The sequence below is a fragment of the Variovorax sp. HW608 genome (genome assembly GCF_900090195.1).
In the GTDB taxonomy this organism is placed as follows: domain Bacteria; phylum Pseudomonadota; class Gammaproteobacteria; order Burkholderiales; family Burkholderiaceae_C; genus Variovorax.
This window is the reverse complement of sequence record NZ_LT607803.1, coordinates 6,128,296-6,183,685: the sequence shown is the minus strand read 5'-3', so window position 1 is coordinate 6,183,685 and position 55,390 is coordinate 6,128,296. Positions and strand designations below refer to the sequence as shown.

52 protein-coding genes, 1 tRNA gene and 1 pseudogene (2 of these 54 running past the window's edge) are annotated in these 55,390 nt (G+C 67.5%); 27 read left to right on the top strand and 27 right to left on the bottom strand.

Going from position 1 to position 55,390, the window contains the following annotated elements:
• The 3 genes in view from VAR608DRAFT_RS29215 to aat are tightly spaced (at most 30 nt apart) and all read right to left on the bottom strand, a layout consistent with a single transcriptional unit that may run on beyond the window.
• Positions 1-48, bottom strand: the beginning of a protein-coding gene (locus tag VAR608DRAFT_RS29215; RefSeq protein WP_088957257.1) for an IclR family transcriptional regulator. 747 nt of this gene lie to the left of the window's left edge; the window shows 48 of its 795 coding nt (coding positions 1-48); its start codon is at positions 46-48; its stop codon lies beyond the left edge, outside the window.
• 30 nt (positions 49-78) lie between these two features.
• Positions 79-831 (bottom strand): arginyltransferase, encoded by a 753-nt coding sequence (locus VAR608DRAFT_RS29210; RefSeq protein WP_088957256.1) that lies wholly within the window; start codon positions 829-831, stop codon positions 79-81.
• On the bottom strand, positions 828-1,580 hold the full coding sequence (gene aat, locus VAR608DRAFT_RS29205) for a leucyl/phenylalanyl-tRNA--protein transferase (RefSeq protein WP_088957255.1): 753 nt from the start codon (positions 1,578-1,580) through the stop codon (positions 828-830). Before aat ends, VAR608DRAFT_RS29210 begins: the two co-directional genes overlap by 4 nt.
• Positions 1,581-1,717: 137 nt before the next feature.
• Here aat and VAR608DRAFT_RS29200 point away from each other — a divergent pair, with 137 nt between their 5' ends.
• Positions 1,718-4,027: a xanthine dehydrogenase family protein molybdopterin-binding subunit gene (locus VAR608DRAFT_RS29200; protein WP_443082898.1), complete on the top strand. Its 2,310-nt coding sequence runs from the start codon at positions 1,718-1,720 to the stop codon at positions 4,025-4,027.
• Between the two features lie 19 nt (positions 4,028-4,046).
• Here VAR608DRAFT_RS29200 and VAR608DRAFT_RS38610 read toward each other — a convergent pair whose 3' ends face one another.
• Together VAR608DRAFT_RS38610 and VAR608DRAFT_RS29195 are read right to left on the bottom strand one after the other, a co-directional pair.
• Positions 4,047-4,181, bottom strand: coding sequence for a hypothetical protein (locus VAR608DRAFT_RS38610; protein WP_443082974.1), 135 nt, complete (start codon positions 4,179-4,181; stop codon positions 4,047-4,049).
• A gap of 78 nt (positions 4,182-4,259) precedes the next feature.
• Positions 4,260-5,227 (bottom strand): annotated as a pseudogene (locus tag VAR608DRAFT_RS29195) (4-hydroxybenzoate 3-monooxygenase); the annotation flags it as partial.
• Between the two features lie 98 nt (positions 5,228-5,325).
• Here VAR608DRAFT_RS29195 and VAR608DRAFT_RS29190 point away from each other — a divergent pair.
• The 8 genes from VAR608DRAFT_RS29190 to VAR608DRAFT_RS29155 all read left to right on the top strand — a co-directional run bounded on the left by VAR608DRAFT_RS29190 (position 5,326) and on the right by VAR608DRAFT_RS29155 (position 13,375).
• Positions 5,326-6,120, top strand: coding sequence for an IclR family transcriptional regulator domain-containing protein (locus tag VAR608DRAFT_RS29190; protein WP_172843914.1), 795 nt, complete (start codon positions 5,326-5,328; stop codon positions 6,118-6,120).
• A gap of 53 nt (positions 6,121-6,173) precedes the next feature.
• Entirely contained in the window at positions 6,174-6,833 is a 660-nt protein-coding gene (locus tag VAR608DRAFT_RS29185) for a response regulator (protein WP_088957253.1), read from the top strand.
• Between the two features lie 7 nt (positions 6,834-6,840).
• Positions 6,841-8,163, top strand: coding sequence for an ATP-binding protein (locus VAR608DRAFT_RS29180; RefSeq protein WP_088957252.1), 1,323 nt, complete (start codon positions 6,841-6,843; stop codon positions 8,161-8,163).
• 104 nt (positions 8,164-8,267) lie between these two features.
• Positions 8,268-9,755 (top strand): DegQ family serine endoprotease, encoded by a 1,488-nt coding sequence (locus VAR608DRAFT_RS29175; RefSeq protein ID WP_088957251.1) that lies wholly within the window; start codon positions 8,268-8,270, stop codon positions 9,753-9,755.
• A 142-nt stretch (positions 9,756-9,897) separates the two neighbouring features.
• Entirely contained in the window at positions 9,898-10,218 is a 321-nt protein-coding gene (locus VAR608DRAFT_RS29170) for a hypothetical protein (RefSeq protein WP_088957250.1), read from the top strand.
• A gap of 595 nt (positions 10,219-10,813) precedes the next feature.
• Complete coding sequence (locus VAR608DRAFT_RS29165; RefSeq protein ID WP_088957249.1) at positions 10,814-11,791, top strand: LysR family transcriptional regulator; 978 nt, start codon at positions 10,814-10,816, stop codon at positions 11,789-11,791.
• A gap of 262 nt (positions 11,792-12,053) precedes the next feature.
• Entirely contained in the window at positions 12,054-12,968 is a 915-nt protein-coding gene (locus VAR608DRAFT_RS29160) for a hypothetical protein (RefSeq protein ID WP_088957248.1), read from the top strand.
• 62 nt (positions 12,969-13,030) lie between these two features.
• Positions 13,031-13,375, top strand: coding sequence for a DUF1090 family protein (locus tag VAR608DRAFT_RS29155; protein WP_088957247.1), 345 nt, complete (start codon positions 13,031-13,033; stop codon positions 13,373-13,375).
• Between the two features lie 30 nt (positions 13,376-13,405).
• Here VAR608DRAFT_RS29155 and VAR608DRAFT_RS29150 read toward each other — a convergent pair whose 3' ends face one another.
• On the bottom strand, positions 13,406-13,588 hold the full coding sequence (locus VAR608DRAFT_RS29150) for a DUF3606 domain-containing protein (protein WP_088957246.1): 183 nt from the start codon (positions 13,586-13,588) through the stop codon (positions 13,406-13,408).
• Positions 13,589-14,003: 415 nt separating this feature from the next.
• On the opposite strand from VAR608DRAFT_RS29150, the gene VAR608DRAFT_RS29145 reads away from it, so the two are divergent.
• Positions 14,004-14,360 (top strand): hypothetical protein, encoded by a 357-nt coding sequence (locus tag VAR608DRAFT_RS29145; RefSeq protein WP_088957245.1) that lies wholly within the window; start codon positions 14,004-14,006, stop codon positions 14,358-14,360.
• Positions 14,361-14,818: 458 nt separating this feature from the next.
• Here the strand turns inward: VAR608DRAFT_RS29145 and VAR608DRAFT_RS29140 are convergent.
• The 5 genes from VAR608DRAFT_RS29140 to VAR608DRAFT_RS29120 form a co-directional block, all read right to left on the bottom strand.
• Positions 14,819-14,894: transfer RNA gene (locus VAR608DRAFT_RS29140), tRNA-Asn, on the bottom strand.
• Between the two features lie 66 nt (positions 14,895-14,960).
• Complete coding sequence (locus VAR608DRAFT_RS29135; RefSeq protein ID WP_088957244.1) at positions 14,961-15,890, bottom strand: thiamine phosphate synthase; 930 nt, start codon at positions 15,888-15,890, stop codon at positions 14,961-14,963.
• Between the two features lie 14 nt (positions 15,891-15,904).
• Positions 15,905-16,723 carry a thiazole synthase gene (locus VAR608DRAFT_RS29130; RefSeq protein WP_088957243.1) on the bottom strand — a complete coding sequence of 273 codons (819 nt, stop codon included), beginning with the start codon at positions 16,721-16,723 and terminating at the stop codon, positions 15,905-15,907.
• Positions 16,724-16,731: 8 nt separating this feature from the next.
• Complete coding sequence (gene thiS, locus VAR608DRAFT_RS29125) at positions 16,732-16,929, bottom strand: sulfur carrier protein ThiS (RefSeq protein WP_088957242.1); 198 nt, start codon at positions 16,927-16,929, stop codon at positions 16,732-16,734.
• Positions 16,926-18,041 carry an FAD-dependent oxidoreductase gene (locus VAR608DRAFT_RS29120; RefSeq protein ID WP_088959035.1) on the bottom strand — a complete coding sequence of 372 codons (1,116 nt, stop codon included), beginning with the start codon at positions 18,039-18,041 and terminating at the stop codon, positions 16,926-16,928. Before VAR608DRAFT_RS29120 ends, thiS begins: the two co-directional genes overlap by 4 nt.
• Before the next feature lie 44 nt (positions 18,042-18,085).
• Here VAR608DRAFT_RS29120 and thiD point away from each other — a divergent pair, with 44 nt between their 5' ends.
• A complete protein-coding gene (thiD, locus tag VAR608DRAFT_RS29115) occupies positions 18,086-18,931 on the top strand; it encodes a bifunctional hydroxymethylpyrimidine kinase/phosphomethylpyrimidine kinase (RefSeq protein ID WP_088957241.1) in 846 nt (281 codons plus the stop codon).
• Here thiD and VAR608DRAFT_RS29110 read toward each other — a convergent pair.
• From VAR608DRAFT_RS29110 to VAR608DRAFT_RS29070, 9 genes are all read right to left on the bottom strand, one after another.
• Complete coding sequence (locus VAR608DRAFT_RS29110; protein ID WP_088957240.1) at positions 18,876-20,213, bottom strand: purine-cytosine permease family protein; 1,338 nt, start codon at positions 20,211-20,213, stop codon at positions 18,876-18,878. The two genes, thiD and VAR608DRAFT_RS29110, sit on opposite strands and share 56 nt — an antisense overlap.
• Positions 20,214-20,398: 185 nt before the next feature.
• Positions 20,399-20,848: a phosphatase PAP2 family protein gene (locus tag VAR608DRAFT_RS29105; protein ID WP_088957239.1), complete on the bottom strand. Its 450-nt coding sequence runs from the start codon at positions 20,846-20,848 to the stop codon at positions 20,399-20,401.
• A complete protein-coding gene (locus VAR608DRAFT_RS29100) occupies positions 20,848-21,921 on the bottom strand; it encodes an NAD(P)/FAD-dependent oxidoreductase (protein WP_088957238.1) in 1,074 nt (357 codons plus the stop codon). Before VAR608DRAFT_RS29100 ends, VAR608DRAFT_RS29105 begins: the two co-directional genes overlap by 1 nt.
• Positions 21,879-22,208 carry a ferredoxin FdxA gene (fdxA, locus tag VAR608DRAFT_RS29095; protein ID WP_088957237.1) on the bottom strand — a complete coding sequence of 110 codons (330 nt, stop codon included), beginning with the start codon at positions 22,206-22,208 and terminating at the stop codon, positions 21,879-21,881. The genes VAR608DRAFT_RS29100 and fdxA overlap by 43 nt, the downstream gene beginning before the upstream one ends.
• 41 nt (positions 22,209-22,249) lie before the next feature.
• Complete coding sequence (locus VAR608DRAFT_RS29090; RefSeq protein WP_088957236.1) at positions 22,250-23,584, bottom strand: sulfate adenylyltransferase subunit 1; 1,335 nt, start codon at positions 23,582-23,584, stop codon at positions 22,250-22,252.
• 124 nt (positions 23,585-23,708) lie between these two features.
• A complete protein-coding gene (gene cysD, locus VAR608DRAFT_RS29085) occupies positions 23,709-24,662 on the bottom strand; it encodes a sulfate adenylyltransferase subunit CysD (protein WP_088957235.1) in 954 nt (317 codons plus the stop codon).
• Between the two features lie 43 nt (positions 24,663-24,705).
• A complete protein-coding gene (locus tag VAR608DRAFT_RS29080) occupies positions 24,706-25,326 on the bottom strand; it encodes a phosphoadenosine phosphosulfate reductase domain-containing protein (RefSeq protein WP_088957234.1) in 621 nt (206 codons plus the stop codon).
• Positions 25,327-25,366: 40 nt separating this feature from the next.
• Complete coding sequence (locus VAR608DRAFT_RS29075; RefSeq protein ID WP_088957233.1) at positions 25,367-25,759, bottom strand: DUF934 domain-containing protein; 393 nt, start codon at positions 25,757-25,759, stop codon at positions 25,367-25,369.
• Complete coding sequence (locus VAR608DRAFT_RS29070; RefSeq protein ID WP_088957232.1) at positions 25,756-27,537, bottom strand: nitrite/sulfite reductase; 1,782 nt, start codon at positions 27,535-27,537, stop codon at positions 25,756-25,758. The genes VAR608DRAFT_RS29075 and VAR608DRAFT_RS29070 overlap by 4 nt, the downstream gene beginning before the upstream one ends.
• 276 nt (positions 27,538-27,813) lie before the next feature.
• Here VAR608DRAFT_RS29070 and VAR608DRAFT_RS29065 point away from each other — a divergent pair, with 276 nt between their 5' ends.
• On the top strand, positions 27,814-30,360 hold the full coding sequence (locus VAR608DRAFT_RS29065) for a TonB-dependent receptor (RefSeq protein WP_231973000.1): 2,547 nt from the start codon (positions 27,814-27,816) through the stop codon (positions 30,358-30,360).
• A gap of 18 nt (positions 30,361-30,378) precedes the next feature.
• Here VAR608DRAFT_RS29065 and trhA read toward each other — a convergent pair whose 3' ends face one another.
• Entirely contained in the window at positions 30,379-30,993 is a 615-nt protein-coding gene (gene trhA / locus VAR608DRAFT_RS29060; RefSeq protein ID WP_088957230.1) for a PAQR family membrane homeostasis protein TrhA, read from the bottom strand.
• A gap of 236 nt (positions 30,994-31,229) precedes the next feature.
• Positions 31,230-31,430, bottom strand: coding sequence for a hypothetical protein (locus tag VAR608DRAFT_RS29055; RefSeq protein ID WP_088957229.1), 201 nt, complete (start codon positions 31,428-31,430; stop codon positions 31,230-31,232).
• A 274-nt stretch (positions 31,431-31,704) separates the two neighbouring features.
• On the opposite strand from VAR608DRAFT_RS29055, the gene VAR608DRAFT_RS29050 reads away from it, so the two are divergent.
• A complete protein-coding gene (locus VAR608DRAFT_RS29050; RefSeq protein ID WP_088957228.1) occupies positions 31,705-31,965 on the top strand; it encodes a hypothetical protein in 261 nt (86 codons plus the stop codon).
• Between the two features lie 13 nt (positions 31,966-31,978).
• Here VAR608DRAFT_RS29050 and VAR608DRAFT_RS29045 read toward each other — a convergent pair whose 3' ends face one another.
• Both VAR608DRAFT_RS29045 and VAR608DRAFT_RS29040 read right to left on the bottom strand, forming a co-directional pair.
• Complete coding sequence (locus tag VAR608DRAFT_RS29045; protein WP_088957227.1) at positions 31,979-33,433, bottom strand: GntP family permease; 1,455 nt, start codon at positions 33,431-33,433, stop codon at positions 31,979-31,981.
• A 4-nt stretch (positions 33,434-33,437) separates the two neighbouring features.
• Complete coding sequence (locus VAR608DRAFT_RS29040) at positions 33,438-34,424, bottom strand: patatin-like phospholipase family protein (RefSeq protein ID WP_443082965.1); 987 nt, start codon at positions 34,422-34,424, stop codon at positions 33,438-33,440.
• Positions 34,425-34,831: 407 nt separating this feature from the next.
• On the opposite strand from VAR608DRAFT_RS29040, the gene VAR608DRAFT_RS38410 reads away from it, so the two are divergent.
• Genes VAR608DRAFT_RS38410 through VAR608DRAFT_RS29025 form a run of 3 tightly spaced genes read left to right on the top strand, consistent with a single transcriptional unit; the run spans position 34,832 to position 41,104 of the window.
• Positions 34,832-36,442: an efflux RND transporter periplasmic adaptor subunit gene (locus VAR608DRAFT_RS38410; RefSeq protein ID WP_331713007.1), complete on the top strand. Its 1,611-nt coding sequence runs from the start codon at positions 34,832-34,834 to the stop codon at positions 36,440-36,442.
• Positions 36,439-39,633: an efflux RND transporter permease subunit gene (locus VAR608DRAFT_RS29030; RefSeq protein WP_088957224.1), complete on the top strand. Its 3,195-nt coding sequence runs from the start codon at positions 36,439-36,441 to the stop codon at positions 39,631-39,633. Before VAR608DRAFT_RS38410 ends, VAR608DRAFT_RS29030 begins: the two co-directional genes overlap by 4 nt.
• Positions 39,620-41,104, top strand: a complete 1,485-nt coding sequence (locus VAR608DRAFT_RS29025) for an efflux transporter outer membrane subunit (protein ID WP_088957223.1) — start codon at positions 39,620-39,622, stop codon at positions 41,102-41,104. Before VAR608DRAFT_RS29030 ends, VAR608DRAFT_RS29025 begins: the two co-directional genes overlap by 14 nt.
• A 26-nt stretch (positions 41,105-41,130) precedes the next feature.
• Here the strand turns inward: VAR608DRAFT_RS29025 and VAR608DRAFT_RS29020 are convergent, their stop codons facing one another.
• Positions 41,131-42,027, bottom strand: a complete 897-nt coding sequence (locus VAR608DRAFT_RS29020; RefSeq protein WP_088957222.1) for a transglutaminase family protein — start codon at positions 42,025-42,027, stop codon at positions 41,131-41,133.
• Between the two features lie 125 nt (positions 42,028-42,152).
• Between VAR608DRAFT_RS29020 and VAR608DRAFT_RS29015 the strand changes: the two genes are divergently transcribed.
• Entirely contained in the window at positions 42,153-45,440 is a 3,288-nt protein-coding gene (locus VAR608DRAFT_RS29015) for a hypothetical protein (protein WP_088957221.1), read from the top strand.
• Here the strand turns inward: VAR608DRAFT_RS29015 and mnmC are convergent.
• Together mnmC and VAR608DRAFT_RS29005 are read right to left on the bottom strand one after the other, a co-directional pair.
• A complete protein-coding gene (mnmC, locus tag VAR608DRAFT_RS29010) occupies positions 45,416-47,302 on the bottom strand; it encodes an FAD-dependent 5-carboxymethylaminomethyl-2-thiouridine(34) oxidoreductase MnmC (RefSeq protein WP_088957220.1) in 1,887 nt (628 codons plus the stop codon). The genes VAR608DRAFT_RS29015 and mnmC overlap by 25 nt on opposite strands.
• A 13-nt stretch (positions 47,303-47,315) precedes the next feature.
• Positions 47,316-47,588 carry an oxidative damage protection protein gene (locus VAR608DRAFT_RS29005; protein WP_088957219.1) on the bottom strand — a complete coding sequence of 91 codons (273 nt, stop codon included), beginning with the start codon at positions 47,586-47,588 and terminating at the stop codon, positions 47,316-47,318.
• A 116-nt stretch (positions 47,589-47,704) separates the two neighbouring features.
• Between VAR608DRAFT_RS29005 and VAR608DRAFT_RS29000 the strand changes: the two genes are divergently transcribed.
• The 10 genes from VAR608DRAFT_RS29000 to VAR608DRAFT_RS28960 all read left to right on the top strand — a co-directional run.
• On the top strand, positions 47,705-48,730 hold the full coding sequence (locus VAR608DRAFT_RS29000) for a sulfate ABC transporter substrate-binding protein (protein ID WP_088957218.1): 1,026 nt from the start codon (positions 47,705-47,707) through the stop codon (positions 48,728-48,730).
• Positions 48,731-48,759: 29 nt separating this feature from the next.
• A complete protein-coding gene (ssuE, locus tag VAR608DRAFT_RS28995) occupies positions 48,760-49,344 on the top strand; it encodes an NADPH-dependent FMN reductase (protein WP_088959034.1) in 585 nt (194 codons plus the stop codon).
• A 116-nt stretch (positions 49,345-49,460) separates the two neighbouring features.
• Complete coding sequence (locus VAR608DRAFT_RS38325) at positions 49,461-49,592, top strand: hypothetical protein (protein WP_269458504.1); 132 nt, start codon at positions 49,461-49,463, stop codon at positions 49,590-49,592.
• A complete protein-coding gene (locus tag VAR608DRAFT_RS28990) occupies positions 49,589-50,620 on the top strand; it encodes a sulfonate ABC transporter substrate-binding protein (RefSeq protein ID WP_088957217.1) in 1,032 nt (343 codons plus the stop codon). Before VAR608DRAFT_RS38325 ends, VAR608DRAFT_RS28990 begins: the two co-directional genes overlap by 4 nt.
• A gap of 23 nt (positions 50,621-50,643) precedes the next feature.
• Positions 50,644-51,882 carry an FMNH2-dependent alkanesulfonate monooxygenase gene (locus VAR608DRAFT_RS28985; protein ID WP_088957216.1) on the top strand — a complete coding sequence of 413 codons (1,239 nt, stop codon included), beginning with the start codon at positions 50,644-50,646 and terminating at the stop codon, positions 51,880-51,882.
• A gap of 25 nt (positions 51,883-51,907) precedes the next feature.
• Positions 51,908-52,747, top strand: coding sequence for an aliphatic sulfonate ABC transporter permease SsuC (gene ssuC, locus VAR608DRAFT_RS28980; protein ID WP_088957215.1), 840 nt, complete (start codon positions 51,908-51,910; stop codon positions 52,745-52,747).
• A gap of 16 nt (positions 52,748-52,763) precedes the next feature.
• Positions 52,764-53,594, top strand: coding sequence for an ATP-binding cassette domain-containing protein (locus tag VAR608DRAFT_RS28975; RefSeq protein ID WP_088957214.1), 831 nt, complete (start codon positions 52,764-52,766; stop codon positions 53,592-53,594).
• Positions 53,595-53,632: 38 nt separating this feature from the next.
• On the top strand, positions 53,633-53,848 hold the full coding sequence (locus VAR608DRAFT_RS28970; RefSeq protein WP_007829250.1) for a TOBE domain-containing protein: 216 nt from the start codon (positions 53,633-53,635) through the stop codon (positions 53,846-53,848).
• 5 nt (positions 53,849-53,853) lie between these two features.
• A complete protein-coding gene (locus tag VAR608DRAFT_RS28965; protein WP_088959033.1) occupies positions 53,854-54,900 on the top strand; it encodes a methionine ABC transporter ATP-binding protein in 1,047 nt (348 codons plus the stop codon).
• Positions 54,893-55,390 carry the 5' portion of a methionine ABC transporter permease gene (locus VAR608DRAFT_RS28960; protein ID WP_088957213.1) on the top strand. 168 nt of this gene lie beyond the right edge of the window, so only the first 498 of its 666 coding nucleotides appear in the window; it begins with the start codon at positions 54,893-54,895; its stop codon lies beyond the right edge, outside the window. Before VAR608DRAFT_RS28965 ends, VAR608DRAFT_RS28960 begins: the two co-directional genes overlap by 8 nt.

Below are 55,390 nucleotides of genomic sequence, written 5' to 3'. Positions count from 1 at the left end.
GACCTGGATCACGGGGGTGGCGGGAACGTCAGATTGGAGCTTTTTCATTTGCAACGCGGTTCGAGGCCGGTCGCGATTTTACTTGGTGAAATGGCTCGGCGGTAACTGCCATTGACCATTGATGAGCACTTCGTGCGGCGTGTACCGCGCCTTGTAGTTCATCTTGGCGCTGCCCTCGATCCAGTAGCCCAGATAGACATGGGGCAGCCCGAGCTTGCGGGCCTGCTCGATCTGCCAGAGCACGCTGTAGTTGCCGTAGCTCGCCCCGGTCTCCGGCTCGTAGAAGGTATAGACGGCGGACAGCCCGTCGTTGAGGACGTCGAGGATCGACACCATCTTGAGCGCACCCGCACTGCCGTCCGGCGCCGTCTCGCGAAACTCCACGAGCCGGGAGTTGACGCGGCTTTGCAACAGGAACTGCGTGTACTGGTCGATGCTGTCGTGATCCATGCCCCCGCCGGAATGGCGGCCGTTCTGATAGCGCAGGTAGAGCTGGTAGTGCTCGGGCACGAAGCAGAGCTTGAGCACCCGTGCCTGGAGATTCGAATGCCGCGTCAGCGCGCGGCGCTGGCTGCGGCTGGGCGTGAAGGCGTTGACCAGCACGCGCAGCGGAACGCATGCGTTGCATCCGTCGCAATAGGGCCGGTAGGTGAACATGCCGCTGCGGCGGAAGCCGCTCAGCACCAGGTCCGAATAGGCGTCGTTGTGGATCAGGTGGCTCGGCGTGGCGACCTGTGATCGCGCCTGGCGGTCCGGCAGATAGCTGCACGGATAGGGTGCCGTCGCGTAGAACTGCAGCGTGTGGAGCGGGAGGTCCTTGAGGTGCGTCACGTCTTCAAGAAAGTTCGCGCGGAAAGGAGTTGATCCCAGTATACGGGCTCGAAGCGCCACGCAGGGCCGGTGATCCGGCGGGCGTGGGCCACGTGCGACACGAAGCTCGCGCGCGGCATTTCGCGCGCGCCGAGGCTGGCGAGATGGGTCGTGTTCTGCTGGCAGTCGATCATCGAGATCCCATGCTGCCGGCAGAAGCAGACGAGCGCGGCCAGCCCGATCTTGGAGGCGTCCGTGTGCCGCGCGAACATCGATTCACCGAAGACCGCGCGCCCGATCGCCACGCAATAAAGGCCGCCGACCAGTTCGCCGTCGATCCAGGTTTCGACGCTGTGGGCATGACCGGCCCGATGCAGCGCGGTGTAGGCGCGCACCATGTCGGGCAGGATCCAGGTGCCGGACTGGCCGGGGCGGGGCGATTGCGAGCAATGGGAAATCACCGCCTCGAAGGCATGGTCTATGCGGATTTCGCAGCGCGGGTCATCAGCGAAGCGGGTGAGGGTCTTGCGCAGCGAACGATGCAGGCGGAATCGCTCGACTTCTAGGACCATGCGCGGGTCGGGGCTCCACCAGAGGATCGGTTGGCCTTCACTGAACCAGGGGAAGATGCCATTGGCGTAGGCCTGCAGCAGATTGGCGACGTCGAGCGCTCCGCCGGCGGCCAGCAGGCCGGGCACGGGATCGGCGTCCCCCCACGCCATGGCAGCGTCGGGAAGCGGGTCGTTGGGCTCGAGCCAGGGAAGTTGCATGGTGGAATATTTGCACGCTTTGGAGTGCACGGGGGCGCATCGAGCCGAAAGTACCCGAAGACCCTATAGTCGTTCGTGGCCCAGACAATTCCCACGACCCAACACAAAGGACGACGGTGACAACTGAAACGAACCCCATGCGCTTCGGAAGCGGCCAGGCAGTCAAGCGACTCGAGGACGAAGCCCTGCTGGCCGGCGCCGGCCGCTACACCGACGATGTTTCGGTGCCGGGCCAGGCTTGGCTCAGCTTCGTGCGATCTCCTTATCCCCATGCGAAGCTGGTCTCGATCGACCGCGATTCGGCGGCGGCGATGCCCGGCGTGCTGGGCATCTTCACCGGCGCCGATCTGGCGAAGGCCGGCGTCCAGCCGATGCCTGGCGCAGCCGGGTTCAAGCGCGCGGACGGCGCGGATTGCGCGACGCCCGAGCGCCGTGCCCTCGCGCTCGACAGGGTGCGCTTCGTCGGCGAGCCGGTGGCGATCGTGGTGGCGGAAAGCGCGCGGCAGGCACGCGATGCCGCCGAAGCGGTGATGGTCGACTATGAAGAGCTTCCGATGGTCGTCGACATCAAGGGCGCCGTTGCCGACGGTGCGCCGCTCGTCTGCGACGCCGCGACCGGCAACATCGCCGCGGAAATGAGGCATGGCAGCGCGGAAGCCACCGCCGCGGCCTTCGCCAAGGCCAGCCACGTGGTCGCCCTCGACATCGTCAACCAGCGCGTCGTGGCGCTCACGATCGAGCCGCGTTCGGTGCTCGCCGACTTCGATCCCGCGACGGACCGCATCACGATCCGGATGAGCACCCAGATGCCCTCGGGCGTGCGCGATTCCGTGTGCGCCGCCATCGGCCTGCCCAAGGAAAAGGTGCGCGTGGTCGTCGGCGATGTCGGCGGCGGCTTCGGCATGAAGACGGGCGCCTATCCCGAAGACATCGCCGTGGCTTTCGCGGCGCACCAGCTCCGGCGGCCGGTCAAGTGGATCGCGGACCGGAGCGAGGAATTCCTCGCCACGTCGCACGGCCGCGACATCGAGGCGCACGCCGAACTGGCGCTCGACGCCAACGGAAAGATCCTCGGCCTGCGCATCAAGACGCATGCGAACGTCGGCGCCTATGCGACCGGCACGGGGGTGGCGATCCAGCTCCTGATCGGCCCCTGGGTCCAGACCAGCGTCTACGACATCCAGGCCATCGATTTCCACTTCAAGGCGGTGCTGACCCACACGGCGCCGACCGGCGCCTACCGTGGTGCGGGACGCCCGGAGGCGATCTACAACATGGAGCGCCTGATGGACGAGGCCGCGCGCCAGACCGGCATCGACCGCGTGGAGCTGCGCCGCCGCAATTTCATCCGGCCCGAGCAGATGCCCTACACGAACCCCATGCACCAGACCTACGACACGGGCCAGTTCGAGTCGGTGATGAACCAGGCGCTCGAGCTCGCTGACTGGGGCGGCTTCGAGGCGCGCGCCGCCGAGACGAAGCGCGCGGGCCGCCTGCGCGGGCTGGGCATCGCGACCTTCCTCGAATGGACGGGCGGCAACGTCTTCGAGGAGCGGGTGACGGTGTCGGTGCAGGCCGATGGCGTCATCGAGGTGTTCTCGGCGGTGAACGCCATGGGGCAGGGCATCGCGACCACGCTCGCGCAACTGGTGGTCGATGCCTTCGGCGTGCCGATCGAGAAGATCCGCATCGTGCTGGGCGACACCGACCGCGGCGACGGATTCGGAAGCGCCGGTTCCCGGTCGCTCTTCACCGGCGGTTCGGCGGTGCGCGTCGGCGCCGAAAGGACCATCGACAAGGCGCGGGAACTTGCGGCCCAGGAGCTCGAGGTTTCCCCGGCCGACGTCCAGTACGACGCCGGCCTCTTCAAGGTCGCCGGAACCGATCTGGAGCTCGATCTTTTCACGCTGGCCGGCCGGCAGCCCGAGCGGGAGATCTTCGTGGATTCGACCAGCACGGTGTCCGGTCCGACCTGGCCCAACGGCTGCCACATCACCGAGGTTGAAGTCGATCCGGCGACGGGCGACGTGGGGGTGATGACCTATGCGTCGGTCAACGACGTGGGCCGCGTGGTCAACCCCCTGATCGTGCGCGGCCAGCTCGAGGGCGGCGCGGTGCAGGGCATCGGGCAGGCGCTGTACGAGCAGGTCGTCTACGACCCGCAGACCGGCCAGCCCCTGACCGGCAGCCTGATGGACTACGCGGCGCCGCGCGCCGACATCATCGCCACCATGTTCCGCATGGAAATGGACGAGTCGACGCCCTGCAAGAACAACCCGCTGGGGGTGAAGGGCGTCGGCGAGCTCGGCACCATCGGCGCCACGCCGGCGATCGTGAACGCGGTGGCGGACGCGCTGGCGCGCAACGGCCTGGCTGCACTTGCGCCGCGCCTTCACATGCCGCTGACGCCCGGCCGGCTCTGGCAGCTGATCGCTTCAGCCGCCTGATGGGCGCTGGCCGGGCCGCTCAGAAATCTTCGAGCGGCAGGCCGACGTAGTTCTCGGCGAGCGAGGTCGAGGCTGCGCGCGAATGAACCAGGTAGTCGAGCTCGGCTTCCTGGATCTTCTGCCCGAACTCGCCGGTCTCGGGAAAGCGGTGCATCAGGGATGTGAACCACCACGAGAAGCGCTCGGCCTTCCAGACCCGGCGCAGGCACAGGTCGGAATAGCGGTCGAGTGCCGAGGCCGATTTCTCGGCATAGAAGATCTCGAATGCGCGCGACAGGTAGCCGACGTCCGCCGTCGCGAGGTTGAGCCCCTTGGCGCCGGTCGGCGGCACGATGTGCGCCGCATCGCCGGCCAGGAACAGGCTGCCGAAGCGCATCGGCTCGGCCACGAAGCTGCGCAGCGGCGCGATGCTCTTTTCGAGCGAAGGGCCGGCGACGAGGTGCTCGCGCGCTTCGGGGTCCAGCCGCCGCGCAGGTCGTTCCAGAATGCTTCGTCGCTCCAGTTCTCGACACGCTCCTCGGTCGGCACCTGCACGTAGTAGCGGCTGCGCGTGGCGCTGCGCATGCTGCACAGGGCAAAGCCGCGCGAGGTATTGGCGTAGATCAGTTCGTGGGAAACGGGCGGCACGTCCGCCAGCACGCCGAGCCAGCCGAAGGGGTAGACCTTTTCGTAGGTGTGGATCGATTGCGGGGGCACGCTGGCGCGGCTCGCGCCATGGTAGCCGTCGCAGCCGGCGATGAAGTCGCATTCGATCTCGTGCGTGGCGCCGTCCTTCTCGTAGCGCACGCGGGGTCTGGCGGTGTCGAAGTCGTGCAGGCTGACCGAGGCCGCGCCGTAGATGGTGGTGAGGCCTTCGGCTTGCCGCGCGTCCATGAGATCGCGCGTGACTTCGGTCTGGCCGTAGACCATCACCTGCTTTCCGCCGGTCAGGCCATGCATGTCGATGCGGTGGCGGGTGCCCTTGAACAGCAGCTCGATGCCCTCGTGCGGCAGCCCCTCGGCGTGGGCGCGGGCATCGACCCCCGCGCGCTCGAGCAGGTCCATCGAGACCTGTTCGAGCACCCCGGCGCGGATGCGGCCGAGCACGTAGTCGGCCGACTGCCGCTCCACGATGACGTTGTCGATGCCGGCCTTGTGCAGCAGTTGCCCGAGCAGCAGGCCGGCCGGTCCGGCCCCGATGATGGCCACTTGTGTTCGCATGGTTGTCTCCAGATGAGGGAGCGCAAGCGTAGGGCCGGCGCTGGGGGGCTCGGCCGGCGCACGTGCAGGCTCTGTGCGATCATGGGCATGCTTGCGCGATGATCGCGCAACCTTTTTCGCCCGTGACCATCGCAAAACCCGACTTCATCGAAGGCATCGCCAAGGGAATGGCCGTGCTCGAGAGCTTCGACACCGAACGCCAGCGGCTCAACGCCACGCTGGCCGCCGAGCGCGCCGGACTGACGCGCGCGGCGGCCCGGCGCCATCTGTTGACGCTGGCGCATCTCGGCTACCTGGAAACCGATGGCAGCTATTTCTGGATGTCGCCCAAGGTGCTGCGCTTTTCAGGCAGCTATCTCGCGTCGTCGCGGCTGCCGCGTGCGCTGCAGCCGACGCTGAACCGGCTGGCGGCGCAGACCCAGGAGTCGTTCTCCGCCGTGGTGCTCGACGGCGAGGAAGTGGTCATCGTCGCCCGCAGCGGCAGCTATGGCGCGCCCACGCGCGTGCTGGCCTATGGGCTGCACCTCGGCGCCCGGCTGCCGGCGCACGCGACCTCGACCGGGCGCGTCCTGCTCGCCGGACTGAGTACCGCCGAGCTCTCGCAGTGGCTGAAAGGTCGCACGCTGCCGCGCCTGACACCGCACACGATCACGAAGACGAGCGTGTTGCGGCAACGGATCGCAAAGGCGCGCAAGGACGATTTCTGCTTCGCCAGCGAAGAGCACGAAGTCGGCGTGCAGGCGCTCGCGGTGCCGTTGCGCGACATGCGGGGGCGCACCGTCGCCGCGCTCAACGTGGTGCTTTCCGGCGGTCACCACAAGGAAGAGGTGCTGCGGCGCGAGATGCTCCCGCTTCTGTTCGAGGCGGCCCGCGAGGTCCGGGTGCTTCTGTAGCCGCCCGTGATCGCCGCTACGATCTCCCACTGGGCCGGAAGGACCGACGAGCCATGCGACTGCTGCTGCTTGAAGACGACGTGATGATCGGCGAGACCGTGCTCGACCTCCTGCGGGCCGAGCAGTACGCCGTCGACTGGGTCAAGGACGGCGAGATGGCCGACAGCGCGCTGCGATCCCAGCAATACGACCTCGTGGTCCTGGACCTGGGCGTGCCGCGCCGCGACGGGCTGGATGTGCTGCGCGCGCTGCGGGCCCGCAAGCAGCGGATGCCGGTGCTGATCGCCACCGCGCGCGATTCGGTGCAGCAGCGCATCGAAGGGCTCGACGCCGGCGCGGACGACTATGTGCTCAAGCCCTACGACCTCGACGAACTGCTCGCCCGCATCCGCGCCTTGCTGCGCCGTGCATCGGGCCGGGCCGAGCCGGTCTATGAGCACATGGGCGTCACCGTCAATCCGGCCACGCGCGAAGTCTCGGTGCGCGGCCAGCCGGTGACGCTTTCGGCGCGCGAATGGGCGGTGCTCGAACCGTTGATCGCCCGGCCGGGCATGGTGCTGTCGCGGGCGCAGCTCGAGGAAAAGCTCTACAGCTGGAAAGACGAGATCAGCAGCAACGCGGTGGAGGTCTACGTCCACGGCCTGCGCAAGAAGCTCGGCGCCGACCTGATCCGCAACGTCCGGGGCGTCGGCTACATGGTCCCCAAGGAATGACCGGCCGATGAGATCCCTTCGTGCGCGTCTGCTGTGGATTCTCCTGGCCGCGGTCGTCGTGGCCGCCGGCATCCAGGCTTTCGTGGCCTACCGCACGGTGCTGGCGGAAGCCGACGACATCTTCGACCACCACATGCAGCAGATGGCGCTTTCGCTGCGCGCAGGGTTGCCGCCGAGCGCGACGGTGGGCGGGCTCGGCAACCTCGGCGCGGCCGAGGAGAACTTCGAATTCATCGTGCAGGTCTGGACGGCGGACGGCCTTCTCATCTTCCAGTCCGCATCGCACGCCGCGTTGCCGCAGCGCGCGGTGCTCGGTTTCTCGAACGCCCAGGCACGCAGCACGACCTACCGGGTGTTTTCGATGCAGGCCGGTCCGCTCGTGATCCAGGTTGCGCAGGACATGGCTGCGCGCCGGCGCATGGCCGGGGCGCTCGCGCTGCGCACCATCTGGCCGATCGCGCTGGCGGCGCCGCCGCTCATGCTGGTGGTCTGGTGGGTCGTCAGCTTCTCGCTCGCGCCGGTGGCGCGGGTGCGGCGCCAGGTGGCACAGCGGCAGGCCGACGACCTCTCGCCGCTGAGCGAAGGGGATCTTCCGGAGGAAGTCCGGCCGCTGGTCCATGAGCTCAACCTGCTGTTCGATCGCGTGCGGAAGGCCTTCGAGGCACAGAAACATTTCGTCGCCGATGCGGCGCACGAACTGCGCTCGCCCCTGGCCGCGCTGAAGCTCCAGGTGCAGGGATTGCAGCGAGCGACGGACGATCCGACCCGTGAGCTTGCGGTGGCGCGCCTCGCCGCGGGCATCGATCGCGCGACCCGGCTCGTCGAGCAGATGCTCGCCCTCGCGCGCCACGAAGCGAGTGCCGCTTCGGGTGCCGAACGGGAAGCGGTCAGCCTGCCCGAACTGGCGCGGCTCGCGATTTCGGATGCGATCGCCGCCGCCCAGGCGCGGCGCATCGACGTCGGCGTCGTGCAGGCCGATCCGGTCAGGGTGGCGGGGCAGGCAGAGGCGCTCCGGATGCTTCTGCGCAACCTGCTCGACAACGCCATCAAGTACACGCCGGAGGGCGGGCGGGTGGACGTGAACATCGCCGCAGTCCCGGACGCTGTCGAACTGAGCGTGGACGACAGCGGTCCGGGCATCGCGGAGGACGAGCGCGAACGGGTGCTGGATCGCTTCTATCGATCCGGCGAACCGCAGGCGCCAGGCAGCGGGCTCGGACTGTCCATCGTGAAATCCATCGCTGATCTGCACGGCGCCACGGTCAGGCTCGAGCGCTCGGCGTCGCTGGGCGGGTTGCGCGTGGCGGTGCGCTTTCCGCCCTCGGCCTGAATCGCCGTCGGGGTATATCGCGCAGGCGCGCGTGTTTAAGTCGGGCTTAAGCGGGAGCCACGACATTCCTTTCGTTGAATTGCAAACCCTCGAAAGGATCCCAAATGAAGAAAAGCCTGACTTCACCCCGCGCGCTCGTCCTTTCGCTGGCGGCCGCCGGCGTGATCGGCGCAGCCGCCACCGGTGCCTACACCAGCGCGAACGCGGTCTCTTCCGCCCAACCTGCTGCGGCCGCCGCCACCACGGCGTCGGCACCGCTGGTCGCCATGCCCGATTTCTCCGCCGTCACGGCCCAGACGGGCCCGGCGGTGGTCAACATCAGCGTCGTCGGAACGACCAAGACCGCAGAAGGCCCGCAGGGCGCCCCCGGCATGGACCCGGACGATCCGATGTACGACTTCTTCCGCCGCTTCCAGGGGCAGGGCATGCCGCGTGGCAAGCAGCAGCCGCAGCAGCGCGAGGTGCCGGTGCGTGGCCAGGGCTCCGGCTTCATCGTCAGCCCGGACGGCATCATCCTGACCAATGCGCACGTCGTGAAGGATGCGACGGAAGTGACCGTCAAGCTGACCGACCGCCGTGAATTCCGCGCCAAGGTGCTGGGCTCCGATCCGAAGACCGACGTGGCGGTCATCAAGATCGATGCCAAGAACCTGCCGACGCTGTCCATGGGCAAGACCAAGGATCTGAAGGTTGGCGAATGGGTGCTCGCGATCGGTTCGCCCTTCGGCTTCGAGAACACCGTGACCGCCGGCGTCGTCAGCGCCAAGGGCCGCACGCTGCCGGACGACAGCTATGTGCCGTTCATCCAGACCGACGTGGCGGTGAACCCCGGCAACTCGGGTGGTCCGCTGATCAACACGCGCGGCGAGGTGGTCGGCATCAACTCGCAGATCTACAGCCGCAGCGGCGGCTACCAGGGTGTGTCGTTCGCGATCCCGATCGACGTCGCGATCCAGATCAAGGACCAGATCGTCGCCACCGGCAAGGCCAGCCATGCGCGCCTCGGCGTTGCGGTGCAGGAGGTCAATCAGACCTTCGCCGACTCGTTCAAGCTCGACAAGCCCGAAGGCGCGCTGGTCTCGAACGTGGAGAAGGGCAGCCCTGCCGATCAGGCCGGCCTGCGCTCGGGCGACGTGATCCGCAAGGTCGACGGCGATCCGATCGTGGCGTCGGGCGATCTTCCGGCCCTCATTGGCCAGAAGAAGCCGGGCAGCAAGGTCACGCTCGAAGTGTGGCGCCAGGGCTCGCGTGAGGAACTCACCGCGAAACTGGGCGATGCCGCCGAGAAGACCGCCACGGTCGCCAAGAACGAAGACGGCGCGTCGCAGGGCAAGCTGGGTCTTGCACTGCGTCCGCTCCAGCCCGAGGAGCAGCGCGAAGCGTCGGTCGACGGCGGCTTGCTGATCGTGAATGTGGGCGGTCCCGCCGCGTTGGCGGGCGTCCAGACGGGCGACGTGCTGCTGGCAATCAACGGCACGCCTGCGAAGAACATTGAGCAAGTCCGCCAAGTGGTGGCGAAGTCCGACAGGTCGGTGGCTTTGCTCATCCTGCGCGACGGCGACAGGATCTTCGTGCCGGTCCGCCTGGGCTGATCGCGGTGGTTCGCGAGCCGGGGTCCTTTGAGACTTAGTTCCGGTTCGCGAACCGCGTTGGGGTCCGATGTGCAATAGTGCCTTGGCCGATCTTTCTTACAGCTGTAACAATTATTGAAACAACTGAATAAGAGATTTCCCTATGGCACTCCGCGATCTTGCCCTGACTGTTCTCGAACTGGAGCCCAATGAATTTCATTGGGTTCTGATGGAGGCGGTACAGGCCGACTCCGAGGAGTGCCTGGGTTATCGCCCCATCGATTCCTCGACCCAGGGGCTGCCCGATTACTCGCAAGCCCTGATCCAGGGCGCATCGGCCCTTCGCGTCCTTCAAGGGCTTGCGCCGTTCGGCAAACCGGTCAATCCGGTGAGTCTTGGAGAGAGCGGTGGACCCACGGAGGATGCTGCGTCGTCGCCCGGCGAGGGGCCCGATTCCTGCATGTTCACCACCACCCACCTGTGATTGGAATCAGGCCGGTGCCGGGCCGCCCCAAGGTGGCCTGCGGCCCCCTTGGGGGGCAGCGACTACACGAAGTGAGGGAGCGTGGGGGCTAGCTGGTGCCGATGCCGAAATCGAGCGCGGTCACTGCAATCACCTTGGCGGCACGCGACCGGATGGTCTCCCTTTGCGAAACGCCGCGCAGAACCATCAAGGGCCCTGAAGCGCGAGTGCAGGCTGCCTCTCGCGACCGATGCGCGAACGGCGAGGAAAACGCGATCCGAAATCTGGTTGCAAGTGTGCCGATCTGTTGCATGCACCGAAGTTACGAGAGCGGGGCGGTGTCGGGAATCTCTCTAATGGGGCACTGATCCACCAGGCGGCATACTTCGGAAGATCGGAGGCTAGGCGCGTCAGCGCCAACGAGTAAAGGACGAGATGGTCGGCAGCCCATCGACGATGCGCAAGCGCTGCGACTGGTCACCATTGCGGGGCGGCTGGACGAAATAGATCTCATCAAGCTCGGCGTCAAACCCGAGTCCTGAAGCGCCGCAGCCGGGATCGGAGGTTGGTGCATACTTTTGGCGAGCGATTTTCGCGTCGACGCCAAAGAAAGCACATGCAACAAAAGCGCAACGACACCGGCGAACTGAACTTCCACCTCCTCAAGTGCCTGGTCGCACTGGTCGACCATTCGCATGTTTCACGCGCTGCCGATGCGGTGTCGATCAGCCAGCCCGCAATGAGTCGCGCAATGAGCCAGTTGCGCACCGTGACGAACGACCCGATTCTCGTCAAAGGCGGAAGCGGGCTCATTCCCACCGCCAAGGCAATCCAGCTTCGCGAATTCGCCGATCGAATCCTCCAGGAAATGGACCGGCTGCTCGACAACGCAGTCGCCTTCGATCCCAGGGAGCGGCATGAATTCCGAATGGTCGCGTCGGACTTCATGGAGTGCATCTTCATGGAGCGCCTGCTGCAGCACCTCGGCGCCGCATTCCCCGGGATCGGCGTTTCGGTTCGGCACCCGGTCCATCCATCCCAGTTCACCAAGGTGCTTGAAAGCGGCGAGGTGGACTTTGCCATCGGCATCCTGCCGTCGATCCTTCGCGATCTGCGTCATCGCCCGCTGCTCAAGGACAGGATCGTCTGCGCAGCCCGAGCGGGCCATCGGGCGGCAGGCAGGAAGCTCAGCATGGAGGAGTTCGCCGCGCTCGAGCACCTCGTGATCATTCCGAACACGGTGACTTGCTTCGGCGATTTCGTCGATGCGGCGCTCGAGAAGTACGGCCTCAGGCGCAACCGGCGCTACGTGACGCCGAACTACCTGACGGCGCCTCAGCTCCTCGAAAACTCCGACATGGTGGCTCTGCTTCCCGAGTCCTTGCTGACGCGCTTCCGTTCGCACATGGACCTGATCGAGATTCAGATGCCGATCGAGGTGCCACCCCTCGAGATCTATCTGTCCTGGCACGACCGGACGCATCGCCATGCCGCACACATGTGGTTTCGTGAGCAGGTGATGAAGAGTCTTGAGCCCGACCGGGCACAGTCCACAAACAGGGTTGTGAAGCAAGAAAATTCAATGCGCGCATAGCGATCATTCTTCTTCGTTATGGACAACGGATGAGTGACTCTCAATACTGGCCATTGCCGTAATGTCGCGGCAAGCATAGCGAGGGAAGCATGCGACTGGATTTCCGTGTCGAGAATCAGGGCGGGACGAGTCGAGCCGTTTCGCGCAGGCCGGTCAGCGGGTACGCGATGCAGTAGAGGTCCCCATGTCGCATCGAACCATCCGATCCGTTGACGATCTGGCGCAACTGCCAGACGGAGAACTGCTGGCATGCCTTGGCGCATTGCGTGCCGCGATCGTCGAAGCGAAGCGCCAGCACGCCATCGCGCTCCGAGAGCGCGTGGTTCCCGTCGATTCGCCGTTCGCGTTCTCCACCTTCAACTGGCGACCGAAGGGACCGCAGAGGCTGGATACGCCGGTTCAGCTGAAGCCCGAGACGCCGATCGACGAAATTTCAGTGCGCGCGAGTGCACGCGAAGCGCTGAGAGATCTGAGCATTTTCTGCATCGAGGACCTCTCCGCCATCAGCGAGCAGGAGCTCTTGCAGGAAGAGGCCATCGGCGCCAAGACGGTCGGGCGCCTGCGCGAGATCCTGGCGCGCGTCGGGCTGGATTTCCTTCCGAATCCGAACACGGAAGAACGTGCGCGCGAGCAGAGCAAGGCCGTGCTCGCGTTGCCCTACGAGGCGCGTGCGCTTGCCCTGCGCAACCTCGAAGACTCGGCGCCGGTGTCGGCCCTTGGCCTGCGTTCGTCGACCTTGAGCCGTGCGTTGGCCAATGGTCATGAGGTGGTGGGTGAATTGCGCCGCCTTCCGCTGGCCTTGCTGTGCGAGAACTATGGAAAGCGCGAGGCGCGCGAGATCTACGATTTGCTGATGCTGACGGACCGTCCGTTCGCGGGCTCGGCGGCGCCCATCGAACTGTGGAGGCACGGGCTCGTCGCAACCAAGGAACTGTCGGTTCCGACGGCACCGGAAACGCCGATTGCGCAATTGCGTCCGTGGCTGGGCACTTCCGTCGATTCCCTGAGTGCCTGTGGGATCCATACGCTCGGTGCATTGCGGGCTGCGGCTTCTCGCGGCGAGGTCGCGTCGTTCAGGGGGATCGGCCGCGTCACCGCCGAGCGTGTCGTCGGCTTCCTGGGGGCCTATGTCACGCCACAGCCGTACCGGCGCGGAATGTCGGTCACGGCGGGCTGAGGCGCTTTCCTCGAAGCGGTGACTTGGTGCAACATGTCGCATCCCATGACCCGGTCCGACCCATGAAACTGCACCTGTGCCTTGCTTCCTTGGCGGTTGGCCTGCTCGTCTCGATGCCGGCGAACGCACAGTCCGAGCCTTCGAAAAAAACTGAAGCCGACTGCTACGCCCGGCAGGCGGCCCTCGAGAAAGACATGCGGGATGCGCGCTCCAGGGGGCAGATGCTGCGCCGCCGGCAGCTGCAGGAATCACTGGACGCGCTGCGCGCGCGTTGCGATGAAATCGCCTCCAAGGACACGCACGAGGCGCGCGTGATGCGCCAGAAGAACGTGATCATGCAGCTGAGGCTCGATCTCGCCAACGCGGAAGAGGAACTGCAGCGGATCGTGTCCGAGAGTAAGAAATAAAGCGCCAGACGGCTGTCGCTGCCCGCAAGCTCATTTCTTGGAGCCGAGCCGATCGCGCACCGCAGTGACGTGATCGCCGACGTGGGTGATGGCGTCGTGCAATTGCGCTTCGGTGCAATGAAGTTCCCTGCACCAGTACTGCAGCTCGACGGGGTCCAGCGTATTGATCCGCCCGGGATCGAGGGGTTTGAAGTGGCTGAGATCGACAGACATATCCGCTCCTTCACGTATCCAGAGCAAGTCTTATAGGAGGAGAATGGAGGGACTTCAAGCACCGATGCACTCTTCGCTCGCGAAACGAAAGAAAAGCCGCCTGAGCTGCCCAGATGCGGCTCGCCGCGCTCGCGACGTGGCGCCGGGGTGACTGCGGCTGAGCGCCCGATCCCACGCACCACTCGAGTGCGAAGCCGCGGCCAACTTTCAGAAAGTTCTCAGCCGCCCACCGAGAAGCCGGTCCATAGACTGTGCAACCAAGAATTGCACGCGGAGGTGACGATATGGCTGGAGTGCTCGGCGAGTCGCTGCCGCCGCGGAAAGCCCGATACGGCGCGCGGCCCTGCTCAAGAATCGCGGTGTCGACGCCAACGGTCGTGATGGGCAAAAGGGTGTGATGAGGAAGGGGCAGGGGATGAAGAAGAATTCGTCGCAGATCGTGTTGGACGCGGTGAACGAACAGCACGCGGCGCAGAAGATCGCGACGCGCGAGACGCTCGAAGTGGCCACTGGCTTGAAGCGCAGCGTGCTCGATGATCGGCTTGCCGTGCTGGTCGATCGTGGCGAGATCTGGCGCGTGAAGGCGGGCGTGTTCATGCCGGCGCCCACGTTTGCGCCACCGCGGGCCGTGAGTGTCACGATGCTCCCGGGCGGTGCGACCAAGGTCGAGATCGGTGACCACTGTCTGGAGCTCACGCCGGCCGAAGCGCGCATGCTGGCGAAAACCATCCGCGGCCACGCGCAGGAGTTCGATCGCATCGAAGCCGAGTAGCGCAACAGCTACCTCGTCTCCCATCTCACCGAAGAAGTGAACGGCTGTGGCGACAGGTGCATGCGCTGCACCCACACAGACCGCTTCGCACGGCGCGCCGCGACCCCCCGTAGGGTTTGGAGTTCGAGGCCCGCTCCTAAGAATGAGCAGTCGCCGCCGATGTTGTCATGGATCATGGTCGAGAACGCTATCGCATCGCTCGCCGCGCGGCACGGTGCAGCCGCAGGCGGGCACATCCGGCTCGCAGAGGATGACAAGCCCGCGCCCGGGCTGGGCGCTTCCAAGAGACAAGGTGAGGAGGCCGAAGGAAAAAGCAGCCGAATGCGCTGATTTTCGGCGCTGGACGAGCATAGAGGCAGGACTGGATATTTGGCAGTTGCCAAATAAGCTGCCCAAAAACTGAAATGCCCCGCCATCTTTTGGATAGCGGGGCATCAAGTACCCACAAGGGTTTGTAGTGGCTCCTCGACCTGGGCTCGAACCAGGGACCTACGGATTAACAGTCCGGCGCTCTACCGACTGAGCTATCGAGGAACAAGACTTAAATTATAGCGTCTTTTTTTGGCCGTCCCGATCGCACTCAAATCTTTTGAAATCTTTTCATCGTGCGGTTGCCGGGTCAGCGACGAAGCCCATGAGTCTAACCGCTGCCGCTTCGGGGTCCGGCGCGGCGACCAGCGCACGAACCACTGCGACCGAACCGACGCCGGTGGCCAGCACTTCGGGCATGCGCGCGGCATCGACGCCGCCGATGCCCACCTGCGGATAGCCGCGCATCAGGCGGGCATAGGCCGCGAGCCGCGCAACGCCCTGCGGCGCGGTCGCCATCTGCTTGAGCGTGGTGGGGTAGATCGCGCCCATCGCGATGTAGCTCGGGCTCACCGCATCCGCACGGACCATTTCGGCGTAGCCGTGCGTGCTGACGCCGAGGCGGATGCCCGAGTCCCGGAGGGTCTTCAGCACCTCCGGGGTCAGCGCGTCGAGATCTTCCTGGCCGAGGTGCAGGCCATAGGCCCGCGCTGCGATCGCTGCGCGCCAGTGGTCGTTGATGAAGAGCAGGCTGCCGGTGCCCTGGACGGCCAGGACCGCGGCGTTCACTTCGCGCGCAATCGCATCGGCATCGTTCGACTTGAATCGCAGTTGAACGGTGGGAACACCGGCGCGCGCAATGCGGCCGACCCAGTGCGCGTCCGGCAGCACTGCATAAAGGCCGAGCTTCTCGGGGCAGGACGGAAACGCATCGGGACGGGCACCCGGAGGAAACGGCCGCATGCCGAAGTCGACCGGATGCTCGGGCCATGCACCGGGGTCGAACGATCCGGTGCGCACCGTTTGCGCCCGCCATGCACGAGCGAGGCATTCGGCGTCGACGTCGATGAATCCGAGCCTCGCGCAAGCCTGCTTGGCGCCCCGATAGACCGCATCGTCCGATGAGAAAGAGGCGGCCTCGAAGTCGGTCCTGCCGAAGCGCGAAGCGTGCGCCGCGACGATGGATCGCGCAATCGCCTCGGGTGTGTTGGGTGCGGTCATCGCGTTCGATGTCTTCATTGCGTGGAGGCGTGATGCCAGAACGGCGTGCCCAGCACCGGCGTGCTCGGTTGCGCGGATTCCTGTGCCGCCATGGCGCCCGCGCGGTACGCGCCGCGGCCGGCCTGCACGGCGTCGGCGAACGCGCCCGCCATCGCGACGGGGTCCTGCGCGAGCGCGACGGCGGTATTGAGCAGCACGCCGTCGTAGCCCCATTCCATGACCTGGCATGCATGCGAGGGCAGGCCGAGTCCCGCATCGACGAGCAACGGAACATCGAGTCGCTCGCGCAGCACCTGCAGTGCGTAGGGGTTGACCGGGCCGCGTCCGGTGCCGATCGGCGCCGCCCAGGGCATCACCGCCTGGCAGCCGACGTCGACCAGCCGCTGGCACAGCACGAGGTCCTCGGTGCAGTAGGGCAGCACCTGGAAGCCGTCACGGATCAATTGCGAGGCGGCATCGACGAGGTTCAGCGTGTCCGGCTGCAAGGTGTAGTCGTCGCCGATCAGTTCGAGCTTGATCCACGGCGTGTCGAAAAGCTCGCGCGCCATCTGGGCCGTCGCGATCGCTTCCTGCACGCTGTGGCAGCCGGCGGTGTTGGGGAGGACCGGCACGTCGAGGCGCTTCAGCAGCTCCCAGAAGCCGTTGTCGCCGCCCGATCCCTTCGGCGTCGCGGTCTGGCGGCGCAGCGAGGCGGTGAGCATCGCGGGCTTCGCGCGGCGCACGGCAGCCTCGAGCACATCGGGCGAGGGATAGCGCGCGGTGCCGAGCAGAAGGCGGCTCTGGAAGCGCTGCCCGTAGAGGACGAGCGGGTCGTTGTCGGAGGGATGTGTCATGGCTTTTTTCAGCCGCCCGTGACGGGGCGGATCACTTCGATGCGATCGTCGGTCTTGAGCGCGTGCGATTCGTAGCTGGAGCGCGGCACGAACTGGCGATTCACCGCCGCGGCGAAAGGCGGCGTGGCGTTGACGAGGCGCAGCGCGTCGGCGAGCTTCGCTTGCGGCGGCAGCGTGTGAGGGATGTCGTTGATCAGGATGTTCATCGGAGGGCTTCTTCCAGGCCGGGCGCCAGCTCGAACCGGCTCGCGAGCGTGGAATGCCCGGTCGCCAGCAGTTCCACCGCCACGTCGAGCACCGCCGGCGCAATCATGAAACCGTGCCGGTAGAGGCCGTTGATCTGCATGACGCCGGGCCTCGGCTGCCGAATGGCGGGCAGGTTGTCGGGCAGGGTGGGGCGGCACTGCGTCGTGATCTCGATGATGCGCGCTTCGGCAAACCCGCTGTGCACCGCGTAGGCCGCGCTCAGCAGTTCGAGCGTCGAGCGCACGCTCGCGGGCGACATGTCGTCGGACTCGATCTCGGTCGCACCGATCACGAACACGCTCCCGGGCTTCGGCGCGATGTAGATCGGGTAGCGCGGATGCACCAGCCGCGTGGGCCGCCGCAGCAGGACCTCCGGCGCATGCACGCGGATGACTTCGCCGCGCACCCCGCGCAGGGTGCTCCAGTCCGGGCGCGCGCCGAGGCCACGGCAGTCGATGACGCGATCGGGTTGCCCCGGCTCGCCGGGGCTGAAGGCGTCGAGCGCGCGAGGGGAGTTCCAATGCAGGCGGACTTGCGGCATGGCCTGCAAGGTGGCGAGCAGCGCCGCGAGCAGCTCGCGGTTGTCGAGCTGGCCTTCGTCCGGCAGCCAGAGGCCTTGCGCGAACCGGCGGCCCAGCGCGGGTTCCAGCGCGTCGATGGCGGCTGCGTCGAGCCTTTGCATGGCGGGCAGTTCGGGGACGGCGTCGGTCGTGCCCGCGAGCACGCGCGCCAGTCGTGCGGCCTCGGACGCGTCCTGGCGATGCCAGAGGACGAGCGTGCCTTCGCGCTGGAAGAACACCGGCTTGTGAAGCGATGCGATCAGCACGGGCCAGCGCGACAGCGCGTAGTGCCCCATTCGGACCACCGACGGCGGTGCCACTGCGGACTCGGCCAGAGGCGCCAGCATTGCGGCAGCCACGCGCGCCGCTGCGCCGTTCGCCTCCGGATCGCCGGCCTCGTAGACATCCACCCGGCAGCCGGCCTGTGCGAGCGTCACGGCAAGCAGCCGCCCCATCAGGCCGGCGCCGAGAATCGCAGCGCTCTGGAAAGGAAAATCGGTCCGGCTCGTCATCTGCCCCTCGCGCGGCACGTACGGCGTGCCCGATAATTTTCAACATGACCCATGCATTCTCCCGCTATGCCCGTGTGCTCTCGATCGCGGGCTCCGACAGCGGCGGTGGCGCCGGCATCCAGGCGGACCTGAAGACCTTTGCGGCCCTCGGCTGCTACGGCATGACGGCCATCACGGCGCTGACCGCGCAGAACACGCTGGGCGTGTCCGGCATCCACAGCGTTCCGCCGGAGTTCCTCAAGGCGCAGATCCAGGCCGTGGTCGAGGACATCGGCGTCGATGCGGTCAAGCTCGGCATGCTGCACGCGCCCGAGATCGTCGAAGTCGTTGCCTGGGCGATCGATCATTACAAGCTGCCCAACGTGGTGCTCGACCCGGTGATGGTCGCCACGAGCGGCGACCGGCTCATCGCCGCCGAAACGGTGCAGGTGCTGGTGCGCGAACTGTTCCCGCGCGCGGCGGTGGTCACGCCCAACCTCGACGAGGCCGCGCTCCTGATCGGCCATGCGATCGACGGCGCCGATGCGCTGGACGATGCGGCGAGCGAACTGCTCGCCCTCGGCGCAAGCGCCGTTCTGCTCAAGGGCGGTCATCTGCCCGGGGAGGACGTGGTCGATCTGCTCGCGCAGGCCAACGGCGATCGGCTGCAGCTGGCTTCGGCGCGCATCGCGAGCCGCAATCTGCACGGCACCGGCTGCACCTTGTCTTCCGCCATCGCGTCGCATCTGGCGCTCGGCTATGACCTGGCGCAGGCGGTCGAACGTTCGCGCAACTACGTCGTCGCCGCCATCGAGGCGGGTGCGGACGTCAAGGTCGGAAGCGGACATGGCCCTCTCAACCACGGGTTTGCGCCAGTGCCGACGTTCCGCCTGCCGTCGACGGGCGCGTGATCCAGGCCAGCACGAAGGTGACCGCGAGCGTCGGCAGCGCGGAGCCCCACTGGGGCGCCCACGCGGCGCACGCGTGATAGATCGCGATGCCGCCGATCCAGATCGCCGCCGCCAGGATGTCCACGCGGCGCGCATCGATCGCACTGACGCTCACGCCGACGCCGAGGCGCCCGAGGATCACGCCGTAGAGCGGCACGAAGACCGAGCTCAGGAGCAGCAGGAAGGGCTCCAGCGAGTGCATCGGCAGCACCAGCGCCAGGGCGATGCACATCGCCGCGAGCATCAGGCCCCAGCGGCGGATGCTCCATTGCGGGAACAGGCTGTGCGAACAGACGGAGCCCGAATAGACGTCGCCGTAGGCGTTGTCCAGCTCGTCGACGAGGATCAGCCCCAGCGCCACCAGGCCGCCCTGCGCCAGCAGCAATGCGGCGAGCATGTCGGTGCCCGGCTCCGCCACGCTGACGACCATCACGCCGAGCGCATAGCACCAGATGTTCGCCACCGTGTAGCCGAGCCAGGTGCCGCTGAATGCGCCGCCCAGGCCGCCGGTGCTGCGCTTGCCATGGCGGGCGTAGTCGGCCACCAGCGGCAGCCAGGACACGGGCATCGCGATCACCAGATCGAGCGCGCCGAACATGCCCATGCTTGCGTCGCCGGGCCGCGACCAGAACGCCTCGAAGCCCTTGGCATGAAGCCGGGCGGCGAACTGCCAGCTCAGCCACACCAGCGACAGGATCACCAGCGGCAATCCGAAGCGGCTGACGAAGCGCCGCACCAGCCTCACCATCGAGCCCGCAAGCAGGGCGAGCAGGACCGCACCCCAGATCAGCGTGGTGACGACCGTGCCCGCGGCGCCGTCCAGTGACCAGCCGAACGCCTGCTTGCCGATGGCCTGCGTGCCCTCGCGCATGATCACGATCTCGAAGGTGGTCCAGCCGATCAGCTGCACGATGTTCAGGATCACGGGCAACCGGGCGAATGCGCTCCCATAGGTGGCATGCATGAGGCCAGCGCTCGCCAGCCCGCTTTCGCAGCCGATGCGGGCCGTCCAGGCCAGCAGGCCCGCGCCGATGCACGAGCCCAGCACGATCGCCAGCGCCGCATCGCGCGTGCCGACCGCAGGAACGAGGAATGCGCCGACCTGCATGACCAGGAGGCCGACGCCGAGGCTGAACCACAGTGCCATGTGGTCGTGCCAACGGAAAACGCGCCCGGCCTCGCGAAGCGGCGTGAGCGCCTCATTGGCGCCGAAAGGCGCCTCGGTGCTGTTGGTGTTTGCCATCCATTTGCTCCAGTGCAAATTGTTTGGCAGGTGGGCGAGGCCACGGCGACGGTTCCGGCACGTGAGAAAACGTGCGGCCGCCGGACCAGCTTCCCTGCGCGAGGATTACCTCAGTCAGGTTCAAAGGGACTCTCTCAGCCGACTCACCGTTTGTGAAACGGCGGGCCGGCACCCCCAGCGTTGCTTCAGTCTGGCGAAGCAGGATGGATTGTAGGCCTGTGGCGGCTGGCGGACTTGGCGTCGTCACGCCCGATCATCGGCACGATCACGCGCTCCTTGAACTTCAGGAGCAGCCAGAACACACCGGCGAGCGCCGCCGCCAGGAGGAAGCCGGCCACGACGTCGAACGGGTAGTGCACGCCGACGTAGATGCGCGCCCATCCCGTCACCAGCCCGATCGCCAGCAGGACGATGCCCGCGACGCGCAGCGCCGGGCGCATGCAGAAGATCAGCGCGATGGTGAACATGACGCAGGCATGCGTGCGCGGCGAGTGCGCCAGGACGGACGCCACGGCTGCGGCGCAGAGGGTGGCCATGACGTAGGCGCGCTGCGCAGGGTGCCGCCATGCCACCCAGCCCATCACGGCGACGCAGAGCCATGAACCGCCGACCGCGATCGACTCGGCGAGCGCCATCAGTGCTTCACGCCGAGCAGCTCGTGCAGGCGGGTGCTCGTGGTCGTGTACTGCAGCGGGATCGACTTGTCGGGAAAGACGACGGCCGTCGCGCCCCACGCGGCCAGCGTGGCTTCGTGGAAGCCGCAGACGATGAGCTTGACCTTGCCCGGGTAGGTGTTGATGTCGCCGACCGCAAAGATGCCGCGCTCGCGGGTCTCGTACTTTTCGGTATCGACGGGGATCTGCTTGCGCACCAGTTCCAGGCCCCAGTTGGCGATCGGCCCGAGGCGCGGGGAAATGCCGAGGCACCCGATGAGCGCATCGAAGGGCAGCACGAGGTTCTGCGCCTCCTGCGTGACCAGCGTCAGCCCCGTATCGTCGAAGGCGCAGGGCTGGCCGATGGCGAGCCGGATGGCCCCCTCGGCGATGCGCTGGCGCAGCGTGGCGAGGGTGGCGTCGTCATCGGCCTGGAAGACATCGCGCCGGTGCACGAGCGTGACCTGCTTCGCGATCGGCGCGAGCGCCAGCGCGGTGTCGACCGCCGCATCGTCACCGCCGTTGACCACGACCGTCTGGCCGGCGAAGCGGCCGAGCGCATCGAGGTCGGGGTGGTAGAAGAGCTTCGTCCCGTCCAGCCGCTCGATGCCGTCGATGGCGATCCGCTTGGGCACGAAGGCGCCGACGCCGGCCGCGATGAACACCGTCCTGGCCAGGAACGCCGTGCCGCGGTGCGTCGTCAGCAGCAATCGGCCGTCGGCCTGCCGCACCAGGGTTGCGACCTGCTCTCCGAGGTGGAATCGCGGTTTGAAGGGCGCGATCTGCTGCAACAACGATTCCACGAGGCCGCGGCCGGTGGTCTTCGGCCTGCCGGGAATGTCGTAGATCGGCTTGTCGCCATACAGCTCGACGCACTGTCCGCCAGCGCGGGGCAGTGCGTCGACGATATGGCTGGAGATTTCGAGCAGGCCGAGCTGGAAGGCCTGGAACAGCCCGACCGGGCCGGCGCCGATGATCAGCGCGTCGGTTTCGATCGGGGCGGGTGTCGTGCTCAGCGCACCAGCTCCGAGATCTTGCCGGTCTTGTCCTTCCACTCTTCAGCGTCGGGCAGCGCCGGCTTGCGCTTGGTGATGCTCTTCCAGCCGTCGGCCACGGCCAGTTCGGCATTGAGCTTGATGAAGGCGAGCTGGTCGGCCGGGAGGTCTTCCTCGGCGTAGATCGCGTTGACCGGGCATTCGGGGATGCACACCGCGCAATCGATGCACTCGTCCGGATCGATCACCAGCATGTTGGGCCCCTCGCGGAAGCAATCGACCGGGCACACGTCGACGCAGTCGGTGTATTTGCAGCGGATGCAGGCTTCGGAGACGACGTGGGTCATGGTGAGGCAGAACGAGAGTTGGATCGGGGAAACCCCGAATTTTAGGCGCTTGTGACAGCAGGCTGCACGAGCACGGCCGCGGAAGTGCGATGCGAGGCGGTGTCGACCAGGATCAGCGAGCCGAGCGCGCGCGATTGCGTGAACGGCAGCACCGCGAGCGGCTGCTGCAGGCTGAGCACGACGTCGCCGATCGCATTGGCCTCGAGGTGGTCGGCCGGCTCGGATTCGAGCGTCGTGATGTTGACGCGATCCACGATGCGCGCCACCTTGGCCTTGACCCAGCGATGCCCCTGCAGCGCCCAATAGACGCGGCCCGGCACCAGCGGCTCGTCGTCGAGCCATGCGATGGTCGCGGTGATCTCGCGCTGCGGCTCGAAGGCGCCGGGTTCCAGCAGCCAGTCGCCGCGCGAGACGTCGAGTTCGCGGTCGAGCACGATGCCGGCGCTGTGGCCCGCATGCACGGTCTTGGGCTGGCGCGTGTGGCTCAGCACCTGCGCGACGGTGGCGGTCTGGTTGCCGGGCAGCACCGTGACGCGCTGGCCGGGCTCGACGTGGCCGCTGGCGACGCGGCCCCAGAACGCGCGGCGGCCGCGCGAGGTGTCGGCCGAGGACGAGAACTTCTCGACCCACTGGACCGGGAAGGCGAAGGGCACGGCTTCGTCCTGCGCGGTGACGGGCAGGGTCTCGAGCAACTCGAGCAGGCTGGGGCCCTCATAGCCCGCCCAGTTCGCATGGCGCGAAGCCACGTTCCAGCCCTTGAGCGCCGAGATCGGCACGGTCGCGGCGACCTGCACGCCGGCGGCTTCGGCAAAGTCCGAGAGCGCGGAGGAGATGCGCTCGAAGGCCAGTTCGGCATCGTCGATCGCATCGAGCTTGTTGACCGCGAACACGATCGACTGCACGCGCAGCAGGTGGCACAGCAGGGTGTGGCGGCGGGTCTGCGGCAGCAGTTCGCGCTTCACGACCTCGCCGTCGCCGACTTCGGCGGCCCAGGCCAGCTTGGTCGCGTCGACCAGCACCACGGCGGCATCGGCGCTCGAAGCGGCAGTGACCATGTTGCGGGTGTACTGCTCGTGGCCCGGCGCGTCGCCGATCACGAACTTGCGGTGCGCAGTCGAGAAATAGCGATAGGCCACGTCGATCGTGATGCCTTGCTCGCGTTCGGCCGACAGGCCGTCGGTGAGCAGCGCCAGATCGACCTCGCCGCCGCGCTGCACGCCGGCCAACTGGTCTTGCAGCACGGTCTTGCTGTCGACCAGCAGGCGGCCGATCAGCGTGCTCTTGCCGTCGTCCACGCTGCCGCAGGTGATGAAGCGCAGCGCGGCGCCGGTTTCGGCGGCAGTCGATTGAGAAGAAGCAACAGCAGTCATGTTCATAGCAACCTAAAAATACCAACGGACCCCATCCCAGAAACACCGCGGAACCGGCTTTGCCGGGCCGCTGGTGTTGCCCCCGGTCGGGGGTGGGCGGCTACACGAAGTGAGCAAGCCTGGGGGCGAGTTAGAAGTACCCGTCCTTCTTGCGCTTTTCCATCGAGGCTTCGGACGTCTTGTCGTCCATGCGCGTGGCGCCGCGCTCGCTCACTTCGGCGGCCAGCGTCTCGACCACCACGTCGGCCGCATCGGCCGCGAGGCTTTCCACCGGGCAGGTGCAGGTGATGTCGCCCACGGTGCGGAAGCGAACGTCGCGCACCTCGATCTGTTCGCCGTCGCGCGGCGGCGTGAGTTCGGTCACCGGCACCAGCAGGCCGCGGCGCTCGACCACTTCGCGCTTGTGGGTGTAGTAGATCGAGGGCAGGGCGATGTGCTCGCGCTCGATGTATTGCCAGACGTCGAGCTCGGTCCAGTTCGAGATCGGGAAGACGCGGAAGTGCTCGCCCGGTGCCAGGCGGGTGTTGAACAGCGTCCACAGTTCGGGCCGCTGGTCCTTGGGCTGCCACTGGCCGAAGCTGTCGCGGTGCGAAAAGATGCGCTCCTTGGCGCGGGCCTTTTCCTCGTCGCGGCGCGCGCCGCCGATCAGCGCGTCGAAGCGGAATTCCTCGATGGCTTCGAGCAGCGTGACCGACTGGTGCACGTTGCGCGATTCGCCCGGGTGCGCGAGGCGCACCGTGCCGCGCGCCATCGAATCCTCGACGTTGCGCACGATCAGTTCGGCACCGAGCTCCCTGGCGCGCGCATCGCGGAACTGGGTCACTTCAGGGAAGTTGTGGCCCGTGTCGATCATCAGGAGCGGATACGGGATTCGGCCGACGCCGAAGGCCTTCTCCGCGCACTTGAGCAGCACCAGCGAATCCTTGCCGCCGGAGAACAGCAGCGTCGGCCGTTCGAAGGAGGCCGCGACTTCGCGCAGGATGAAGATGGTCTCTTCTTCCAGCGCATCGAGTTGCGTGTTGGACAGGCGGCTCAGGGTCTCCGCGCTCGGCAGCAGCAGGTCGGGTTCGGTGCGGGCGTTCATGGAATCGGGGGCTGAAGAAATGGATCTGTAGGGGCTGGGGACTTCAGTGCGAGAGGTGCAGACCGCATTCACGGTTGTCCTCGCCCTTGGTGGGATCCACGTAGTCGAAGTTGTTGGGCAGGCCGTGCGTCTGGCAGTAGTCGTACAGGTCCTTGGACGACCAGTGCAGGAGCGGGGCGACCTTGATCAGGCCATCGGGATTGATGCTGACCGGGTCCATCTGTGCGCGCACGGCCGTGTCGGTGGCGCGCAGCGCGGTGAACCAGACCTTGGGTGCCGTCTCGCGCAGCGCACGGGCAAAGGGCTCCAGCTTCACTTCCTCGGTGAAGGCGGCATGGCGCGGATCGTCCAGCGCCGGCGTCGGGCCGTCGACGGCTTCCCGATGCGCCCGCGAACGCCGCGGCACGAAGATGCGCAGATCGAGCTTCAAGAGCCGGGTCAGCTCGTCGGCGAAGCGGTAGGTGGCCTCGGTGTTGTAGCCGTTGTCCATCCAGACCACGGGCACGTCGGGTTTCACGCGCGTGACCATGTGCAGGATCACCGCCTCGAAGGGGCGGAAGTTGGTGGTGATGATCGCGGGCTGGCCCAGGCCGATGGCCCAGTCCACCAGGCCTTCGGCGTTGCGGCCGAGCCTGGCGTTGAGTTCTTCGAGGTCGATATTCATGGGGCGGGGATTCCAGTGGGACGGGGCGACGGCGGCACGCTCAGCCGCGTTTGAACAAGGGCGCGGTCTGCACCGCGTCGCCCTGGTAGTAGGCGGCGAAGCGGTCGAACTGGCGCTGGGCAGCCGTGGCGTCCACGCCTTCCCTCAGCACGGCGCTGGAGAAACCCATGCGCTGCATCTGCACCAGCTGGTCGATCAGCACGTCGCCGGTGGCGCGGATATCGCCCTTGAAGCCAAGGCGGCGGCGCAGCAGGAACGCCTGGCTGTAGGCGCGGCCATCGGTGAACTTCGGGAAGTCGAGGTCGATGCGCTCCACGTCGTCGAGGCAGACCTCGATCGCCAGCGGATCGGCGTCGTTCGGCAGTTGCAGCACGTTCGGTTCGCCGTTGTCGACGTGGTCTTCGGCGGCAAGGATCCTGAGGGTCTTGTTCATGCTGCGGCCTCCTCGACCTTGAAGCGTGCGCCGTTGGCCGCGGTCTTGAAGGGCTCGATGCCCACGCGGCGCAGCGCGTCGATGAAGCTTTCGCCGGATTCGCGGGTGTCGCGGTAGGTGTTGAGCACTGCTTCGATCACGCCGGGCACTTCGGCCGCCGAGAACGACGGGCCGACCACCTTGCCGGGCTGCGCCGGACCGCTGAGTTGGGAGCCGTCCGAGCCGCCGAGCGTGACCTGGTACCACTCCTTGCCGTCCTTGTCGACGCCGAGGATGCCGATGTGGCCGCTGTGGTGGTGGCCGCACGAGTTGATGCAGCCGCTGATGTGCAGGTCGATCTCGCCGAGATCGTCGAGCTCGTCGAGGTCCTGGTAGCGCTCGGTGATCGCTTCGGCGATCGGAATCGAGCGGGCGTTGGCCAGTGCGCAGAAGTCGCCGCCGGGGCAGGCGATCATGTCGGTCAGCAGGTGCACGTTGGCACTCGCGAAGCCGGCCTCGCGGGCCGCAAGCCACAGGGCGTGCAGGTCTTCGGCATGCACCCAGGGCAGCAGCACGTTCTGGTCGTGCGTCACGCGGGCTTCGCCGGCGCTGAAGCGGTCGGCCAAGGTCGCGACGGTTTCGAGCTGCGCGGCCGATGCATCGCCGGGCGCCTGCAGGCGGCGCTTGAAGGACAGCGTCACCGCGCGCAGCGCCGGGTTCTTGTGCGGTGCGACGTTGCGGGCCAGCCAGCGCGCGAACATCACGTCGTCGGCCGCCTGGGCGCGCAGCTCGGCGTCGGTTTCCTCGGCGCTGCGGAACACGCGGGTCGCGAGCGTCGGCGGCACGAAGGAGGCGTTCACGCGGTCGAACTCGGCCTGCGAGATGGTGTGCGGGGCGCCGTCGTGCTCGATGATCTGCTTGTACTCGGCCTCGACGTCGTCGATGTAGACCTGGCCTTCGGCCTTCACGAGGATCTTGATGCGCGCCTTGTAGATGTTGTCGCGGCGGCCATAGCGGTTGTAGACCCGGATCACCGCTTCGAGGTAATTCATGATCTGGTTCCACGGCAGGAACTCGCGCAGCACGGTGCCGATGATCGGCGTGCGGCCCATGCCGCCGCCGACCTGGACGCGAAAGCCGAGCTCGCCCCGGTCGTTCTTGACGAGGTGCAGGCCCACGTCATGCCAGCCGGTCGCGGCGCGGTCTTCGGCGGCGCCGCTGATCGCGATCTTGAACTTGCGCGGCAGGAAGGCGAATTCGGGGTGCAGCGTGCTCCACTGGCGCATGATTTCGGCGTAGGGGCGCGGGTCGGCCACCTCGTCGATCGCGATGCCGGCGCGCTCGTCGCTCGTGATGTTGCGGATGCAATTGCCGCTGGTCTGGATGCCGTGCATGTCGACCGAGGCGAGCAGGTCCATCACGTCCGCCGACTTGGAAAGCGGAATCCAGTTGTATTGCACGTTCGTGCGGGTGGTGAAGTGCGCGTAGTGCGTCGGCAGCTTGTGCGAGCCGAGCTTGCCCTGCGTGGCGACCGCGTTCTTGTAGACCTCGGCCTCCGGCTCGTCGTATTCGCGGGCGATCTTTGCGAGCACGCGCAGCTGCTTGCTCGACAGCTCGCCGTACGGCACGGCGACGCGCAGCATCGGCGCGTAGCGCTGCACATACCAGCCGTTCTGCAGCCGCAGGGGACGGAATTCATCCTCGGACAGCCTGCCCGTCTGCCAGCGTTCGAGTTGGTCGCGGAATTGCGCCGCGCGCAGGTGCACGAACTGGCGGTCGAAATCTGTGTATTGGTACATCGTGTGTCAGTTGTTGAAAGGCAGTGCGTCCACCGGCCCCGGTCAACGAGGCCGCAACTTTAGAAGCGCGCCTTATGGAAACAAACTATTTTTTGGTTCGCGCCTTATGCGGATAAGCTTATTCGCCAGCCCCCATGCGGGTTTGCGGGCGGTCAGTTGCTTATTCCGGATAAGGTGGCCGGCGCAGGAACGGCCGGCCCGCGCGGCTGGGCCGCACTCGAAACCCGGCGGATTCTAGGAGCGTGGTCGGGGATTTTTTTGCGGAGGAGGAGACACATGCAATGTCGCTTCGGCGTCCCCCGCATGCCGCGCCTGCCCGCGTTCGCGCTGCTGGCGACGGCTTCGGTCGCGCTCCTGCGCGCCGGGCCGGCCACGGCCCAGGAGCAGCAGCAGGAAGAGCGCGAGCTGCCGACCGTCACGGTCGTCGCGCCCACGCCGCTGCCGGGCCTGGACGTGCCCAAGGACCAGGTACCGGCCAACGTGCAGAGCGCCACCGGCGAGGACATCGATCGCGCGCATGCGCTGGACCTGGCGGGCTTTCTCTCGCGCCGCATGAACGGCGTGACCGTCAACGAGATCCAGGGCAATCCCTTCCAGGTCGACATCAACTACCGCGGCTTCACCGCCTCGCCGCTGCTAGGCACGCCGCAGGGCCTGTCGGTGTACCTCGACGGCGTGCGCCTGAACCAGCCCTTCGGCGACGTCGTGAGCTGGGACCTGATCCCGCACAGCGTGATCCAGAGCGTGGTGCTGATGCCCGGCAGCAACCCGCTGTTCGGCCTCAACACGCTGGGCGGGGCGCTGTCGGTGCGCACGAAGGATGGCTTCACCAGCCCCGGCACCTCCGTGCAACTGCTCGGGGGCAGCTACGGCCGCGTGGCCGCCGAGTTCGAGACCGGCGGCAGCCGCGACGACGGCCTCAACTGGTATCTCGCAGGCAACCGCTTCCACGAGGACGGCTGGCGCACGGCCTCCCCGAGCGATCTGCGCCAGCTCTTCGCCAAGGTCGGCAAGCGCTCGCGCGACACCGAGGTGTCGCTGACGACCGCCTATGCCGACAACGACCTCACGGGCAACGGCCTCCTGGAGCAGCACGCGCTGCAGCGCGACTGGAAGAGCATCTACACGCTGCCGGACCAGACGCAGAACCGCTCGATCTTCGTGAACCTTGCCGCCAGCCACGACTTGAGCGACACGCTGCGCTTCACGGGCAACGCCTACTGGCGCGAGATCAAGGCCAGCACGCTGAACGGCGACGTCAACGCCGATTCGCTCGGCCAGGCGCTCTACCAGCCCGATGCGGCCGAGCGCGCGGCCCTCGCGGGCGCCGGCTTCACCGGCTTCCCGACCAGCGGCGAGACACAGGCCAACACGCCATTCCCGCGCTGGCGCTGCATCGCCAACGTGCTCACGAACGACGCGCCCAACGAGACCTGCAACGGGCTCTACAATCGCACCCGGATCGAGCAGCACAACCAGGGCCTCGCGGGCCAGTTCTCGGCGCTCATGGAGACGGCCGGCATCGGCCATCAGCTCGTGCTGGGTGCCGCCTACGACGCCAGCCGCGTCGGCTTCGACCAGAGCGCGCAGTTCGGCTTCATCAACCCCGACCGCTCGATCACGCCGCTCTTCGGGCCCGGTGCCTTCGCCGACGGTACGCAGAACACCGAGAACCCCTTGGATGCGCGCGTGGGCCTGTCGAGCCGCTCGCGCACCTGGAGCGTCTATGCGAGCGACCTCATCGAGATCAGCGCTGCCACGCATCTCACGCTATCCGGACGCTACAACCACAGCTCGGTCGACAACGTCGACTGGGTCACGCCCGGCCCCGCGCCGGGATCGCTCACGGGCGACCACAGCTTCAGCCGCTTCAATCCCGCGATCGGCCTGACCTTCGCGGCGAGCGAGGCGCTCACGCTCTATGCCGGCGTCAATCAGGGCAGCCGCGCACCGACCGCGATCGAGCTCGGCTGCGCCGATCCGGCGACGCCCTGCAAGCTGCCGAATTCCTTCGCCGGCGACCCGCCGCTCAAGCAGGTCGTGACCACCACCTTCGAGGCCGGCCTGCGCGGCAACTGGCAGCGGGCGGTCTCATGGAACTTCGGCCTCTTCCGCTCGGACAATCAGGATGACCTGCTCTTCGTCTCGGACAACGCGAGCGGCTTCGGCTACTTCAAGAACTTCGGCAGGACCCGCCGCCAGGGCATCGAGGCGGGGCTGGCGGCGCAGCCCGCCCGCGACTGGACCGTCGGCGCCAACCTCTCCCTGCTCGACGCCACCTTCCGCAGCGCCGAAGTCATCAACGGCTCGGGCAACAGCAGCAACAGCTCGGCGCTCGCGGGTGCGCCCGGCACCGACGGCACGATCGCGATCCGGCCGGGCGACCCCATCCCGCTGCTCCCGCGCCGCACGCTCAAGCTGGCGGCGAGCTGGGAGCCGCACGCGCAATGGCGCTTCGACCTCGACATGGTGGCCTCGAGCGGCGCGAACGTGCGGGGCAACGAGAACGGCCTGCACATGCCTGACGGCATCTACTACACGGGCGACGGGCGCACCGGCGGCTACGCGGTGTTCAACCTCGGCGCCGACTACCGGCCGCGCCCGGGGATGAAGGTCTTCGTGCAGATCAACAACCTGTTCGACCGCAAGTACGTGACCGGCGGCCAACTCGGCGCCAACGCATTCGGGCCCGGCGGCGCCTTCGTCGCGCGGCCCTTCCCGGCGAACGCCAACGGCGACTTTCCGCTGGTGCGTGCGACCTTCCTTGCGCCCGGCGCGCCGCGCACCGCATGGCTCGGCGTGCGCTACACCTTCGGCGGCTGAAAGGACGCCGGCCTGCCGTCACTGGAGCACGAACTGCGTGACGGCGACGTAGTGGCTCAGCGTGCCGCCGATCACGAACAGGTGCCAGGTGCCGTGCGCATGACGCCAGCCACGCGGGTTGGCATAGAAGATCGTCCCTGCCGAATAGAGCACGGCGCCCGTCAGCACCCATGCGACGGCGGCGCCGTCGAGCCGCTCGATGAGCGGTCCGAGCACCAGTGCGCCGAGCCAACCCATTCCCAGGTAGATCAGCAGGGAAGGCTTCGCCGGATCCGGCCGCAACTCGCGGCCGATGCCGACGATCGCGGCGGCCCAGATTCCGGCCAGCAGCGCCCAGCCCCAGGGACCCTGCAGCGTGACCAGCGCGAACGGCGTGTAGCTGCCGCCGATGAGCAGGTAGATCGCGCAGTGGTCCACGCGCTGCCAGAAGCGCTTCATCCGCCCGCGCGTGCTGTGGAAGATGGTCGAGGCGGCGTAGAGCAGCATCATCGAGATGCCGAAGACCAGCGCGCTGGCCGTCTTGGCGGGATCGTCCCCGGTGACCGTCTTCGAGATCAGCAGCGCCGCCCCGGCCGATGCCAGGAGAAAGCCGCACAAGTGGCTGTAGCCATTGAAACGTTCACCGTGGTACATGGTCGTCGCCCCAGGTGTTGCAGGTGTGTCGAGCGCGGCGCAGGGGCGCGGCGCTGTGACTCCATGAGACACCTGTTTACTTTTTTACACATCCGCCATTGGCACTGGCGAGTCGGCAGAGGGCTGCCGCGTTCGGGCGAAGGCTCTCTGCCGATCGGCAGGGCGATGGCGCAGAAGGTGCGTATGGCATCCGGTCATGGGGTCATGCACGCTCCACGAGCGCGTGGCAGCGCAACTCAGCGGCGTTCGCCGAAGACCAGGCTCAGCTGGCGCAGGGCGAGCTTCGGGTGGTCGCCGGGGCGGTCGGCCTCGTCCTCGCCGGGATGCGGCTCGCCGGCAGCTTCGGGCGTGGCCTGCTGCGTAGGGAAGGTCGCCAGGTGAAGCGCGAGACGCGCCTCGGAGGGCTCGAAATCGGGTGTTGGCATTGCGAGTGACATGGCAAGCTCCTTTTGTGTTCAAGGTAGACCAGCCGAAGGTTTTCGGCCGTAGGCGCCATCAGCGCAGGCAACGACGCCGACACTGATTTCCCCGTGCCCGCATTCCTACGAAATCGCCGCCTTGTGCGCCGGGTCGTACAGGCGATCGGCAGCCTCGCTTGCAACGCCGACCGCCTCATCCGGCCAAATGTCTACCGCCTTCGCGGTATGGACCTACAGGTTCACAGGTAATACATAAGTAGTCTGAAGATGATCCACAACTTCAGGAGGACATGTGCGGCAGGGACGAAGAGGCAAGCTGACCCAACTCCATCAGGCCGTTGTCGCGAGTCGCCTCGCGGTGGAAGCCGCGCGTGGCGAACTCATCGAGGCACTGGGCGACTGGCTTTGCGGCGGCGACGCATTGCCGCCGGGGTCGGTGGAGATCCAGACGCTCGCGCGCCTGTGCGAGGCCCAGAAGCAGGCCGAGGCCGAATACGCGAGGTGCGTCGCGGCGCTGTCTGAAAAGGTGGTCCGGCGCGCCCGCGTGGCCTGAGCTGCCGGGAGACTCAGAACGAGCCGAAGGTGGAACCCAGCAGGATCACCGCGACCAGCGCCAGCAGCGCGCTGACGATGCCCACCATCACGATGTCGAAGTAGCTCTCCTTGTGGCCCGTGCCGCAGACGGCGAGCAGCGTCACCACCGCGCCGTTGTGCGGCAGGCTGTCGAGGGTGCCCGCGCCGATCACCGCGACGCGGTGCATCAGCGCCGGATCGAGCCCGATCGTCGCGGCCAGCTGCATGTAGGTGGCGCCCAGCGCGTCGAGCGCGATCGTCAGCCCGCCCGAGGCCGAGCCGGTGAGCGCCGCGAGGATGTTGGTGGACAGCGCCAGCGACACCAGCGGCCCGCCGCCGATGCCCAGCACCCATTCGCGCACCATCTCGAAAGCCGGCATCGCGGCCACCACCGCGCCGAAGCCCACGAGGCTGGCCACCGACACCACCGGCAGCACCGAGGCATTGGCGCCCGCGTCGATCGTCTCGCGCAGCGAAGGCAGCCGGCTCCAGTTGCACGCGATCAGCACCACGATCGCCGCCATCAGCGCCACCAGCACCGCCCAGACGCCGCCCACGTTGGCGATCGAGATGCCGCCGAAGCGTGGATCGGCGAGGTAGCCGGTGTCCAGGCGCGGCAGCACCACCAGCGCCATCAGCAGGTTGACCAGAACGACCACGGCGAGCGGCAGCAGCGCGACGAAGACGCCGGGCTCCCTGTCGCTGTGGCCGCCGCGCGTGGCCTCGGCGGGATCGAAGCTGCCCGAGGTGCTCGCGCGCTCGCGCACCACCGGGTTGGCGGAGGCGTCCACGTGCTTGTCCACCGTGACGGTGCCGAAGCCTTCGCCGGCCTTGCGCGCGGCGTTCTCGGCGCGGCGCAGCCACCACATGCCGAAGCCCAGCATGATCGCGGCGGCGATCACCCCCAGCCCCGGCGCCGCGAAGGCGGTGGTGCCGAAGAAGGGCATCGGGATCGCGTTCTGGATCGCCGGCGTGCCCGGCAGCGCGGACATGGTGAAGGTCGAGGTGCCGAGCGCGATCGCGGCGGGCATCAGCCGCGCGGGCACGTTGGCCGCGCGGAACAGCGCCTGCGCCATCGGCGCGAGGACGAAGAAGGCGACGAAGAGGCTGACGCCGCCGTAGGTCACCATCGCGCCGGCCAGCACCACCGCGAGCATCGCGCGCTGCGGGCCGAGCTTGTCGGTCATGAAGCGCGCGATGGTCTGCACCGAGCCGCTGTCGTCCATGAGCTTGCCGAAGATCGCACCGAGCAGGAACAGCGGGAAGAAGCTCGCCAGGAAGCCGGCCGCGGAGCCCATGAAGGTCTGCGTCCAGTGCGCGAGCAGCGGTTCGCCGGCGAACAGGGCCGCGATGAGCGCCGCGAGCGGCGCGAGCACCAGCACGCTCCAGCCCCGGTACGAAAGCCAGATCAGCAGGCCGAGGCCGACGAAGATTCCTGCGAGTCCCATGCGTTCAAACCCCTTCGAGCAGTGCGTCCAGATCGAACGTCGAGCGCTTGCCGATATCGCCCGAGTGCGACGCGAGGAACTCGCTGGCCACGCGGCGACCCTCGTCGCGCAGCTTGCAAAGGAAGGCCCATTCCGCGATCAGCTTCGATGAATAGCCGAGTTCGAGCATCGCGTCGGTCGCGATGCGGTGGATGCGCATGCGCGCCCATGCCGCGCCCTCGCCGTGACCCGGGTCCGCCACCTGATGCAGCATCGCGATCATGCGCAGTTCCTTCAGGAGCGGCGAGTTGAACGAGATCTCGTTGAGGCGGTTGTTGATCTCCTGCGCGCTGCGCGGAACGCCCGGGCGTTCCACCGGATTGATCTGCACCAGCAGGGTGTCGCTCGACGAGCATTCGCGGATCAGCGGCGTCATCGTCGGGTTGCCTGCGTAGCCGCCGTCCCAGTAGGGGTCGCCGTCGATCTCCACCGCATGGAACATCGACGGCAGGCAGGCCGAGGCGAGCAGCACATCGGGGCTGATCTCGGCATTGCGGAACAGGCGACCCCGGCCGGTGCGCACATTGGTGGCGGTCACGAAGAGCTTGATCGGCGATGAAGCCAGGCGCTCGAAGTCGATCAGTTCCCGCAGGATGCCGCGCAGCGGGTTCATGCCTTGTGGGTTGAGGTTGTACGGCGACCAGACGCGCATCGCGAGTTCCGCGGCCAGGAAGGCCGGCGAGTTGTCCAGCGTCCAGCGGCCGGTCATCATTTCGATCCAGCCGCGGCGGAAGGGGCTGAACCGGGCCGCTTCCGAAACACCGCGCCAGAACTCCTCGAGCGATTCGCGCGCGCCCTCGGGGCCGCCGCGCGCATGGCCGCACGCCAGCACCGCGGCGTTCATCGCGCCGGCCGAGGTGCCGGAGATGCCTTCGATGCGCAGCCACGGCTCCTCGAGCAGTCGATCGAGCACGCCCCAGGTGAACGCGCCGTGGGCGCCACCGCCTTGCAGCGCAAGGTCAATCGGAAGTGTTTTCAAGCGGTTCCTCCAGGGGATCGCGCCGTCGTGAACAGCCAGGCAATGCGCGGGCCAGCGCGACGGCCGGGCCATCCTATGCGAGCGGTGGGCCCGACTCAAGCCGGACGCTTGATCATCGTCGTGCGTGCGGCGAGGCACGAAAAGTGGTAGCGGGCTCTCGTGACAGTCCCGCGTCGGGCCCGCCGGCGCCCTCCGGGATTGCACCAAGGGGCCATTGCCTGCGCGATGCTTTGAAGCGACATTAGCGGTTCACTACAGCCCGCATCGGCTCGGTCGTCGTGCGCGATCGGCGTGGGCGAGGAGGATGGTCTATGGGTTTGTCGAGCGACATGGCCTTGCGAGCACGACGTGCAGGCCCTTCCCGGACTGGCGCCGCGCCCGTGGTTCGCGGACTGCTCCCGCTGGTATGTGCCGCGGTGCTCCTGTCCGCCTGTTCGAAGTCGGAGCCTGAAAAGGCCGCGCCGCCGCCGACCGAAGTCTCCGCAGTCAGCGTCAAGGCGCAGACGGTGCCCGTCAACTACGAGTTCGTCGGCCAGACCGAAAGCTCCCAGCAGGTCGAGATCCGGGCCCGCGTCAACGGCTTCCTGGAGAAAAGGGTCTACACCGAAGGCACCTTCGTCGAGCCCGGCCAGGTCCTCTTCAGGATGGACGTGAAGCCCTTCGAGGCCAGCCTGAAGGCCGCGAAGGCCGAGCTCGCGCAGCAGCAGGCGCGGCTTGCCACCGCACGCGCGAACCTCGCGCGCGTGAAGCCCCTGGTCGCCGACAACGCCCTGGCGGTCAAGGACCTCGACGACGCCACCGGCACCGAGCAGGCCGCCTCCGCCGCGGTCGAGGCCGCCGCCGCCAAGGTGACCGACGCGCAGTTGAACCTCGGCTACACCACGATCAGTTCGCCGGTCGCCGGCCAGTCCTCGTTCGCCAAGGTCCAGGACGGCGCCTACGTGAACGCCGAGAACAGCCTGCTCACCTACGTGGCGAAGCTCGATCCGATGCGGGTGAACTTCAGCCTCTCGGAAAACGAATCGCTGCGCCTGCAGGACGAGATCGCCAAAGGCAAGCTGCTGAAGGCGCCGCGCGACGACTACGCGGTGGAGCTGGTGCTGGCCGATGGCTCGAGCTTTCCCGCGCAAGGGCGCATCACCTTCGCGGATGCTTCCTTCAGCCAGGAGACCGGCACCTTCCTGCTGCGGGCCGAGCTGCCCAACCCGAAGGGCGAGCTGCGACCCGGGCAGTTCGTGCGCGTGAAGGTCCACGGCTTCATGCGGCCCGATTCGATCATCGTGCCGCAGCGCGCGGTGCAGGAAGGCCCGCGCGGCGAGTACGTCTGGGTGGTCGATGCCGAAGGCAAGGCCACCCAGCGGCCGGTGAGCGTCGGCGACTGGATGGGCGACCAATGGCTGGTGACCGCCGGGCTCAAGGACGGCGAGCGCGTGGTGGTCGACGGTTTCATGCGGCTCGCGCCGGGCGCACCGGTGAAGGTCAAGGAGGTGCCGCCGGAGCCGCTGCCGGAGGGCAAGGCCGTGGGACGGCCGGTCGGACCGACGCCGGCGGGCGGGGTGGCGGCCGCTTCCTCGGTGATGCCGAACTCGGGCGCGGGGCCGGCGGGCGGTGCTGCAAAGGCCGCCGCGGAAGCGTCCGCAGCCTCGGCATCCGCTTCCGGCCCTGCGGTCGCCAACGGCGATGCCGTCTACTTCGATCGCGGCCGCACCGCGCTCGATGCGACCGGCCAGGTGCGGCTGGTCGCGATCATCGCGGCGCTCAAGGCCAAGCCTGACCTGCGCGTCGTGCTGCACGGCTACGTGGATTCGAGCGGCGACCCGAAGATCAACGCGGCGCTGGCCAAGCGGCGCGCGGAATCGGTGCGCGATGCGCTGCTGGCGGCCAACGTGCCGGCCGACCGGATCGAGATGCAGGCGCCGGCCAACATCGTCGGCGGCGATCCGCCCGCGATGGCGCGCCGTGTCGATGTCATCCTGGCGGGGGCACGATGAAGTTCGCGCACTTCTTCATCGACCGCCCGATCTTCGCGTCCGTCATCTCGATCATCCTGGTCATCGCCGGGGTGGTCGCGATGCTGAACCTGCCGATCGCGCAGTTCCCGGACATCACGCCGCCGCAGATCTCGGTCAGCGCCACCTATCCGGGCGCGAGCTCGTCGGTCGTGGCTGAGAACGTGGCCGCGCCGATCGAGCAGCAGGTCAACGGCGCGGACCACATGATGTACATGAATTCCACGTCGAGCTCGACCGGGAACATGACGCTGTCGGTCTACTTCGAGATCGGCACCGACCCCTCGCTCGCGCAGGTGGACGTGCAGAACCGCGTGAACCTCGCGCTGCCGCAGCTGCCGTCGGCGGTGAGCCAGCAGGGCGTGAGCGTGCAGAAGAAGTCGCAGGCCTTCATGCTGATCGTGGCGATCTATTCGCCCGACAACAGCCAGGACCCGACCTTCGTCGCGAACTACGCGAACATCAACGTGCTGGATGCGATCAAGCGCATTCCCGGCGCCAACCAGAGCTCGATCTTCGGCTCGCCCGACTACGCGATGCGCCTGTGGCTCAAGCCCGACCGCATGGCGAGCCTGGGCATGACGGCGACCGACGTGCAGAACGCCGTCGCCGCGCAGAACCAGCAGTACGCCGCCGGGCGGCTCGGCGCGTCGCCGACGGTGACGCCGGTGCAGCAGACCATTCCGGTGGCGACCTCGGGCCGCATGACCGAGCCCACGCAGTTCGACAACATCATCCTGCGCGCCTCCCAGCAGGGCACCGGCGCCATCGTGCGCGTGAAGGACATCGGCCGCGCCGAGCTCGGTTCCAAGGACTACTCGATCCGCTCCAAGTACAACGGCAAGACCGCCACGCTGATCGCGATCTACCAGCAGCCCGGCGCCAATGCGCTGCAGGTCGCCAAGGACACGCGTGCGCTGATGGCCGAACTGAAGAAGTCCTTCCCGAGCGGGCTGGACTACGACATCGCGCTGGACACGACCGAGTTCGTGCAGGAATCGATCAACGAAGTGATCCACACCTTCTTCGAGGCGGTGGTGCTGGTGGTGATCGTGGTGTTCATCTTCCTGCAGAGCTTCCGCGCGACGCTGGTGCCGATCCTGGCGGTGCCGGTCTCCATCCTCGGCGCCTTCATCGGCATGACCGCGATGGGCTTCTCGATCAACATGCTCACCTTGTTCGGCATGGTGCTCGCGATCGGCATCGTGGTGGACGACGCGATCGTGGTGGTCGAGAACGTCGAGCGCAACATGAGCGAGTTCGGCCTGTCGCCCAAGGACGCGGCCAAGCGAGCGATGGACGAGGTGAGCGGCCCGGTGGTCGCCATCGTGCTGGTGCTGTGCGCGGTGTTCATCCCGGTCGCGTTCCTCTCGGGCATCACCGGGCAGCTCTACAAGCAGTTCGCGATCACGATCGCGGTGTCGGTGGTGCTTTCGGGTCTCGTGGCGCTGACCCTGTCGCCCGCGCTCGCCGCGCTGCTGCTGAAGCCGCCGAAAGAAGGCGAGCACGAGAAGAAGGGCTTCTTCGGCTGGTTCAACCGCAGCTTCGAACGCGTGACCGAAGGCTACACATCGACCACCAAGCTGGCGATCAAGCGCGTGCTCGTCTCGGTGCTGCTGATCGCCGGCATGGTGGTGATCATGATGGGCCTGTTCAGGAAGGTGCCGACCACCTTCCTGCCGGTGGAAGACCAGGGCTACATCTTCACCGCCGTCATCATGCCGGACGCCGCCAGCCTGGACCGCACCGAGGCCATCACCGACCGCGCGCAGCAGTGGTTCAGCAAGCAGCCGGGCGTGAAGGCGGTGGCGACGGTGCCGGGCTTCAGCCTGATCGATTCGCAGAACAAGTCCAATGCGGGCGTGCTCTTCGTGTCGCTCAAGAGCTTCGCCGAGCGGCAGTCGCCGGACGACCGGGCGGACGCGCTGATCCGGCAGGCCAGCGCGGAATTCTCGACCTTCAAGGAAGCCGTCCTGGTGCCGGTCAACCCGCCGTCGATCCCGGGCCTGGGCACGACCGGCGGCTTCGAGTTCTGGATCCAGAGCGAGGGCGATGCGCCGCTGCAGCGGGTGGAGCAGGTGACGCGCGACTTCATCGCCAAGGCAAGGCAGCGGCCCGAGCTGCGAGGCCTCAATTCGACCATCAACACGCGCTCGCGCCAGTTGATGGTGGATGTCGATCGCGACAAGGCGGAAAGCCTCGGCGTGCCGACGGAGGATGTGTATTCCACCTTGCAGACGCTGTTCGGCTCGCTCTACGTGAGCCAGTTCCCGAAGAACAGCCGGCTGTTCCAGGTGATCCTGCAGGCCGAGCCGGACTTCCGCACCAAGCCCGAGGACCTGCAGAACATGTACGTGCGCAACAAGGACGGCAAGATGGTGCCGCTCAAGGCGGTCGCGAGCACGCGCTACGTGACCGGCGCCGACATCGTCACGCGCTTCAACAACTTCGTCGCGGCCAAGGTCACGGGCGACGCAGGCATCGGCTACAGCTCGGGACAGGCGTTGGCGGCGATGGAGGAGGTGGCGCACGAGGTATTGCCCGCGGGCTTCTCGTTCGCGTGGTCGGGCGAAGCCTACGAAGAGCGCAAGGCCGGCTCGACGGCCGGGCTGGTGTTCGCCTTCGCGCTGGTGATGGTGTTCCTGATCCTCGCGGCGCAGTACGAGAAATGGTCGCTGCCCTTCGGCGTGCTGCTGGCGGTGCCGTTCGCGCTGTTCGGCGCCATTGCGGCGATCTGGATGCGCGGCATCCAGAACGACGTGTACTTCCAGATCGGCCTCACGGTGCTGATCGCGCTGGCGGCGAAGAACGCGATCCTGATCTTCGAGTTCGCGGTCGAGCTGCGGCACAAGGAGGGCCTCTCGCCCTACGACGCGGCGGTCGGCGCGGCCAAGCTGCGCCTGCGGCCGATCATCATGACCTCGCTGGCCTTCATCCTGGGTTGCATTCCGCTCGCGATCGCCAGCGGCGCTTCGGCGGCGAGCCGGCAGTCGCTCGGCACCGGCGTGATCGGCGGCATGCTGGGCGCGACGGTGATCGCGATCTTCTTCATCCCGATGTTCTTCTGGGGCCTGGAAGCGTTCAGCGATCGCATGAGCGGCAAGAAGGCCGAACATGCGAAGGGCGAGGGTCCGGAAGCGACCGGACAGGGAGCCGTCGATGCGCCGCACTGATGCGACTTGTCGCGGCGCGGTGGCCCTGGTGTCCGCGCTGTTCCTGGGCCTGCCGCTCGGCGGCTGCATGCTCGGGCCGGACTACAAGCGGCCCGAGCTCGACGTCCCGACGCAATACCGCAGTGCCACGCCCATGGGCGCGGTCGATGCGGCCGCGATCGAATCGGCGTGGTGGCAGCAGTTCAACGATCCGGCGCTCGACGCGCTGATCAGCGAGGGGCTGCGCAACAACCAGGACCTGGTCGCCGCCGCCGCGCGCGTGGAGCAGTTCTACGGCGTCCTCGGCACCACGCGCTCGCAGCTCTTTCCGCAGGTCGGCGCGCAGGTGAGCGGCAGCCGCACCCGCGCGAGCGAGCAGACCATCACCCCCGCGCCGTCGATCAATCCGTACAACGCGGTGCAGGCGAGCCTGCTCTTGAGTTGGGAGATCGATCTCTTCGGTCGCACGCGCCGCCTGACCGAAGCCGCGACCGCCGAGCTGGAGGCCAGCGAGGCCTTCCGCCGCGGCACGGTGCTCTCGGTCGTGACCGCGATCACTTCCGGCTACATCAACCTGCGCGAGCAGGACCGCGAGCTGGAGGTGTCGCGCGAGACGCTGGGTCTGCGCCTCGATGCGCTGAACCTCTTCGAGCGGCGCTTCAAGGGCGGCGTGGTGTCCGAGGTCGAGGTCAGCCAGGCGCGATCGGAGTACGCGACGGCGCTGCGTGCGATCCCGTTGCTGGAGCAGTCGATCGTTCAACTGGAGAACGCGCTGGCGAACCTGGTCGGCCGCAACCCGGGCCCGATCGCGCGCGGCAAGCCGATCGACCAGCTCATGCTGCCGCCGGTGCCCGCGGGCCTGCCGTCCGATCTGCTGGAGCGGCGGCCGGACATCCGGCAGGCCGAGCAATCGATGATCGCGGCCAATGCCCGCATCGGTGCGGCGAAGGCGGCGTACTTCCCGACGATCTCGCTCACCGGCGCCTTCGGGCAGGCGAGCCGGTCCTTGTCCGATCTGTGGCAGGGGCCGTCGCGCATGTGGACCTATGGCGCGGACATCACGATGCCGATCTTCACCGCCGGCGCGATCGCGGGCCAGGTCACGAGCGCCGAAGCGGCGCAGCGGCAGTCGGTTGCGCAGTACCGCAAGGCGGTGCAAGCCGCGTTCAGCGAAACGGAGAACGCGCTCTCGGGCATCACCACGTCTCGCACCGCGATCGACGCGCAACTGATGCAGGTGGCTGCGCTCGACAACTACGCGCGGCTCGCGCGCAGGCGCTTCGAGGGTGGCTACACCAGTTACCTCGAAGTGCTCGATGCCGATCGCGCGCTGTTCAGCGCACGGCTGCAACTGGCCCAGCAACAGGGCAGCGTGCTGCTGCAATCGGCGGCGCTCTACCGCTCGCTCGGTGGCGGCTGGGTCGATGTCGCGGACAAGGAAGCGCCGCAGCCCGGCGTGAACGTGAGCGAACGGCCCCGCGCCTTTCCCTGAAGCCTGCGTGAACCGGGTGGCCTGACTCAGCCCCGCAATCTGCGCACCACGACGGAGGCGTCGAGGCCTTCGTAGGCTTCGGCATCGCCGTACCAGGTGCCCGAGATCGGCGCGGCCAGCGAGGGATCGCGCGCGACCGCGACGCGGATCAACTCCCCGCTGCCCGTGAGATTGTTGGTGGGGTCGTAGGCGACCCAGCCCGCGCCCGGCAGATAGGCATGCAGCCACGCATGCGTGGTGCCGGCGCCGGTCACCGCGTCCCCCGTGGTTTCGCCGCCAAGTTCGAGCGCCGCGTCGTACAGGTAGCCGGTGACGAAGCGCGTCGCCACGCCGAGGCGGCGCGCGGCTTCCATCATCAAGAGCGCGTAGTCGCGGCAGCTCCCGCTGCCGAGTTCCAGGGTCTGCAGCGGCGTCTGCGTGCCTTCCTCGTCGCGCGCCGCGTAGCTGAGGTTCTGGCCGATGAAGGCGTTCATGCGCGCGAGCACCTCGCGCGTCCCGTTGGTTTCGTCGGCATAGAGAAACTGATGCGCCCAGCGGATGAGCCGGCCCTCCGGATCGTCGTGGTGCGGCCGCAGGTAATGTTCGAGGTCGATGCGGTCCTGCACCGAATAGGCGAAAGGCAGCACCTCGGCCGAAGGATCGAGCGCGAGCTGATCCACGCTGCCGGGCTCGCGCTCGATCGTGAAGCGGCAGACGATGCGCAGCTCCGTGGCCTCGCCGATCGGCTGCACCAGCGCCACGGAGTTGGAGTGCGGGTCCTGGATCATCCGGATGTTCGCGTCCGGGCTCACCTGCAGGTCGGTGGCGAGCACGCGCAGGTCGTGGCTCTCGCGCGGCCGGAACATCACCCGGTGCAGGCCGAAGCGGACCGGCTTCCTGTAGCGGTAGACCGTGGTGTGGGTGATGTCGTAGTGGATGGGCATGGGCCGATTCTCCCTCTTGCGAGTGCCCACGAACGGGTTTCATCGACCGGCTTGGGGATGCCCCGCGGGGAAAACCATTGTGAAATGGTCGTGACGTGCTTTCGCGCCGAGACCAGGAGGGCTTGATGGACAAGGAGTCGAAGTCCGGGTCCAGCCTGCCGAGCAACGGCATCGTGGCCATCGTGCTGCTGGCCGCAGGGGTGCTGTTCGTTCGCGAGGTGCCGCTGGAGACCACGCGGCTCCCGGTCAACGAACCGCGCCTCGAACAGCACTACGCCAAGCAGGACATCGATGCGAGGCTCTGGCAGGACCCCTTCGGCGCGGTTGCGCGCTACCGCACCGACCTGCGCAAGAACGGGCAGGGCAGGCTCGAAGGCGAGGACAGGCTGCGCACCGCCGAGGAACTCGCGAAGGACGTGGCCGACGTTCGGCGCCGCTTTCCGCCCGGCGAGGACCGGCAGGTGCAGGTGCTGGCCGTGATGCTGCCCGGCGGCCCCTATTCGGAGAACGTCGAGAGCCGCAGGCGTGGGCGTTATGCGGTGCTCGCCGGGCTCAATGCCAGCCGCCTCTCGCCGGTGGACACCGAGCACCTGGGTTACTTCACGCCGCCGGAAGCGGCTGGCGCGAGAGTCGAGAAGCCGTCGCCCGAGCCCATCCCCTACGAATGGTTCCAGCCCGCTTCCGATGTCGTGGCCCCGCAGGACCTGTCGCGCAGCAGTCTGCAATCGCCGGTGCTCGTGATGTGGCTGCAGACCGAGGCTTTCGCGACGAGGCCGCTCGAGCACATGGCACAGCTCGCGAGGCCGTTCGTCGATGCCGGTGCGAGTTGGCGGGTGCTCGGCCCCAACGGCTCGGACGGCCTCAAGGCGATGATCGACGAGGTCGGCGATCCGGACTTCGCGAGCCAGCCGGTGCACGCGGCGATGCGCTTTTATTCGCTCTACGCGACGGTACCGGACGAGGTGCTGCTCGAGGGCCGGAACGACCTGAAGGAGCGCGGCGACGGCGCGGTGTCGAAGTTCTTCGCCAGCCGCCACATCGCCCTGGTGAGAACCATCGGCAACGACGGCGCTCTCGCCGACGCGCTGATCGCCGAATTGAAGCTGCGTGGATTGGATCCGCGAAGGATTCCCAGGGCCCAGGGCGACAACCCCGACGTGCTCCGCTACCAGGACCTGTGCCGAATGGCTCCCGGCATTGAAGAGGACGTGCCCAGCCGTATCGCGATCGTCGCCGAGTGGGACACGCTCTACGGCCGCAGCCTGCTGCGCGAATTCCGGGCCAAGCAGGACGAGCCGGGCTTCTGCGTCGAGCGCTTCAGTTACGTGCGCGGACTCGACGGCCAGTTGCCGGCGGCCGCCGACAGCGGTGCGGCGAACGGCGGCACGCAGAAGCAGAGCCAGCCCGAAAAGGATCCGGGGCGCCGCAAGGACGGCACCTTCATCGAAGTGGCCGAAGGGCAGGGCCAGTTCGACTACCTGCGCAGGCTCGCCGTCCAGATGCGGATGAAGGACGAACTGCTGCGCAGTGCGGGCGGTGACAAGCAGGGCTTTCGCGCCATCGGCGTGCTGGGCAATGACGTGCACGACAAGCTGCTGGTGCTCCAGGCGCTGCGGCCGGAGTTTCCGAATGCCATCTTCTTCACGACCGACATGGATGCGCGCCTCATGCATCCGCGCGAGCAGAACTGGACGCGCAATCTGATCGTCGCTTCCAACTTCGGGCTGCGATTGATGGACCGGCTGCAGGGGGGCGCGCCACCGTTCCGTGACAGCTACCAGGTGTCGGCATTCCTCTCGACACGGCTTGCCATGGACGATGCGCGCCGCAAGCTGCAACTCGACGAGAGCGCGGACGGCGAACGGGAGCCGATGTCGCAGAAGAGAATCCGCGCGTGGTTCGAAACGCCGAGGATCTTCGAGATCGGCCGCACCGGCGCCTACGACTTCACGGGCAGTCCGTCCTACGGCTCCAACCGGAAAGGGTGCCGGGGCGTGGCGTGGAGCGAGTGCGACGACATTCATCCAGCGGGGTCCCGTGCCTACCCTGCGCCGGGCGTGCCGGTGATGTTCCTGATCTTCATGGCGCTGATGCTGCTGCTGTGGGTGCCGCCGTTGTTCGTGAGCGAGGGCGCCAGGAACCGGCTGACGCGCACCATGGCGAGCCGCGACAACCTGGCGGCGCGTCCTCGGCGCTGGGCTGTCGCGGTCCTGATCCTTCTCGTCGTCCAGGTGGCCCTTCCGTTGTGGATGGCGGTGAACTGGGAGCCCTTCGCCGAATGGCTCACCGATGGCGGCAAGCCGATGCTGGCGATCGAAGGGATCAGCCTGTGGCCGACCGAAGCGATCCGGATCTTCACGCTGCTGCTGTGCTTCTACCTCCTGTACAGGGGCTGGGCGACGCTCAATGCCAACCTGGAAGAGATTGCCGCCCACTTCGACGCCGGCGTCGCGCGCCAGGAGCTGAAGACGACGCAGGACCGTGCCGACCGGCGTCTGCGTGCGTGGCGCAAGCTGGGGCAGGTGTTTTCGATGCGCTTCATTCCGCCGTTGCACGAGCACACCGGCGATGTCGCTGGAATGACGCCCGACGCGGTGGACTTCTGGGGGCGCCACATCGTGCAGAACCGTCTGCTCGCGCGGCTGGTGCGCACCGCGTCGTGCGTGCTCATCGCCGCCGCGCTCAGCTCGCTGTTGATTCTGGCGATCGGTGAGGTCCGCTTCGTTCCGCAGCGAGGCGGGATGTCGCTTCTCGTGCACGAGTCGCTCAGGATTCCGGCGCTGCTGATGATGTATTTCCTGGTGTTCTTCGTGGTGGATGCCACGGTGCTCTGCGTCCGCTTCGTTCGTGGCCTGCTGCGCCTGCGCCGGCTGCACGAATACGCCGCCAACTGGCCCGAGGCCACGCTGCGGCGCTTCGAGGCCCAGATGGGAATGCCCCGCGCCTACCTGGAGAACTGGATCGACCTGCAGTTCGTCGCGCGCCGCACCCGCTCGGTGACGCGGCTCATCTACTATCCCTTCATCGTCATCTCGCTCTGGCTGCTTTCGAGAAGTGCAGTGTTCGACCATTGGACTTTGTCTGTCGGCACCGTGGTGCCGGCCGCCATCGGTGCCGCCGTGGCGCTGGGATGCGCAGTGGCGCTGCGCCTCGCTGCAGAGGACTCGCGCAAGCATGCGCTCGAACAGGTGAAGAACGAGATCCTGCGCGTGAGCGGCGCTCCGCCGAGCAGCGATCCCGATCCGGCACCCACCGTTAAACAGCTCGAGCTGCTCCAGAGCCGCATCGAGGACCTGCACGAGGGCGCCTTCGCGCCGTTCTGGCAGCAGCCTCTGCTCAAGGCGCTGCTGCTGCCGTTCGCCACGCTCGGCGGAACGACGGTGCTCGACTACATGGCGCTCGCCAACATCTGAGCGCTGCTCTTCGCCCACACGCGCCGCGTGTCCAGCGCACTCGCGAGCCTGGCCGGCAGCGGCAACGGTTCGCCGTGCCAGCGTGCGGCCAGCAGCTCGGCGCAAAGCGCGGCGAAGCTCATGCCGCGCGAACCCAGCGCGGTGCAGATCCAGATGCCGTCTTCCGCTTCCGGCCGCAACGGGCCGACCAGCGGACGCCGGTCCCCGGACGCGCAGCGCACGCCGGCCCATGCGCGCACCTGGCCGTTCGCGAAGTCGGCCCGCAGTTGCGCGGCCGCGTCGGGATGAAGGCGGCCCAGCTTTTCGAGATTGACCTCGTTCTCCTCGGGCCGCAGCGCACTGTCATGGCTGTCGCGGTCGAAGGTCGCGCCCGTGAGCCACAGTTCGCCGCCTTCGCCCGGCACATGCGCGATCAGATGGCCGTCGCCATTGATCGGCACGATGGGAAGCCTCGATCCGTGCGGCGCCACGCCCCACGCGACTTGGCCGCGCACGGGCTGCAAGGGCAGGTGCGGCGCGAACGCGCGGCTGTCGAAGCCCGCGGCGATGACGACCCGGTCGGCCCCGGCGAAGGTCTCGCCGTTCTCGCCGCGCAGCGTCCAGCGGGGCCCGCCGTCGCCGGGCGATTCGATGCGGGTCACGCGGCGCCCGGTTTCGACACGGATGCCCGGCTGCGCCAGCCAGGCCTGCACCAGCCGGGCAGGGCGCACCCATCCGGCCCGCAGGTGCCGGATCGCGGCGGCATCGGTCGGCAGGCCGAGCGCGAGAAGCTCTTGCGCCGTCGCGCGCCACGATTCGTTGGGACCCTGGGCCGTCCAGCCGGGGGGCAGGCGCGCATCGCCCGGCGCACGGCGTTCGACCACACCGGTGGCGGCCCAGTCGCGGCCTTGCGCCAGCCATTGCTCGAGCTGCGGCCACAGCGCGCGTATCCCGGCGCGCGTGAGACGCGAGAGCAGGGCATCGTCCGGCGACACATGCGGCGCGAGCACGCCCACCGGCAGGCCCGAGGCGCCGGTGGCGGGCTGGTCCGAGGCGTCGAGCACCGTCACCGTCCATCCGCGCCGCGCGAGGCTCGACGCGACGGCCGCGCCGGCAAGACCGGCGCCGATCACGGCGCAATGGCCGGGCACTGCGAGCTCCTCGCGCGAGGGCGATGGGCGGCGGGGTTCCCAGGCGGGCTCGTACACGCCCTGCAGGCAGTCCCGCTTGGGCGGCAGGCCCGGTGTCTTCGCGACCTTGAACCCGTATTGCGCCAGCGCATCGCGCACCGCGCGCGCGATGGTCCAGGTCGCGAGCCGCGTGCCTCGGTGCGCGAAGCGCGACACCGCCTTGAGCGTCTCGGCCGACCACATCTGCGGATTGCGCTGCGGACTGAAGCCGTCGAGGTAGATGCTGTCCGCCTCGAAGCGCTGCGCGCGCAGCATCGGCTGCACGTCGCCGATGCACAGGGTCAGCAGCACCTGACCCTGGTCGAGCCACAGGCGATGGAATCCCGGCAGCAGGCCGTGCCATTGCGCCGCCAGTTCCTCGGCCAGCCCAAGCACTTCCGGCGAACCGGCGGCGGCGCGCAGCAGGTCCTCGCGCGAGACCGGATAGGCCTCGATCGAGACGAAATGCAGCAGACGGCAGCGCTCCGGGTCCGCGCGCCAGGCCTGCCAGGTTGTCAGGAAATTGAGTCCGAAGCCGAAGCCGGTTTCGAGAATCCGCCATTGCGGCCGCCCGGCCCAGGCCGCGGGCAGGCCGCAGCCGCCCAGGAACACATGCCGGGCCTGCGCGGCGGCGCCGCTTTCGGAGTGGTAGATGTCATCGAAGCGCGCGCTGCGCGGGACGCCGTCCGCGCGCCATTCGACCGGTTCGGCCATGCGCGCGCGTGGATCAGTTGGAAGGGGGAACGTACCCCTGCGCGACGTCGGCGCCGTCGCCGAAGAAGTGCTTTTCCATCTGGCGGGCCAGGTACTGGCGCGCGCGGGCGTCCGCGAGGTTCAGGCGGTTTTCATTGACCAGCATGGTCTGCTGCTTGAGCCAGGCGGCCCAGGCCTCCTTGCTCACGTTCTCCCAGATGCGTTTGCCGAGTTCGCCGGGATAGGGCGGGATGTCGAGACCTTCGGCTTCTTTGCCGAGCTTGATGCACTGGACCATGCGTGCCATTTGGATGCCTTTAGTTGATTTCGCTATTTAGAACTGAAAACTCGGTCGTTCCGGTTTTCTTATGCCGTATTCAGAATGCGTGGCATCTGCTTTATGCCAATTACGAGCACAAGACCATGAGCCTTCGCCGCGACTTTATCAAGCTTTCCCTCGGTGCCGCCGCCGCGGCGGGCATCGCCCTGACGGCGTTGCCGTCGTTCGCCCAAGGCGGCGTGACGCTGCTGAACGTGTCCTACGACCCGACCCGCGAGCTGTATGTGGACTACAACCAGGCCTTCGCCAAGTACTGGAAGGCCAAGACCGGGCAGGACGTGACGATCAAGCAGTCGCACGGCGGTTCGGGGAAGCAGGCGCGCTCGATCATCGACGGCATCGACGCCGACGTCGCGACGCTGGGGCTTGCCGGTGACACCGATGCGCTCGTCACGCACGGCGGGCTGGTCAAGCCCGACTGGCAGAAGCGCCTGCCGCACAACTCGGCGCCCTACACCTCGACCATCGTCTTCCTCGTGAAGAAGGGCAACCCGAAAGGCCTGAAGGACTGGGACGACCTGGTGAAGCCCGGCGTGCAGGTCATCACCCCGAACCCGAAGACCTCCGGCGGTGCCCGCTGGAACTACCTCGCGGCCTGGGAATTCGGCAAGCGCAAGTACGGCGGCGACGACAAGGCCAAGGCGTTCGTGGGCAAGCTCTACAAGAACGTCCCGGTGCTCGACACCGGTGCGCGCGGTTCGACCATCACCTTCGTGCAGCGCGGCGTGGGCGATGTGCTGCTGGCCTGGGAGAACGAGGCCTTCCTCGCGCTGAAGGAATTCGGCCCCGACAAGTTCGAGATCGTCGTGCCGTCGGTCAGTATCCTCGCGGAACCCACCGTGGCCGTGGTCGACAAGGTGGTCGACAAGAAGGGCACGCGCGCCGTCGCCGAGGAATACCTGAAGTACCTGTACTCGGACGAGGGCCAGGACATCGCCGGGCGCAACTACTACCGCCCGACCTCGGAGAAGGCCAAGGCCAAGTACGCGACGCAGTTCCCCAAGCTCACGCTGTTCACGATTGACGAAGCCTTCGGCGGCTGGGCCAAGGCGGACAAGGCGCACTTCGCCGATGGCGGCTCGTTCGACCAGATCTACCTGAACAAGTAGTTCGCCCCCAGGCTGAAAGTGATTTGATCGTGTCTGTTCTCCTGATCGCCGGCAGTCCCTCCGCGCCGTCCCGCTCGGCGGTGTTGCTCGATGCGGTGGCCGCACGGCTGGCGCTGCGCAAGGTGCCCGTGGATCGCCTTGCGATCCGCGAACTCGCAGCGCATGCGCTGCTGCTCGGCGAGGCCTCGCACCCGACCGTGCAGCAGGCGGCCGAGCAGGTGCATCGTGCCGATGTGATCGTGATCGCGACGCCGGTCTACAAGGCCGCCTACAGCGGCGTCCTCAAGGTGTTCCTCGACCTGCTGCCGCAATCGGCGCTCAAGGGCAAGACGGTGCTGCCGCTGGCCACCGGCGGCAGCCCGCATCACATGCTGGCGCTCGACTATGCGCTGCGGCCGGTGCTGCAGTCGCTCGCGGCACGGCACATCCTGCCGGGTGTCTATGCGACCGACGGGCAGGTGACCTTGCAGCCCGAAGGCGCCTATCAACTCCAGGCCGATCTCTCGCAGCGGCTGGACGACGCGGTCGAGACGCTCGCCAGCGAAGGTCTCAAGCTGCCGCCGACCTGGGGCTTCGAGCCCGTGGCTTTCGAGCGGGTGCGATGTAGCGTCTGACGGTCATCCGTCTGCGCGGCGCCCGATGCGGCGCCATCTCCATCCAACTCTCCGTCCCGATTCATATGGCCGCGATGCGGTCTCAGGGGCGACCTACGCCTCCAAGAAAGAAGCCCATGCCTCCTTTGACCCCGAACACCCTGATGCCGCCGCGCTCCGCGTGGTGGGGCGTCGCGGACCTGGCCATCAGCGCGCTGGTGGTCGTTGCGGTTGCGCTCATCACCGGCTTCATCGCTGCCACGTCATGAGCACGTCGTCGATCGTTCCGGGCGAATCGAACGCGCGCCGCCGTTTGCTGCAACTGCTCGTGGTCACGGCTTCGAGCTGGGGGCTCGGGGGGGCCGTGGCGCTGGCCCAGCCCGCCGGTTCCTCGTCGTCATCCGAGCCGCTTCAGCAACTGCGGATCGGCTACCAGAAGTCCGCCGCGAATCTGGTGATCGTGAAGCAGTCCGGCTGGCTGGAAAAGCGCTTCCCGAACGCGAAGATCGGGTGGATCGAGTTTCCGGCCGGGCCGCAACTGCTGGAGGCGCTGTCGGTCGGCAGTCTCGAGTTCGGCCTCACAGGCGATTCGCCGCCAGTGTTCGCGCAAGCTGCCGGCAAGGACCTCGTCTATGTCGGCGCCGAGCCGCCCAAGCCCGACAGCTCCGCGGTGCTGGTGCTGAAGGATTCGCCGCTGAAATCGCTGGCCGACCTCAAGGGTCGCAAGGTGGCCTTGCAGAAGGGATCGAGCGCGCACTACCTGCTGGTGCGCGCGGTGGAGAAGGCGGGCCTGCAATGGAGCGATATCCAGCCCGTCTACCTCGCGCCGGCCGATGCGCGCGCCGCCTTCGAGCGCGGCAGCGTCGATGCATGGGCGATCTGGGACCCGTTCTACGCCGCGACCGAACTCGCGATCCAGCCGCGTGCGCTGACCACCGGCCGCGGCCTGTCGGGCAACAGCTCCTTCTATCTCGCGTCGCGGCCGTTCGCGGAAAAGCATGCGGCCGTGATCGCCGCGCTGTTCGAGGAACTGACGCGCGCCGATCGCCTCGTGCAGCAGGAGCGCGCCGCCGCGATCAAGCTGATCGCCGACTTCAGCGGTCTCGACGCCGGCATCGTGAGCCTGTTTCTTCAACGCCGGCCGCCATCGCCTGTCGGTTCGATCCAGCCAGGGACGGTGAGCGACCAGCAGCGCGTCGCCGATGCCTTTCACAAGCTCGGACTCATTCCGAAGCCGGTCGAGGTCGCGCGCATCGTCTGGCATCCCGACACCCGCCTGGCGTCCGCCAAGCCCTGACGACGAACAACAGGATAAAAGTCATGAACATCTTCTGGTTCCTCCCCACGCACGGCGACAGCCGCTATCTCGGCACGACCGAAGGCGCGCGCCCGGTCGATCTGGCCTATCTGCAGCAGATTGCCGGCGCCGCCGATCAGCTGGGCTACGAAGGCGTGCTGATCCCGACCGGCCGTTCATGCGAAGACCCATGGGTCGTCGCCGCGAGCCTGATCGGCGCGACGAAGCGGCTCAAGTTCCTGGTCGCGGTGCGGCCCGGGCTGCATCAGCCGAGCCTGGCGGCGCGCATGGCTGCGACCTTCGATCGGCTGTCCGGCGGCCGCGTGCTGGTGAATCTCGTGACCGGCGGCGATCAGGCCGAGCTCGAAGGCGACGGCGTCTCCCTGGCCCACGCTGCGCGCTACGAGCAATCGGCCGAGTTCATCCGCATCTGGCGCGAGATCATCGCGCGCAGCCACGAAGGGCAGAGCTTCGACTACGACGGCAGGCACCTGAGCGTGAAAGGCGCAAAGCTGCTGTTTCCGCCCACGCAGAAGCCGTATCCGCCGGTGTGGTTCGGCGGCTCGTCGGAAGCGGCGCATGAGCTCGCCGCCGAGCAGGTCGATGCGTACCTGACCTGGGGCGAAACGCCGGCCGAGGTGGCGAAGAAGATCGCCGATGTTCGCGGAAGGGCAGCAAAGTACGTGGACCCCCACGCTTCGCTGCCCCCCGAGGGGGCGGCCACCGCCTTGGGGCGGCCCGGCGGCGGTGGGGGCCGCACGGTGAAGTTCGGCATCCGCCTACACGTGATCGTGCGCGAGACCGAGGACGAAGCCTGGCGCGCGGCCGAATCGCTGATCAGCCGCGTGGACGACGCCACCGTGGTCCGCGCGCAGGCTGCGTTCGCGCGCATGGATTCCGAAGGCCAGCGCCGCATGGCCGCGCTGCATGCGGGCGGCGCGAAGCGCAGCCGCGCGGATCTGGAAATCAGCCCGAACCTGTGGGCCGGCGTGGGCCTGGTTCGCGGCGGTGCGGGCACCGCGCTGGTGGGTGATCCGAAGACCGTCGCCGCGCGCATCGAGGAATACGCATCGCTGGGCATCGAGAGCTTCATCCTCTCGGGCTATCCGCATCTGGAGGAGTCGTACCGCTTTGCCGAGCTCGTGTTCCCGCTGCTGCCGCGCAAGCAGCGCGCAGGCGTTCCGGCGCAGGCCCTGACCGGGCCCTTCGGTGAAGTGGTCGCGAATCTCGATGCGCCTTCGCGCCTCTTGTCGCAGAGCTGAGCGGCACTCCACACCAAGGACTCCAATGACAGAACAAGTGCAAGCACGGCCGCTGCCGACACAAGTGCCATCGCTGAACGGCGCGAAGGCCTTCGGCGTATCGGTGGCGAAGCGCCTCGTGCCGTGGCTCGTGCCGGTGGGCCTGATCGTGGCGTGGCAGATCGCCTCGTCGTTCGGCTGGCTCTCGACCCGGGTGCTGCCGGCACCCATCGACGTGGTGAAGGCTGCGTGGAATCTCTCGGTGTCCGGCGAGTTGTGGACGCACGTGAAAGTGAGCGCAACACGCGCGCTCGCTGGCCTCGCGATCGGCGGCGGGCTCGGGCTGGTGCTGGGCCTGCTCACCGGCTCGATCCGCTTCTTCGAGACGCTCTTGGATTCGAGCATCCAGATGGTGCGCAACGTCCCGGCGCTGGCGCTGATCCCGCTGGTGATCCTGTGGTTCGGCATCGACGAATCGGCCAAGCTCTTTTTGATCTCGGTGTCGGTGTTCTTCCCGATCTACCTGAACACCTTCCACGGCATCCGCAACGTCGATCCGCAACTGATCGAAATGGGCCGCACCTACGGGCTCACGCGCTGGCAGCTCTACAAGGAAGTGATCCTGCCGGGCGCGACCTCGTCGATCCTCGTCGGCCTGCGTTTCTCGCTCGGCCTGATGTGGGTGATCCTGATCGTGGCCGAGACCATCTCCGCGCAGTCGGGCATCGGATATCTGACGATGAACGCACGCGAGTTCCTCCAGACCGACATCGTGCTCGTGGGCATCCTGCTCTATGCGCTGCTCGGCAAGCTGGCCGACCTGTTCGCCCGGGCGCTGGAGCGCTGGTGGCTGCGCTGGCATCCGGGCTATCAGGCCGCGAAGTGAAGAGGAGAAGAAATCCATGAGTGCCATTCCCCAGACCACGCCGCGGGATGCCGAAGCGCCGGGCGGCGTGCGGCTCGAAATCCGCGGCCTGTCCAAGCGCTACGGCGAACGCGAGGTGCTGCGCAACACGCAACTGACGGTCGAACCGGGCCAGTTCATCGCGATCGTGGGCCGCAGCGGCTGCGGCAAGAGCACCTTGCTGCGCCTCGTCGCGGGTCTGGAGCAAGCGAGCGAAGGCGCGCTCTACACCGACGGCAAGGCGGTCGAGGGGCTGCACGACGACACGCGGATCATGTTCCAGGAGGCGCGCCTCTTGCCGTGGCGGCGTGTGCTCGACAACGTGACGCTGGGCCTGCCGGCCGAGACCCGGGCGCGCGGCGCCGAAGTGCTCGCACAGGTCGGGCTCGCCGAGCGCAGGGACGAGTGGCCGGCACGCCTTTCGGGCGGCCAGCGCCAGCGCGTGGCGCTGGCACGTGCGCTGGTGCATCACCCGCGGCTGCTGCTGCTCGACGAGCCGCTCGGCGCGCTCGATGCGTTGACGCGCATCGAGATGCATCGCCTGATCGAGAGCCTCTGGCAGCGCCATCGCTTCACCGCGCTGCTGGTCACGCATGACGTGCAGGAGGCGGTGGCGCTCGCGGATCGCGTGATCCTCATCGAGAACGGCCGCATCGCGCTGGACGAGAACATCGCACTTGCACGGCCACGCTCGCAGGGCGACCCGGCTTTCGCAGCGATCGAGAAACGCATCCTCGATCGCGTCCTGCAGAAGCCGGATGCGGCAGAGCCCGCCAACGACACACGCTGGGCCGATGGTCCGGCCCATGCATTGCGCTGGGCGGTCTGACCCGGCATCCCTTTCCCAACCCAAAAAGGAGTTTCATCATGTCCATCCAAGCCATCAACGTCCGCAACCAGTTCAAGGGCAAGGTCCGCGAAATCATCCGCGGCGACGTCGTCTCCGAAGTCGATGTCGAGACCGCGTGGGGCATCGTGACCTCGGTCATCACGACCCGTTCCGTCGACGAGCTGCAGCTCAAGGTCGGCTCCGATGTGGTCGCGCTGGTGAAGTCGACCGAAGTGTCGATCGCCAAGCTCTGATGCGGATGATCGAACTCAAGGGCATCCATCAGATCTACGACGGCCCGCAAGGGCCGGTCGAGGCACTCAAGGGCATCGACCTCGACGTAGCGCCGGGCGAAGTGTTCGGCGTGATCGGGCGCAGCGGCGCGGGCAAGAGCTCGCTGGTGCGCACCATCAATCTTCTCAACCGGCCGGCGCGCGGCAGCGTTCGCGTGGACGGCCGCGAACTCACCGCGCTCGATGATGCCGAGCTGCGCGCCGCGCGGCAGGGCATCGGCATGATCTTCCAGCACTTCAACCTGCTGTCGTCGCGCACGGTGTACGACAACGTGGCGCTGCCGCTGGAGCTCGCGGGCCTGCGGCCGGCGCAGATCAAGGCGCGTGTGGAACCGCTGCTGGACCTGGTCGGCCTCGCGAGCCTGCGGGATCGCCATCCGGCGCAGATCAGCGGCGGCCAGAAGCAGCGCGTGGGCATCGCGCGGGCGCTGGCGAACCGGCCGAAGGTGCTGCTGTCGGATGAGGCGACCTCAGCGCTCGATCCCGAGACCACGCGCGCGATCCTCGCACTGCTGCAGCAGATCAATCGCGAGTTCGGCCTCACGGTGGTGCTCATCACGCACGAGATGCAGGTCATCAAGCAGCTCGCGCAGCAGGTCGCGGTGATCGACCACGGCCGCATCGTGGAGCAGGGCGCGGTGCTCGATGTCTTCACACGGCCGCAGCATGAGACGACGCGCAGCCTGCTCGAGGACATCGCGCCGCAGCAACTGCCCGAGAGCGTTCTCGCGCGCATCCGTGCGCTGATGCAGGACGGCGGGCATGCAGAGGAATCGCAGCTGCTGCGCCTCGCCTTCGCGGGCGAGGACTCAGCCGACCAGCCGCTGCTGTCGCAGGTGATTCGCCGCTTCGGCATCGATCTGTCGATCGTGCATGGGCAGGTCGACGAGATCCAGGGCCGGCCGTTCGGCTCGCTCGCGGTGCTGGCGCGGGGTGCGCGCGAATCGCTGGCTGCCGCTGTCGCGCACCTGCGTGGTGCGGGGGTGCTGGTGCAGGAGGTGGCGCATGTTTGACGTCTTCACCGGGCCGATGCTGGGCCTCTTCGCCACCTCGCTGTGGGAAACCATCGTGATGGTCGGCATCTCCGGCCTGGTCGGCGCTGCGGTCGGCGTGCCGCTGGGCGTGTACCTGCATCTCACCGACGACGGCGGGGTGCTGGAGAACCGGCCGGTCAATCGCATCGTGGGTGCGATCGTCAACGCGGTGCGTTCCACGCCTTTCATCATCCTGCTGGTGGCGATCATCCCGCTCACGCGCCTGCTGACGGGTTCGTCGATCGGCACCGCGGCGGCCGTGGTGCCGCTCAGCCTCGCGGCCGCGCCCTTCGTCGCGCGGCTCGTCGAGACCTCGCTGCGCGAAGTCGACCGCGGGCTCGTCGAGGCCGCGCAGGCGATGGGCGCGAGCACGCCGCAGATCATCTGGAAGGTGCTTCTTCCCGAGGCGCTGCCCGGCATCGTGGCCGGCGTGACGATCACCTTCGTGAGCCTCACCGGCTATTCGGCG

Excerpts from the sequence above, each read along its gene's own strand:
- aat (WP_088957255.1), bottom strand. The coding sequence starts at position 1,580 with ATGCAACTTCCCTGGCTCGAGCCCAACGACCCGCTTCCCGACGCTGCC.
- VAR608DRAFT_RS29200 (WP_443082898.1), top strand. The coding sequence starts at position 1,718 with ATGCGCTTCGGAAGCGGCCAGGCAGTCAAGCGACTCGAGGACGAAGCC.
- VAR608DRAFT_RS38610 (WP_443082974.1), bottom strand. The coding sequence starts at position 4,181 with ATGCACCGCTTTCCCGAGACCGGCGAGTTCGGGCAGAAGATCCAGGAA.
- VAR608DRAFT_RS29190 (WP_172843914.1), top strand. The coding sequence starts at position 5,326 with ATGATCGCGCAACCTTTTTCGCCCGTGACCATCGCAAAACCCGACTTC.
- VAR608DRAFT_RS29185 (WP_088957253.1), top strand. The coding sequence starts at position 6,174 with ATGCGACTGCTGCTGCTTGAAGACGACGTGATGATCGGCGAGACCGTG.
- VAR608DRAFT_RS29180 (WP_088957252.1), top strand. The coding sequence starts at position 6,841 with ATGAGATCCCTTCGTGCGCGTCTGCTGTGGATTCTCCTGGCCGCGGTC.
- VAR608DRAFT_RS29175 (WP_088957251.1), top strand. The coding sequence starts at position 8,268 with ATGAAGAAAAGCCTGACTTCACCCCGCGCGCTCGTCCTTTCGCTGGCG.
- VAR608DRAFT_RS29170 (WP_088957250.1), top strand. The coding sequence starts at position 9,898 with ATGGCACTCCGCGATCTTGCCCTGACTGTTCTCGAACTGGAGCCCAAT.
- VAR608DRAFT_RS29165 (WP_088957249.1), top strand. The coding sequence starts at position 10,814 with ATGCAACAAAAGCGCAACGACACCGGCGAACTGAACTTCCACCTCCTC.
- VAR608DRAFT_RS29155 (WP_088957247.1), top strand. The coding sequence starts at position 13,031 with ATGAAACTGCACCTGTGCCTTGCTTCCTTGGCGGTTGGCCTGCTCGTC.
- VAR608DRAFT_RS29150 (WP_088957246.1), bottom strand. The coding sequence starts at position 13,588 with ATGTCTGTCGATCTCAGCCACTTCAAACCCCTCGATCCCGGGCGGATC.
- VAR608DRAFT_RS29145 (WP_088957245.1), top strand. The coding sequence starts at position 14,004 with ATGAAGAAGAATTCGTCGCAGATCGTGTTGGACGCGGTGAACGAACAG.
- VAR608DRAFT_RS29135 (WP_088957244.1), bottom strand. The coding sequence starts at position 15,890 with ATGACCGCACCCAACACACCCGAGGCGATTGCGCGATCCATCGTCGCG.
- VAR608DRAFT_RS29130 (WP_088957243.1), bottom strand. The coding sequence starts at position 16,723 with ATGACACATCCCTCCGACAACGACCCGCTCGTCCTCTACGGGCAGCGC.
- thiS (WP_088957242.1), bottom strand. The coding sequence starts at position 16,929 with ATGAACATCCTGATCAACGACATCCCTCACACGCTGCCGCCGCAAGCG.
- VAR608DRAFT_RS29120 (WP_088959035.1), bottom strand. The coding sequence starts at position 18,041 with ATGACGAGCCGGACCGATTTTCCTTTCCAGAGCGCTGCGATTCTCGGC.
- thiD (WP_088957241.1), top strand. The coding sequence starts at position 18,086 with ATGACCCATGCATTCTCCCGCTATGCCCGTGTGCTCTCGATCGCGGGC.
- VAR608DRAFT_RS29110 (WP_088957240.1), bottom strand. The coding sequence starts at position 20,213 with ATGGCAAACACCAACAGCACCGAGGCGCCTTTCGGCGCCAATGAGGCG.
- VAR608DRAFT_RS29105 (WP_088957239.1), bottom strand. The coding sequence starts at position 20,848 with ATGGCGCTCGCCGAGTCGATCGCGGTCGGCGGTTCATGGCTCTGCGTC.
- fdxA (WP_088957237.1), bottom strand. The coding sequence starts at position 22,208 with ATGACCCACGTCGTCTCCGAAGCCTGCATCCGCTGCAAATACACCGAC.
- VAR608DRAFT_RS29090 (WP_088957236.1), bottom strand. The coding sequence starts at position 23,584 with ATGAACATGACTGCTGTTGCTTCTTCTCAATCGACTGCCGCCGAAACC.
- cysD (WP_088957235.1), bottom strand. The coding sequence starts at position 24,662 with ATGAACGCCCGCACCGAACCCGACCTGCTGCTGCCGAGCGCGGAGACC.
- VAR608DRAFT_RS29080 (WP_088957234.1), bottom strand. The coding sequence starts at position 25,326 with ATGAATATCGACCTCGAAGAACTCAACGCCAGGCTCGGCCGCAACGCC.
- VAR608DRAFT_RS29075 (WP_088957233.1), bottom strand. The coding sequence starts at position 25,759 with ATGAACAAGACCCTCAGGATCCTTGCCGCCGAAGACCACGTCGACAAC.
- VAR608DRAFT_RS29070 (WP_088957232.1), bottom strand. The coding sequence starts at position 27,537 with ATGTACCAATACACAGATTTCGACCGCCAGTTCGTGCACCTGCGCGCG.
- VAR608DRAFT_RS29065 (WP_231973000.1), top strand. The coding sequence starts at position 27,814 with ATGCAATGTCGCTTCGGCGTCCCCCGCATGCCGCGCCTGCCCGCGTTC.
- trhA (WP_088957230.1), bottom strand. The coding sequence starts at position 30,993 with ATGTACCACGGTGAACGTTTCAATGGCTACAGCCACTTGTGCGGCTTT.
- VAR608DRAFT_RS29055 (WP_088957229.1), bottom strand. The coding sequence starts at position 31,430 with ATGTCACTCGCAATGCCAACACCCGATTTCGAGCCCTCCGAGGCGCGT.
- VAR608DRAFT_RS29045 (WP_088957227.1), bottom strand. The coding sequence starts at position 33,433 with ATGGGACTCGCAGGAATCTTCGTCGGCCTCGGCCTGCTGATCTGGCTT.
- VAR608DRAFT_RS29030 (WP_088957224.1), top strand. The coding sequence starts at position 36,439 with ATGAAGTTCGCGCACTTCTTCATCGACCGCCCGATCTTCGCGTCCGTC.
- VAR608DRAFT_RS29025 (WP_088957223.1), top strand. The coding sequence starts at position 39,620 with ATGCGCCGCACTGATGCGACTTGTCGCGGCGCGGTGGCCCTGGTGTCC.
- VAR608DRAFT_RS29020 (WP_088957222.1), bottom strand. The coding sequence starts at position 42,027 with ATGCCCATCCACTACGACATCACCCACACCACGGTCTACCGCTACAGG.
- VAR608DRAFT_RS29015 (WP_088957221.1), top strand. The coding sequence starts at position 42,153 with ATGGACAAGGAGTCGAAGTCCGGGTCCAGCCTGCCGAGCAACGGCATC.
- mnmC (WP_088957220.1), bottom strand. The coding sequence starts at position 47,302 with ATGGCCGAACCGGTCGAATGGCGCGCGGACGGCGTCCCGCGCAGCGCG.
- VAR608DRAFT_RS29005 (WP_088957219.1), bottom strand. The coding sequence starts at position 47,588 with ATGGCACGCATGGTCCAGTGCATCAAGCTCGGCAAAGAAGCCGAAGGT.
- VAR608DRAFT_RS29000 (WP_088957218.1), top strand. The coding sequence starts at position 47,705 with ATGAGCCTTCGCCGCGACTTTATCAAGCTTTCCCTCGGTGCCGCCGCC.
- VAR608DRAFT_RS38325 (WP_269458504.1), top strand. The coding sequence starts at position 49,461 with ATGCCTCCTTTGACCCCGAACACCCTGATGCCGCCGCGCTCCGCGTGG.
- VAR608DRAFT_RS28990 (WP_088957217.1), top strand. The coding sequence starts at position 49,589 with ATGAGCACGTCGTCGATCGTTCCGGGCGAATCGAACGCGCGCCGCCGT.
- VAR608DRAFT_RS28985 (WP_088957216.1), top strand. The coding sequence starts at position 50,644 with ATGAACATCTTCTGGTTCCTCCCCACGCACGGCGACAGCCGCTATCTC.
- ssuC (WP_088957215.1), top strand. The coding sequence starts at position 51,908 with ATGACAGAACAAGTGCAAGCACGGCCGCTGCCGACACAAGTGCCATCG.
- VAR608DRAFT_RS28975 (WP_088957214.1), top strand. The coding sequence starts at position 52,764 with ATGAGTGCCATTCCCCAGACCACGCCGCGGGATGCCGAAGCGCCGGGC.
- VAR608DRAFT_RS28970 (WP_007829250.1), top strand. The coding sequence starts at position 53,633 with ATGTCCATCCAAGCCATCAACGTCCGCAACCAGTTCAAGGGCAAGGTC.
- VAR608DRAFT_RS28965 (WP_088959033.1), top strand. The coding sequence starts at position 53,854 with ATGATCGAACTCAAGGGCATCCATCAGATCTACGACGGCCCGCAAGGG.